The organism is Siccirubricoccus soli (genome assembly GCF_024178315.1).
GTDB classification, from domain to species: domain Bacteria; phylum Pseudomonadota; class Alphaproteobacteria; order Acetobacterales; family Acetobacteraceae; genus Siccirubricoccus; species Siccirubricoccus soli.
Window position 1 is genome coordinate 1 of sequence record NZ_JAMZIK010000064.1, and the last position, 55045, is coordinate 55045.

Sequence of the window (55045 nt, forward strand, 5' to 3'; positions counted from 1 at the left end):
AGGGGCGGCTCACCATCGGCATCGGCGCGGGCTGGCTGGAGGAGGAGTTCGTCGCGCTGCAGACCGCGCCCTTCGCCGCGCGGGGCAAGGTGACGGACGAGTACATCCTGGCCTGCAAGGCGCTGTGGACCGAGGAGGCGCCGGAATTCGCCGGCGAGCATGTCCGCTTCGGCAATGTCAGCTTCGCGCCGAAGCCGGTGCAGCGCCCGCACCCGCCCATCTGGGTCGGCGGCGAGAGCGGCCCGGCGCTGCGCCGCACCGCCCGGCTCGGCGATGCCTGGTACCCGATCGGCACCAACCCCGCCTTCCCGCTGGACAGCCTGAAGCGCTACGAGGCGGCCATCGGCCGGCTGCGCAAGCTGGCGGCGGAGGCGGGGCGGAACCCGGCGTCCATCGGCCTCGCCTACCGCGTCCAGGCCTTTGGGCCGAGCGTGCCGCCGCAGGCCGGGGACGGCGAGCGCCGCCTCTTCTCCGGCGAGAAGGCGGCGATTCTCGAGGATGTGCGGGCGCTGCGGGCGCTCGGCGTCACCGCCATCGATCTCGGCTTCCCCGGCGGCGATGCCGATGCCCTCCTCGCCGCCATGCGCGGCTTCGCCGATTCCATCCTCCAGAAGGTCTGACCCCCATGCAGCTCGGCATCACCCTCAGCATGAACACCGGCATCGACATGGAGCTGGTGCTGGAGGCGGAGCGGCTCGGCTTCGCCTCCGTCTGGTGCGGCGAGGCCTATGGCAGCGACGCGGTCAGCCCCGTCGCCTGGGTGCTGGCGCGCACCACCCGCATCAAGGCGGGCACCGGCATCATGCAGATGCCCGGCCGCACGCCGGCCTGCGCGGCGATGACGGCGATGACCCTGCAGCAGCTCTCGGGCGACCGCTTCCTCTGCGGCGTCGGCCCCTCCGGACCCCAGGTGGTGGAGGGCTGGCACGGCGTCGCCTATGGCAAGCCGATGGAGCGGACGCGGGAATACATCTCCATCATCCAGCAAATCATCGCGCGGGAGGCGCCGCTGACCCATCGCGGCCCGCACTACACCATCCCCTATGACGGGCCGGATGCGACGGGGCTCGGCAAGCCGCTGAAGAGCATCCTCCACGGCAAGCCGATGAAGTTCTACACCGCCTCCATCACGCCCGGCGGCATGCGGCTTTCGGGCGAGATCGCGGACGGCAACCTGCCCATCTTCATGTCGCCGGAAGGCGCCGATGCGGTGGTGAAGCCGACGCTGGAAGGCCGGGTGAAGGCCGGCAAGCCGGCGGATCTCAGCGGCTTCGACATCGCGCCCTACACCAAGATCCGCATCGGCGCCGACCTGCAGGCCTGCCGGGATTCGGTGAAGCCGGAACTCGCCCTCTACATCGGCGGCATGGGCGCGCGGGGGAAGAATTTCTACAACGACTACTGCAAGCGCCTGGGCTACCCGGATGCCGCGGTGAAGATCCAGGACCTGTTCCTGGACGGCAAGAAGAAGGAGGCGGCGGCGGCGGTGCCGGATGCGCTGGTGGACCAGATCGCACTGGTCGGCCCCGCGGACCGCGTGCGTGGCCGGCTGCAGGATTGGAAGGCGGTGGCGAAGGAGGGGAAGGTCGGTACGGTGGTGCTGACCGGCGCCACCATCGAGGCACTGCGCGTCGCCGCCGAGGCCGTACTCTAGATCCCCGCGACGCCGCTTCGCATCGTCGCGGGGGCCCGGTGGTCTCTCCAAAACCGGCGTTCGCACAGCCTGCCGTGGCAAAGCCACGGCAGGCACCGGGCGGCGCGGGCTACATCCTTTGCTGCGAGGGACGGGCCCCGCGGCGCTGCAGGGGAATCACTCCACCGTCACGCTCTTCGCCAGGTTGCGCGGCTGGTCCACATCCGTGCCCTTCAGCACCGCGACGTGGTAGGCCAGAAGCTGCACCGGAATGGCGTGCAGGATCGGCGTGGAGAAGGCGCCGACGCGCGGCAGCGCGATCACCCGCTCCGCGAAGCGGGAGAGCGGCCCGGCGCCTTCCTCATCGGTGAAGGCCATGATGCGCCCGCCACGCGCCGCCGCTTCCTGCAAATTGCTCGCCGTCTTCTCGAAGAGCGGCCCGCTGGGGCAGAGGGCGATGACCGGCACATTGCTGTCGATCAGCGCGATGGGCCCATGCTTCATCTCGCCGGCGGCGTAGCCCTCGGCATGGATGTAGCTGATCTCCTTCAGCTTCAGCGCGCCTTCCAGCGCGATGGGGAAGAGCGAGCCGCGGCCGAGGAACAGCACGTCCCGCGCCTTCGCCACCTCCACCGCCAGGGCCTGGATCTCGGCGTCGCGGGCCAGGATCTCGGCCGCATGGCTCGGCACTTGCAGCAGCGCCGCGGTCAGCTTCGCCTCATCTGCCGCGGAGACATGGCCACGCGCCCGGCCGATGCCGATGGCGAGGCAGGCCATGACCGCAAGCTGCGCGGTGAAGGCCTTGGTGGAAGCGACGCCGATCTCCGGCCCCGCCACCGTCAGCACCGCCGCATCGCTCTCCCGCGCCATGGAGCTTTCCGGCACGTTCACCACGGAAAGCACGCGCTGCCCGCCCTCCTTCAGCAGCCTGAGCGCCGCCATGGTGTCTGCCGTCTCGCCGGACTGGGAGACGAGGATGGCCGCGCCGCCCGAAGGCAGCGGCGGGTTGCGGTAGCGGAATTCGGAGGCGACGTCGGCATCCACCGGCAGCCGCGCCAGCTGCTCGATCCAGTAGCGCCCGACCAGCCCGGCCAGGAAGGCGCTGCCGCAGGCGGAGATGGTCAGCCGCGGCACCGCGGCCGGGTCGAAGGGCAGGCGCGGCAGCCGCACCGCCTGGGTGCCGGGGTCGAGGTATTGCCGCAGCGTGTCACCCAGCACCGCCGGGTGCTCGTGCAGCTCCTTCTCCATGAAGTGGCGGTGGTTGCCCTTGCCCACCGCGGCGCCGGAGACGGCGGTGGTGACGATCTGCCGCTCCGCCGGCGCATGCGCCATGTCGAAGAAGCGCGCGCCATCCTCGGTGATGGCGACCCAGTCGCCCTCTTCCAGATAGGCGATGCGGCGGGTCAGCGGCGCCAGCGCCAGCGCGTCGGAGCCGATGAACATCTCCCCTTCGCCGAAGCCGACGGCCAGTGGCGCGCCTTGCCGCGCGGCCAGCAGCAGCTTCGGGTGCCCGGCGAAGATAGCGGCCAGCGCGAAGGCGCCATGCACCCGCTTCAGTGCCGCGGCGAAGGCAGCCACCGGCGTCTCGCCCTGCGCCAGGTAGTCGTCCACCAGCCGGACGAAGGTCTCGGTGTCCGTCTCCGTCTCGAAGACCGCGCCCTTCGCCTCCAGCTCGGCGCGCAGCTCGGCATGATTCTCGATGATGCCGTTGTGCACGACGGAGACGCGGTGCGTGCTGTGCGGATGCGCGTTGCGCTCGGTCGGCGCGCCATGCGTCGCCCAGCGGGTATGGCCGATGCCGGTGGTGCCGGAGAGCGGCGTCCGCTCCAGCGCCGCGGCCAGGTTGCCGAGCTTGCCCTCGGCCCGCCGCCGCTCGATCCTTCCATCCACCAGCGTGGCGATGCCGGCGCTGTCATAGCCCCGGTACTCCAGGCGCCGCAGCGCATCCAGCAGCAGCGGCGCCGCCGGAGCCTTCCCGATCACCCCGACGATGCCGCACATGCCCTAGCTCTCCTTGCCGTGTACCGGCCCTGGCCCGTTCGGCGCGGGCGCCGCCCCCCGCCGCTCCGCGGCTTGCTTGCCGCGGAAGCCGCGCCCCGGCTTCACCGCCTGCCGCCCGCGGGCGATCGCCATGGCATCCGCCGGCACGTCCTCGGTGATGACGCTGCCGGCGGCGACCAGGGCGCGGTCGCCCACCTTCACCGGTGCCACCAGCGCGGTATCGCTGCCGATGAAGGCCGCGGCGCCGATTTCCGTCCGATGCTTGTTCACGCCGTCGTAGTTGCAGGTGATGGTGCCGGCGCCGATGTTGGATCCGGGACCGATGGTTGCGTCCCCAAGATAGCTCAGATGGTTCGCCTTCGCACCATCACCGAGCAGTGCGGCTTTCAACTCTACGAAATTGCCGACATGCGCCGCGACGCCGACCTCCGTCCCCGGCCGCAGCCGCGCGAAGGGGCCGATGATGGCACCCTGTCGCACCACGCAGCCCTCGAGGTGGGAGAAGGCGCGGATCTCGGCGCCGTCCTCCACCGTCACGCCGGGGCCGAAGACGACGTTCGGCCCCACCGTCACATCCTGGCCCAGCCGCGTGTCCCAGGCGAGGAAGACGGTCTCCGGCGCCACCAGCGTCGCGCCGCCCGCCATCGCCTGCTCGCGCAGCCGCTGCTGCACCTTGGCCTCCAGCGCCGCCAGCTCCGCCCGGCTGTTGACGCCGGCGAGATCCGCCTCGGCCGCTTCCTCCGCCACCACGCGCTGCCCTTCCGCCACCGCCAGGCCGATGATGTCCGTCAGGTAGTATTCCTCCTTCGCGTTGTGCGGCCGCACATGCCGCAGCCAGCGGAACAGCGCCGGCGCCGGGGCGCAGACCACGCCGGCATTGCACAGCGCGATGCCGCGCTCCGCCTCCGTCGCATCCGCCCATTCCACCACCCGCGCCACATCGCCATCCGCGTTCAGCACGACGCGGCCATAGCGGCCGGGATCGGCGGGGCGCATCGCCAGCAGCGCCAGCCCGGCCTCCGCCCTGCGATCCAGCAGGCGGCGGATGGTGGCGGGCGGGATCAGCGGGTTGTCGGCGTAGAGCACGGCGGCATCGCCGGCGAAATCGCCAAGCAGCGCCTCCGCCTGCAGCGCCGCATGGCCGGTGCCGAGCCGCTCCGCCTGCACCACCGTGGCATGCGGCCGCGCCGCCTTTTCCAGCGCCGGCATCCCCGGCCCCACCACCACCACGATGCGGTCGAACACCTCCTCGCAACTCGCGATGAGGTGGCTGAGCATCGGCCGCCCGGCCAGCTTGTGCAGGGCCTTCGGGATCGCGCTCCGCATGCGCGTGCCGAGACCGGCGGCGAGGATGATGGCGGCGGCAGGCATCGTGTCTCTCCGATAGGCGGTCGCGGGCGGCGCCGGCAAGCTCGGCCAGGTCAATATCGATTGCGGCATGTGACCGGATGGCGCGGGGGAGGCAAGCGATCTCTGCGCGATGCGGCGCGGCCGCGCGCCCCGCGGTCGCGCCGCCGGTCACGATCATGCGCCTCGCCGCCATGGGCCGCGCCGCCGCATGGCGACCGGGTCCCACCTCCCGCATTGCGCCCGCCGCCGCGCCGGGCGAGGCTGGCGCCATGCCGCCCCTCGCCGTCTTCGACCTCGATGGCACGCTGGTTGACAGCGCGCCCGACATCCACGCCGCGCTGGACCGCCTGATGGCCCGGCTCGGCCGCCCCGGCTTCGCCCGGGCGGAGGTGACGCGGATGATCGGCGACGGGGTCCGGGTGCTGGTCCAGCGCGCCTGCGCCGCCCGCGACCTGCCCTTCGGGGAGGCGGCGCTGGCCGCCTTCACCGCCGACTACACCGCCCATGCCGCGGCCAAGACCCGGCCCTTCGCCGGCATTCCCGCCGCGCTGGCGGCGCTCGAGGCCGCCGGCTGGCGCTTCGCCCTCTGCACCAACAAGCCGGTGGCGGCGACCGAGGCGCTGCTGGCGGCGCTGGCGCTGCCGGTGCGCTTCGCCGCCATCGGCGGCGGCGACAGCTTCCCCACCCGCAAGCCGGACCCCGCGCATCTGCTGGCGACCGTCGCAGCGGCGGGCGGCACGCCCGACCAGGCGGTGATGATCGGCGACCACCGCAACGACGTCGCCGCGGCCATCGGCGCCGGCATGCCCGCCCTCTTCGCCGCCTGGGGCTACGGGCTGCCGGAAATGGCCGCGGGCGCCGCCGCCATCGCCGAGCGGCCGGCGGCGCTACCGGCGCTGCTGGCCGAATTCCGCCAGCGCCGCGGCTAGGCGCTGGGGAGGCACCGTCTCCACCCCCAGCAGCCGCGCCCGGACGCTGCCGAACCAGCGGGAGGGCAGGTCCACCGCCACCGGCAGGGGCGGCCGGCCCTGGCCGAGATCGGCCATCCAGGCCGTGGCGGGCTGCGGCCGCTGCGCCTCCTCCGGATCCTGGTCCGCCCGGCGGCCGGCGATCAGCCGCGCCTCCAGCCCGCAGCGCAGCGCCTGGCCCTGGAAGCCGAGCCCCTCCGGGATCGGCGCCGGGCCTTCGGTCCGCGCCGTGTAGTCGGCGCGCCGGCGGCCGTCATAGACATGCGCCACGGCATCGCAGCGCCCCGTCGCCGCCACGGTGCGGGTCAGCAGGGCGAGGGCGGAGAGCGCGTCCATGGTGCCCTGGCGCAGCGAGTCCGGCACCGCCTCCCGTTCCCCGGCCTCCGGCGGCACCAGGGCCTGTAGCCGCGGCATGCCGGCAGGCGTCCAGTCCATCGCCACCTCGCGAGGGCCGCCGCGCCACACCCCTTCCACCCGGTAGGCGCTGGGCCGAGGCACATTGCCCTGCCAGGTGCCGGTTGCGAAGGTCACTTGGTCGCTGGTGGAGAAGAGGGCGGCGACGCCGAGGGTGCGGATGCGCGTCCGCACCGCGTAGCGTGGCCCGTCCAGCTCCAGCAGCGCATCCACCTGCATCACCGGCAGCCCGGCCGCCCGCACCTCGTAGCGCGCCAAAAGCGGGGCGGCCCGGGCCGGAAGGGCACCGAGCAGTGCCAGGCCCAGCAGGGGGAGCCCCAGGCATCGCCGCATGGGAGGGAGATTAGGGATGCTGCGCTGCAAAGGGCAACGCCAAGCTGGCGGCGCATGCCGTATTCATGCCGTGTCAATCCCGCGCCAAGGCATGGCAGGTGTTCGCGGCGGGGACCGGCTTCCGGCGGCGCGATGCGGTTGACGGCGCCCGGCTGACCCCCTAGGAAAGCCCAACTCCGGGCGCGTAGCTCAGCGGGAGAGCATCGCCTTCACACGGCGGGGGTCGTAGGTTCAATCCCTACCGCGCCCATTCCCCCGGGGTTTCCGTTTTTGGATTGCGTCGGTTTGGCCGCGCGCATGGCGGGCGGCGCGGGATTGGGCTGCGCGCCATCGAGGCCGGGCGGGTTCGGGCAGGGCTGCCGGAGCGTGCGTGCAGTCGCACATGCCCGCTCCGCACGGGCCTCGGCCTTCCCTGGTGATGGGTCGGGGATGCAGGGGCCGGGCCGCCGCCTGGCAGTGGCAGATGGGGCTTGCGGCCGGCGCCTGGCGCGGCCGCGAGCGGTTCAGCGCAGCGGATCGTAGGGCTGCACCGTGAAGCCATCGCGTGGCGGCCGGGCAGCGCTGTCGCCGTCCAGCAACCGCAGGATGCTGCCGGCCAGGGAAGCCAGCAGCCCAAGAAGCAGGGCCATGACCAGGATCATGCCGGTCAGGGCCCGGGGCGAGAGATGCATCGACCACACGTTCTGCGCGCACCAACTTCCAATGGAGCAACCTGGACGCGAAGCTAGCCGATCCATCCCTGCGGGTCGCGTTAATACTATGTGAGTAAACTCCGGTCCGGCGAGGCCGGTCGCCCCCCGCCCCCGCCCCCGCCCGTGCCTCAGCTCCGGCCGTAGGTATCCTCCAGCCGCACGATGTCGTCCTCGCCCAGATAGGCGCCGACCTGCACCTCGATCAGCGTCAGCGGAATCATGCCCGGATTCTCCAGCCGGTGGACGCAGCCCAGCGGCAGATAGACGCTCTCATTCTCCCGCAGCAGGATGTCCTCGCCATCCCGGTGCACCACCGCGGTGCCGTTCACCACCACCCAGTGCTCGGCCCGGTGGAAGTGCTTCTGCAGCGACAATTTCTGTCCCGGGCGGACCTGGATCTTCTTCACCTGGAAGCGGTCGCCCTGGATCAGCCCCTCATAATGGCCCCAGGGGCGATAGACCCGGCGGTGCTGCGTCGCCTCCGGCCGCCCGGATGCGCGCAGCCGGTCCACCAGCAGCTTCACGTCCTGCGCCCGGCCGCGCGGCATCACCAGCACCGCATCCTCGGTGGTCACCACCACCGTGTCGGTCAGCCCGACCACGCCGGTCAGGATGCCCTCGGAGCGCACATAGCAGCCTTGGCTGTCCACCAGCTCCACCGGCCCCTGGGCGACATTGCCGGCCGCATCCCGCGGCGCCGCCTCCCACAGCGAGGCCCAGCTGCCGAGGTCGGACCAGCCGATCGCCGCCGGTACCACCGCCGCCCGCTCGGTCTTCTCCATCACCGCGTAGTCGATGGAAATGGCCGGCGCCGCCTTGAAGGCCTCGGCTCCCAGCCGGACGAAGTCGAGGTCGCGCTTCGCCCCCTCCAGCGCCACGCCGACCGCCTGCAGCACCTCCGGCGCGAAGCGCTCGAGCTCCGCCACCAGCGTCGCGGCGGTGGCGACGAACATGCCGGAATTCCACAGATGCCGGCCGCCGGCGAGGAAATCGGCCGCCTTCGCCGCATCCGGCTTCTCGACGAAGCGGGCGACGGCGCGCACCCCGGGTGCCTCCGCCAGCTCCGGCCCGGCCTCGATATAGCCGTAGCCGGTCTCGGGCGCGGTGGGCTGCATGCCGAAGGTGACGATCCGCCCCGCCCGGGCCGCCGTCACGGCGCGCTCCAGCGCCGCATGCAGTGCCGGCACCTCGGCGATGGCGGCATCGGCGGCCATCAGCCAGAGCACCGCCCCGGGATCCTCCGCCTGCTGCAGCAGCGCCGCAGCGGCGATGGCCGGGGCGCTGTTGCGGCCGACCGGCTCCAGCAGGATGCGCGGCGTGGCCGCGCTGGTGGCCCGCAGCTGCTCCGCCACCAGGAAGCGGTGCGCCTCGTTGCACACCACGATGGGCGTCGCGAAGCCGGGGCCGACGGCGCGCTCGGCGGTTTCCTGCAGCATGGTGCGGTCGGAGACCAGCGGCCAGAACTGCTTCGGATAGCTTTCCCGCGACAAGGGCCAGAGCCGCGTGCCGGTGCCGCCGGAAAGGATGACAGGAACGATCGCCACCAGAAGCCCCCTATGAGTGTCCCGCCCTGCCGATTCGCGGGCGTCGTCCGCGCAGCGCAGGGACCGGCAGGCCGCCGGACCCCAGGGCTGCCGGGCCGATCCCGCAAGCCCCCGATCCCGGTGCGCCAGGCCTGCCGGACATGTCCGGCGGCAGTAGGACAGTCGCAGGGGAAGGCGGCAAGCCTGGGGCGATGCCAACCACCTTCCGGCCATAAACCCCCATGCCGCGGCGCCGCCCGGCATCCTGCCCGCCCAGCTGATGCCAGGAGGTTAACCCCGGACCGCCCGGCCACGGAGGGTCGCGGCGGCCATGCGGCCCGCGCCGCTGCCGGAGCCGAATCGGCGGCGCTTCGCGCAACCCTTCCCCTTGGTCTCCGGCGGCGAGCTTCACGGCCGCGGGCAAGCCTGCCCCGGCCGGTTACGCTCCGGCCGGCTCCGGCCGCCGCGCGGGACGCCAGTGTGGCCCCTGCCCTCAGCCTGGGGCGAAGGCCGGGGCGCGGTCCGGGGCCAGCTCCGCCACCACCTGGCGGAAGGCCTCGCGGTAATCCGTGGCGACGCGCAGATCCACGCCCTCTTCCAGCTGCTCCGCATTCAGGCCCGGCCAGGGGCCGAACCGCCGCCCCAGCCCGAAGGGACGCCCGCCGCCGAAAGCGAAGACCACCCCGGCGCGGCCGTGATCCGTGCCCTCGCTGCGGTTGGCGCGCAGGCGGCGGCCAAATTCGCTGGCCACCAGCACGGTCCAGGGCCGGCCCAGCTCCGCCAGGTCCGCATCCAGCGCCGCCAGCCCGTGGGACAGCACCCGCACCCGCTCCGCGAAGCGGTTGGGCTGCCCCTCATGCGTGTCCCAGCCGCCGAGATCGACCGTGGCGGCGACCAGGCTCGGGCTGAGCTTCGCCACCTGCGCGGCGGTGGCCAGGGCTTGGCCGAAGGTCCCGGCCCTGGCGTAGTCCACCCCGGCGGCGGGCTGATAGGGCAGCACCTTGCCATCCGCGCCGCGCGGCAGCCGCCGGTCCAGCCCGCCGAGCCCGGCCAGCGCATCCCGCCCCGCCTGCGCCACCGGGCTGCGGCCGTGGCGGTACAGCGCCTCCAGCATCGCGGCGCCGAACTCGCCCTGGGGCGGCGCCACCCCCCCGGCCAGGCTCGCCACCGCCACGGCATGCCGCGCCCCGGCCAATTCGGCGGAGAGCCCGCCCCGGACGGAAAGGCCGATGACCTCGGCACCAGCCGGCGAGGCGCCGGCGGCCCAGCGGGCCAGCCAGCCCTCCCGGACCGGGCTCTCGCCCCGGCTGCCGCCGCCCCAGCCCATCAGGGTCTGGGCCTCGAAATGGCTGCGCGTGGTCAGCGGCATCCCGGCCGCCGGCCAGATGGCCATGCGGCCGTCCCGCCAGATCTCGGCCAGCGGCCCGGCCTCGGCATGCAGGCGGAAATCGGTCTCCCGCGAGGCCTCCAGCGGGTGCCCGTTGCCGGCGATGAGGCTGGACGGGCGAGCCGCGTTGAACCGCGCATCATCGGCCGGGGAGAGGAAGTGCAGCCCGTCCATGCCGCCCCGCAGGCTGACCAGCAGCAGCAGCGGCGCCGGCCGCGCCGGATCGGCCGCGAAGGCAAGGCCGCGCAGCCCCAGCAGCAGGGCGGTGGCGAGGCCGGCCCGCAGCAGGGCCCGGCGATTCAGGATGAGGTTCATCGCGCGCCCCCTTCAGGTGGTCTGGAAGGCCGGGGAAGCGAGCACCCAGCCCGCCAGCTCGCCGATCTCGGCGGGATCCGGCCGGGGGTTGCGGCCGGCGGCCGACCACACCCCGGCAATGGTCGCGGCCGCCGGCGCCGCCTCCGGCCCCAGCGCCAGCCGCGCCAACGCCAGCGCCGCGGCATCCACCTTCTGCCCGGCCAGCTCCGCCAGCCGGGGCGAGGCCCCGGTGCCCCAGCGATTCTGCCCGAGGCCGAGGGCGACGCCCCAGCGGGCCCGCAGCGCGCTGGCGCCGAGATAGGGCTCCGCCTCCACCGGCTGCCCGTCCGGGGAGGCCCAGGCGAACAGCCCCTGCCCGGCCTGGGCCATCTGCCCCATCAATTGCGGAGTCGGGACGAAGGGCAGCTCCAGCGCCCGCGCCGCGGCGGCGACGAAATCCAGCGGCCGGCGCGTCCTGCCTTGCGCCGGCGCCGCGATCTCCGGCCCCAGCAGCAGCGCCGAGACGACCTTGGCGATCTGGTCCCCGGCCTCGGCATGGCGCAGGAAGGCGCGTTCCGCCCGCGCCACCGCCGCCGGCGGCGCCTTGTCCCCGATCAGGAAACGGGCGAGCTTGGTGCAGACGAAGCGCGCCGTCGCCGGATGCGTCGCCAGCGCGTCCAGCACCGCCCGCCCATGCGCCATCTCCGGCGCGAAGGGTTCCAGCTCCAGCCCCAGGAAGCGCTTCTGGTAGGGATCGTGCCAGGCGGCGACATAGGTGAACTCGCCGGTGCGCGGCAGGCGCCGGCCGGGGTCCAGGGGCTGGTTGTTGGAAAAGGTCCAGCCGGTCAGCGCCCGCGCCGCCTCCCACACATCGGCATCGACATAGCCGGCGGGCCTGCCGTCCGGCAGCTTCGGCACCTCATGCGTCGTGCGGGCCGCGCCGAAATAGGCGGGCTGACCCAGGGTGTGCAGCTCCAGCAGCTCCCGCGCATAATTCTCGTTCGGCGCGCCGGCGCGGCTGGAGGCATTGCTGAGATAGGCGAGCATCGCCGGGCTGGTCGCCATGGCTTCCAGCAGGGCGCGGAAATTGCCCAGCGCATGCGCCCGGATCTGCCGGTCATGCTCGACGATCGAGACCAGCACGGAGAAGAGCGTCATCGTCGAGACGCTGAAATGATCGTGCCAGAACTCCACCAGCCGCTCGCGCAGCTGCGCCTCCGCCACCGCCTTGCGCAGGGTGGTGGCGATCATCAGCTCGACGCGCGGCCGCTCGCGTTCCGCCGACGGCACGGGCTGGTCCGGCCAGCCGATCAGCGCCCAGTTCTGCGCCTGGGGCGCGTACAGCGCCGTGAGCGGCCGCAGCTCGTCCACCGGCGGCTCACCCTCCGGCCGGCGGTAGCGGATGGGGATGCGGAGCGCATCCAGCCTCTCCTGCAGGGCCGCATCCTCGGCCGGCAGGGCAAGCTGCTGCTCCACCCAGGGCCTCAGCCCCTGCCGGGCCAGCTGCGCCGCCTCTCCGGGGCGGGCTCCGTAGGCGGCGCGGGCCAGCACGCGATGCGCCGCGGCTTCATCCAGCGCCGGTATCATGACCGTTCCTGTCATGGCCGTCTCGCTTGGTGGGTAGTGATGTCGGGCAGCCTATCGCCCGTGGCGTGCAGGGTCGAGTGAACTTAGGTAACTCAAATGGCCATCCGTCCCGCCGCTGGACAGGAGGGTCGCGCTTCGCCATAGGTGCCGCATGCGCGCCGACGCCGAATCCCTGAACGAGCAGATCACCGCCTCGGTGTCCCTGCTGAGGAGGCATCTTTGACTGGGATGCCGCCCTACGCCGCCTCGATGAGCTGAACGCCCGGGCGGAAGACCCCAGCCTCTGGAACGATGCCGCCGCCGCCAACAAGGTGATGCGGGAACGCTCCCGCCTCGCCGACCAGATCGAGGGCGTGCAGCGGCTGCAGCAGGCCGTCTCCGACGCGCTGGAGCTGATCGAGCTGGCCGAGGCCGAGGGCGACCAGGCCACTGCCGATGCCGCCGTCGCGGATCTGAAGACCCTCGCCGCCGAGGCGAAGCGGCGGGAGATCGAGAGCCTGCTCTCCGGCGAGGCCGACGCCAACGACGCCTATCTGGAAGTGAATGCCGGCGCCGGCGGCACCGAGGCCCAGGACTGGGCCGAGATGCTGCTGCGCATGTACCAGCGCTGGGCGGAGCAGCATGGCTACAAGGTGACGCTGACCGAACGCTCCGACGGCGAGGAGGCGGGCATCAAGTCGGCCACCCTGCAGGTCAGCGGCCCCAACGCCTATGGCTGGCTGAAGACCGAGAGCGGCGTGCACCGCCTGGTCCGCATCAGCCCCTTCGGCGGCAACGACAAGCGGCAGACCAGCTTCGCCAGCGTCTATGTCTATCCGGTCATCGACGACAAGATCGAGATCGAGATCAACCCGGCCGACCTGAAGGTGGATACCTTCCGCGCCTCCGGCGCCGGCGGCCAGCACGTGAACAAGACGGAATCGGGCGTGCGCTTCACGCATATCCCGACCGGCATCATCGCCGCCTCCACCCAGGACCGCAGCCAGCACCGCAACCGGGCAATCGCCATGGAGATGCTGAAGGCCCGGCTCTACGAGCTGGAGCTGCGCAAGCGGGAAGCGGTGACGGATGCGGTGGAGGCCGGCAAGACGGATATCGGCTGGGGCCACCAGATCCGGAACTACGTGCTGCAACCCTACCAGCTCGTGAAGGACCTGCGGACCAACTTGGAAAAGGGCAACCCGGCGGCGGTACTGGACGGCGACCTGGACGAGTTCATGGCGGCGGCGCTGGCGGCACGGGTGGGCGCGACGCGGTCGGAGGCAAGTGCCGCGGCCCGGTGATTGAGAGGGGCCCTGCCCCTCTCAAACTCTCCCCGCCAAGGGCCGAAAGGCCCTTGGAACCCTCGAGTCAGGCGGCGCGGCGCCTTGCCAGGGCGGCCTTTACCCCAGCCGGCTCCGGGCCGCCGGCCATCCAGTCCAGCAGTTCCACCGTGTGCGCGACCGGCAGGGCATCATCGCCGGCCAATTGCGTCAGGCAGCCGATATTGCCGGCGGCGATCAGGTCGGCGCCGGTGCGCTGCAGATTCTCCAGCTTGCGCTCCCGCAGCCGCCCGGCGATCTCCGGCTGCAGCAGGTTGTAGGTGCCGGCGCTGCCGCAGCAGAGATGCGCCTCCGCCGGCTCCCGCACCTTGAAGCCGGCCCGCGCCAGAAGCTGCTTCGGCGCGGCGGTGATCTTCTGCCCATGCTGCAGGGAACAGGCGGCGTGGTAGGCCACGGCGAGGCCCGGCGGCGCCTCCCGCTTCGGCGCATAGCCGAACTTCACCAGCACCTCGGAGATGTCCATGGCGATGGAAGCGACCGCCTCCGCCCGCTCCTTCCAGGGCGAGGGCGCCTCGCGGAACATGAAGCCGTAATCCTTCACCGTGGTGCCGCAGCCGGAGGCGTTCACCACCACCGCATCCAGCCCCTCGCCCGCCAGCTCGGCATGCCAGGCTGCGATATTGGCGCGGGCCAGCGCCATGGCCCGGTCGTGGTCGCCCATATGGTGGTTCAGCGCGCCGCAGCAGCCCTGCCCCGCCGTCACCACCACCTCGATCCCCATCCGCGTCAGCAGGCGGATGGTCGCGGCGTTGATCTCCGGCGCGATCACCTGCTGGGCGCAGCCGGTCAGCAGCGCGACGCGGCCGCGCCGCTCCCCCTCCGCCCGATGGACCTGCGGCGAGGCGGCCGGATCGGCGGCCGGCAACCGTGCCGGGGCCAGGCGCAGCATGGCCCGCAGCCGCTGCGCGGTCATCGAGCCGCCGGGGATCAGCCCGGCAAAGGGCCGCGCCAGCCGCGCCCCCAGCAGCGCCAGCCGGAACCGCCCCGGATGCGGCAGCACCCGCGCCAGCACCCGCCGCAGCAGCCGCTCCGGCCAGGGTCGCCTGTAGGTGTCCTCGATATAGTGCCGGGCATGATCGACCAGGTGCATGTAGTGCACGCCCGAGGGGCAGGTCGTCATGCAGGAGAGGCAGGAGAGGCAGCGATCGACATGCCGCACCACCTCCTCGGTCGCGGGGCGGCCGCTCTCCAGCATGTCCTTGATCAGGTAGATGCGGCCGCGCGGGCTGTCCAACTCGTCGCCCAGCAGGACGAAGGTGGGGCAGGTGGCGGTGCAGAAGCCGCAATGGACGCAGGTGCGGAGGATGCGGTTGCTCTCCCGCGTATCCGGATCCTGCAATTGCGCGGCGCTGAAGCTGGTCTGCATGGCCCCTCCGAAGCCGGCCAGGATAGCGCAGATCCCGCCCCGGCGTGAGCCCCGCCGGCCGATCCCCGCAGCCAGCCCCGCCCCCGCTCAGCGCGGCGCCGGCGCCGCCCGGGCCTCCGCCACCGCCTTGCGCAGCAGCACCACCAGCGCCTTGGCCAGGCAGTCGTTCAGCTTGTCGGCCATCGCCACCCGCGCCTCCCGCGGCGCCCGTTCCAGATCCACCTCCTCGGCATCCGCCCAGTGGCGCATCACCTCGTAGCGGCGAAACAGCGGCACGGCATGGGCGGCGGCCACCAGGCGGATCGCCTCGCGATAGGCATCGACATTGGAATTGGTGCGGAGGAAGCGGGAGAATTGCGGGTCGACCAGCACCGCGTCGCCGCCTGCCGCGTGCACCTGCTCGAGGCCGGCATGCAGGGTCTCGACCATCTCCTCCACCTCCAGGCCCCGCGCCGCCTCCACCGTGCCGGTCTGCCAGAGCACGAGGTCGTAGGGCTGCTTCGCCAGCTCCTCCTTCAGCAGGGCGGCGCTGTCCTGGGCGGTGGCGGCGCGCCGGCCGCGCACCACGAACTCGATCTGGATGCCCGGGCGGCGGGCCGCCAGCATCGCTTCCAACCGGGCCGGCCAGGCGGCCTCCGGCCCGCTGGTGCCGGGGCCGAGGACCGAGGCCGAGCCCACCACCAGCACCCGCAGCCGCCCGGCGGCGGCGGCCCGCGCCACCGCCGGCAGCGGCACCCCGGGCTCCAGCAGCTCCGCCGGCGCGCCGCAGGCCGGCGCCTGCGCCTCCAGCCCCCGCGGGGCCAGGCACAGGACGAGCAGCAGCAGGGTGGGCCAGCTCCGGCGGGTCATGGCCCGGAATTGGTAAGAGAGGCCGCCCTCGTCGGCAAGGCGACAGATTCGGGAGCCGGAACGGGCCGCCCCCCGCTCCCCCGCAGCCGGTACCAGGCGCCGATCACCCCCACCGCCGTGAGCACCAGGATGCCCGCCAGGTTCACCCCGAGCTGCATCGGCCAGCGGTCCGACAGCTCCAGCGCCAGCCGGCCGAGGAAGGAGAGGAAGATGCCGGTGCAGAACACCGGCAGCCCGTGCTGGCCCATCAGCACGAAGGGCAGCAGCGGCGCGGACCGCACCCAGGCCGCCCCCACCGGCACCAGATGCGCCACCAGATAGGTCAGGGCGAGGATGGAGAGCAGCCGCAGCGGGTGCAGCCCGGTCTTGTCCACCGCCGAGAGCACCTCCGCCACATGCTCCGGCAGCAGGGCCATGGCCTCGGCTTCCGCCTGGCTGATCAGGCTGGCCAGGCCGCCGAGCAGGAGGATGAGCGCGGCGCCGCTGGCGAGGGCGGGGTGGAAGGGCAGCGTCAGCCGCCTGCCCCGCCGCCCATCCGGCCGGCGCGGCACATAGCCCAGGGCGCAGCCGAAGAAGAACAGGAACTGCCAGGCCAGCGGGTTGAAGAACCAGCCGCCGCCGGTCCAGCTCGGCAGGTTCACATCCGCCAGCCGCACCGCCAGGTACAGCCCGGCCGAGAGCCCGAGCAGCAGCGGCGGCGCCCGCAGCAGCGGCAGCATCGGCACCAGCAGCAGCAGCAGCACGATGTAGAGCGGCAGGATGTCGAGGAAGGCGGGCTGGAAGCGCAGCAGCAGCGCCTGCAGCAGTGCCAGGTAGGGCTGCTCCGCGAAGACGTCGAGATGCAACTCGTCCAGGTAGGCGGTGGTGTCGAGCGCCGCGGCGGAGAAGCCGACCTGGGCGGTGAAGACGACGAAGAGGAAGATATGCGCGACGTAGAGCGTGCCGATCCGCCGCACGAGGGAGGCAGCGGCGAAGCTGTAGCCGCGCCGGTCCAGCTCCGCCCCATAGGCCAGCCCCGCCGCATAGCCGGCCAGCAGCACGAAGGCTTCCGTGGCGTCGCACAGCGCGATGTTGCGCAGGGTGAGCAGGCCGAGCCAGTTGCCCGGCACATGGTCGATGAAGATGCAGAACAGGGCGAGGCCGCGAAACAGGTCCACCCTGAGGTCGCGCCCGCTGCCCGGCGGGGCGGCGGGGCCCTCCAACCCGCGGACAAGACTCCGCATCGGCACCTCCGCTGCGATGGATGGGGGAGGCGGCGGCGGCATGCAAGCCCGGTCCCCTTTCGGACCGCCGGCGGATGCTTCAACCGCCGTGGCCGCCCCGCCTCCGCATGGCTGCCCCCGGCGGCGCAGGGGGATTAGGGCCGCATTCGCTCTGGCCAGCCTTGTCCGCTTGCGCCACTTTATCCACATGCGTCTCGTTTTTTCCGCACTCCTTGCCGGGCTGCTGGCCCTGCCCGCCTGGCCGGGGCGGGCGGAGACCTGTCCCTCCGCGCCGGACCAGCACCTCGCCCTGCCCCGGGCGCGGGCCGCGCTGGCGGCGGGACGGCCCCTGACCATCCTGGCCTTCGGCTCCTCCTCCACCGAGGGCTCCGGCGCCAGCGACGCCGCCCATACCTACCCCGCCCAGCTCGAGGCCCGGCTGCACGCCCTCTTCCCCGGCCAGGACATCCGTGTGCTGAACCGCGGCAAGGGCGGGGAGGAGGTGCCGGAGATGCTGGCCCGGCTGGAGCGGGACGTGCTGGCGGCCCGGCCGGACATCGTCATCTGGCAGGCCGGGGCGAATGCGGTGCTGCGCGGCATGGCGCCGGAGCAGTTCAGCGCCGCCATGGCCCAGGGCATCGCCCGCATCCGCGCCGCCGGGGCGGAGGTGGTGCTGATGGACAGCCAGCGCGCGCCGCGCATTCTTTCCACGCCGCATTGGCAGAATTTCGACGCGGCGCTGCGCCAGCTCTCGCAACACGCCCCGGCGCCGCTCTTCTCCCGCGCCGCGCTGATGCGCGCCTGGGCGGAGGCGGGAACGCCGAGCACGGACATGGTCGGACCCGACGGGCTGCACCACAATGATCGCGGCTATGCCTGCCTGGCGGAGGCGCTGTCCCGGTCCCTGACGGATGCGCTGGGCCCGGCGCGAATCGCGGGGCGCTGAGCCGATCTCCGCGCGGCAGCGGCGGGCGGCCGGGCAGGCGGGCGGCACCCGGCCGTAGCATGCGCCGCTGCCTTCGCCCGCAGCCGCAGGGCCCGCTCGCTCTCCGGCGCTGAGGCGCGGCCGGCGCCGTTACTCCGCCGCCATGGAGTCGGGCGCCAGCCAATCCGGCGGCACCACGCGGCCATGGTCCGGCCGGGGCAGCAGGGCCAGCCGCGCATCCACCCGGCCCAACGCCATGTCGCGGAACAGCGCCCGGTTCATCGGTCCCGTCTCCGGCACCTGGTCCAGGAAAGCGGCGAAGGTGGCGCGGTAGCGCGCCGCCTGCCGGACGAAGCGCTCATCCACCTCGAAGCGCGCCATCTCCTCCGCGCTGGCCGGGAGCAGCCGCAGCAGGGCGAGCGGCAGCTCCTCGGGCGCCGGCAGCGGCAGCGGCGCACCCGGCTCCCCACCCGGCCCGGCCGGGCCGCGCCAGCCGAAGGCCAGCCGCCACATCCCGGCCAGCAGGACAGAGAGTTCCCGCGCCGTCACATCCCATTCGGCGACGAGGCGGGAGAGCCGCGTCTCGCGCAGCAGCGCCTCCGCCACCTCCGCCTGGCGCTGGCCCTGCGCCAGGCCGCCGAGCAGCAGCCGCACCTGCTCGCGCAACAGGGCCGTATGCTCCCGCCCCTCCGCCAGCAGCGCTTCCAGCGCCAGGTGGTGCTGGTCCGCCACCCTGCCCTGGCGCAGCAGCGCGGCCCGCAGGCTGTGCAGCTCCCCGCGCTGCAACCCGGTGGAGACGAACAGCAGGAGCAGGCAGCCGGGCAGGAAGATGCCCGCCGTCAGGCTGGCCCAGCCGCCGGGGCCGAGGGCCAGTACCGCCTCCGGCCCCGCCAACGCCAGGAGGCCGGCGAGCGCAGCGAGCGGGAGCAAGGCGGCGAAACACAGCAGGCCGTATCCGACGGCGCGCGCCAGAAGATGCACTCTGCCCACCCCCGAGAACGGCCGGAAACGCCGCAATGTCGGACCGGTCGCATTATACATCACTAAGTTGAGAGCGCCAGGATTTTGCACGTTTGGCGCGAGGACCGAAGCTGCCTCGGAGAGGCCCCGCGCCACCGACCGGCAAGGGCATGACCGCCCTGCCAGAGACGCGGCACGGCCGTGCGGGCGCGCCGATCATCCTGCCGCGCCGGCCCATGCGGAGGCCATGGGCGGGGCGCAGCTTGGCCATCGCACCCGGGCAGAATCGCCCGCCGGGCACGCGGCGCCGGGCCCGGCATGCCGCGGGCGCCCCGGCGCAGGCTCAGCCGCCGGCGCGCAGGATCAGCCCCGCCGAGGTCACCGGGAAGCCGCGCACCGAAAGCCGGAGATGCGGCGGGAAGACCACGCCGAGCGGCGAGCTCGACTCGCCGAAGGGCGCGAGGTCGACGAAGCGGTCCAGCATCCCGTTGCCATGCCCCTCGTCCAGCGGCAGCAGGGCATGGCCGCGCGCCGCCACCCGCGCCGCCAGCGCCTCCACATGCCGCCGCTGGAACAGCACGGTGCTGCCGCGGCCGATGGTCCCGCCCAGCCCGTCCAGGTTGAACTCCGTGGTGTGCACCGCGATGCCGCCCGGCTTCAGGCACTCCATCGCCTGCTCCACGAAGCGCCAGCCGGCTTCGAGGCTGCCGAGATGCTCCAGCGCGCAGACCGACCAGAGGCAGTCGAAGCCGCCCTGGCGCAGCTCCGCCGGGATGGCGACCATGTCCACCGGGCGGAAGCTCACCCGCGCCTCGAACGCCTCCCGCGCCAGCAGCTCCGGCCGGTAGAGCGCGGCGGCGGCGGCGCCGTGCTGGCCGGTCTCGATCCAGTCGCGCGCCCGGGCATCCTCGCCCGCCAGGTCGGTCGCCACCACCTCCACCCCCTGCGCCGCAAGGACCGCGGGCAGCGCCTCCCGCCCCACCGCGAAGCCGAGGGCGCGGCGGCCGGGCTCCAGCATCCCCGCCTCCCACAGCGCCTGCAGGACGAAGCCATCCTCCCACAGCTTGCGGTGATAGACGGGGGCGGTGCCGAGCACCCGGCACCAGTGGCGGAACCAGGGCGCCTCGATATCCGCCTGGCGGCAGGTGCGGCTCGTCAGGCCGGCGGGGCTCGGCCCGTCCGGCACCGGCGCCGCGGGGCCGGCGAGGCCGGCGGCGTAGTGGCGCTGCGCCAGCTCCGCCCCCAGCACCTTCACCGACCAGCGGGTGAGCTCGGCCTCCCGCTCCCAGAGCAGGCGCGTGTCGCCGAGCAGCGGCAGGCGGCGATGGCGCTGCCGCCAGCGGGAGAGGTGGCGGAGGAGGCGGGCGATCATGCCGGCGAGGGGAGGCTGCCCGCCTGCCTCAACTGTCCAGCCTGATCCCCAGCTCCCGGATCAGCGGCCGCCATTCGGCATTCTCCCGCTTCACGAATTCCTGGAACTCCGCCGGGCTCCAGGGCGCGCTCTCGATGCCGAGGTCGCGGAACCGCGCCTGCACATCCTCCGCCGCCACCCCGGCGCGCAGCCCCTCCGCCAGCTTCTCCACCACCGGCGCGGGGGTCGCGACCGGCACGCTCATCCCCTGCCAGCCATAGGCGACGGCGCCGGCGAAGCCCAGCTCGCGCAAGGTCGGCACCTCGGGCGCCCGGGCGCTGCGCGCCTCGGAGAAGCAGCAGAGCGTCTTCACCCGGCCGGAGGCGATGAAGGGAATGCCCGTCGCGCAGTCGATGACGACGCTCTCCACATTGCCGGAGAGCAAATCCTGCATCGCCGCCGGCCCGCCGCGATAGGGCACATGCGTCGCCTCCAACCCGGTGCGGCGCTTCACCATCTCCATCGCCAGGTGGTGCGGCGAGGCGACGGCCGGGGTGCCGTAATTCGGCGCGCGGGTCTTCGAGCGGGCGACGAACCCGGCGAAATCCTTCACCGGGTCGTCCGGCCGCACCACGATGAAGAGCGGGAAGCGGCCGATGAAGCCCACGCCCTGGAAGTCGCGGTCCGGGTCGTAGGGCAGGCGGCCATAGAGCGCCGGGTTGTAGGTCAGGATGCCATTGTCGACATGCAGGAGCGTGGTGCCATCCGGCGCGCTGCGGGCGACGGCCTCGCTGGCCACCACCGCGCCGCCGCCCGGCCGGTTCGCCACCACCACGTTCTGGCCGAGGCGCGTGCCCATATGCGCGCCGATCAGCCGGGCGAAGGTGTCGCTGGCGCCGCCCGGCGGGTAGCCGACGATCCAGCGCAGCGGCCGGTCCGGAAAGCCCTGCGCCCGCGCCTGGCCGGTCATCGCCGCCAGCCCTGCCATCCCCGCCACCACCCCGCGCCGCCCCAGCATCGCGCACCCCGTCATTCGCCGGCGGCATCTAACCGGAACTGCCGCGCCGCGTCACGGCCCCGGCTCAGACCCGCAGCGCGGCCAGGCCCAGCAGCGCGATCATCGCCGGCAGGGTGACGGCGGAGAGCAGGTGCTCCAGCGTGATGATCGCCGCCATCAGCTTCGCATCCCCGCCCATGGCGCGGGCCATGACGTAGCTGGTGGTGGCCGTCGGCAGCGCCATGAAGACCAGCGCCGTGGCCAGCGCCAGAGGCTCCAGCCCGAAGGCATGGCCGAAGCCGAGGGTCAGCGCCGGCATGAGCAGCAGCTTCAGCAGCGCCGTCGCCAGTTGCAGCTTCAGCCGGTCCCGCAGCGTGGCCAGGGAGAGCGCCGCGCCGACGCAGAGCAGGCCGAGCGCGATGGAGGCCTGGCCGAGCGTCGCCAGCAGCGGCCGGATCCCCGGCGGCAGGCCCCCCAGCGCCGATACGGTGAAGCCGATGAGGCAGGCGAGCAGCAGCGGGTTGGTGGCGAGCTGCCGCGCCACCCGGCCGATGGAGGGCCGCGCCCCATCCGGCCGGCCCAGGGCGAAGACCAGCGTCGTCAGCACCTGCACGCAGGGCACGATCAGCCCGGTGGCGACGGCGCCGAGGCTGGTGCCGGCCGGGCCGTAGAGCCCCGCGGCGATGGCGAAGCCCATGAGCTGGTTGAAGCGGATGCCGCCCTGGAAGACCGAGGTGGCGGCCGGATGCGCCGCGCCGAAGGCCTGCGCCAGCAACAAGGAGAGCCCGCCGCCCAGCAGCAGGGAGAGCCAGATCGCCAGCGCCATGGCGCCGAGCGGCAGGTCCGACAGGTCCACGGCAGCAATGGCCGAGACCAGCAGCGAGGGCAGCAGCGCCCAGAAGACCAGCCGCTCGATGCCGGCCCAGACCGCCTCCTCGCGCAGCAGCCAGCGGCGCAGCAGCACGCCGGCCAGCAGCATGCCGAAAGGGGGCAGGAAGACGTTGAGGTAGAGGATCAAGGTGCGGGGCTTCTACCGGCATGGCGCCGCGCCGGCCAGGGGCGGCGGGACGTGCGGGGCAGGCCTGCCGCGAGGACCGGCTCAGGCGCCGGTACCGCCCGGCAGGCCGCCGCGCGGCGCGGCGATCTCGGAGAGGCAGGCGGCTTCGGTCCGCAGCGCCGCGCCATTGGCCCGGGCTGCGGCATGGGCCACCCGCAGCCCGGCATGCCCCTCCCGGTAGAGGATGATGTCCAGAGCGCAGGCGGCGGCGGTGTAGAGCCAGATCTCGCCTGGCCCTTCCGGCCGGCGCAGCGCCGGCTCCCCCAGGCGCAGCCGCAGCTCGCCGGGGCCGAGGCCGAGCAGTTCCGCCGCCTGGACCGGCGGCAGGACGCCGCCGGCACGGGCGGCGGGGGCGGTGAGGACGGGCTGCAGCAGGGGGCCCCCGGCCGTCGCCGACGGGACGGACGCGGCCATGGGCGGCAGGACAACAGGTGGCGACCCGGCAGGCGCCGGGCCAACCCCGGTCCCGTCCGGCCGGAAAGCCGGGTCGGCGCCTCGGCCCGGCCCCGGCTTCATGCCCGGGCCGATTGCCGGGTCCAGCGCCGCCAGCGTGGCCCGGCCGCTCTCCAGCGCCTGCTGCAGCGCCGCCCCGTCATTGTCCCGGGCCGTGCAGCCCGGCACCAGCACCAGCAGCGGCAGAAGCAGGCGAAGGCAAGGCGGCGGCGCCATGGCGGGCGAGGTCCGGCTGGAAGGGAATCGGGCCGGGCTGCGTCTCGGCAGGCCCGGCCCGGCCAGGGCTGGTGTTCAGCTCTCCGCGGCGGCGGGCACCCGGACCGGGGCGGTGGCGCCGTCGGTGACCATCTCCATCTTGCCGGAGACCTGGCCGCCTTCCTCCACCTGCAGCTTGCGGTAGCGGGCCGTGCCGGTCACCCGGCCGGTGGCGCGGATGATGAGGCTGCCGCGCGTGGTGATGGTGCCGTCGAAGAGGCCGGCAATCTCGGCATCCTCCACCTGGACCTCGCCCTTGAAGACGCCGGACTGGGCGACGAAGAGCTCGGTCGCCTGGATCATCTGGCTTTCCACGGTGCCTTCCACCACCAGCCGCTCGGCATCGGCGACGGTGCCCTGCAGGCTGATGCCCCGGCCGACCACCAGGGTCCGGCGCTCGGTCGGATCGATGCGGGCGGCCGGCCGGGCCGGGACGCCCACCGGGGCCGGGCGGGCACCCAGGGTCGGGGCGGCGGGGGCGGCGGTGGGCTTCGGGGCGACGGTCATATTGGGCGCGTCCTTGGCTTGTGGGCGGAAGGGCGGCACGCCGAGATCGGCATCCCGCGCGACATTCGGCGCCGCCGGCTGGGGCTCGGCGGGCTGGGGCGCGGCCCCTTCCTCACGCTTGCGGCTGAAAATAGACATGAAGCCTTCCCTCGATCGGCGACTGGCGGGGTTCTCGCGCACGCGGCCCCGGTACCCCGGGCTAACATGCGCGCTCCGTGGCACACAACATAGCCGGTTTGCTTATTACCCGATTCTTGAGGCCGTTCCGCGATTGTCCGCATGCAGCAGGTGAGTCATCGCCGCGGTGCCGAGAACGGGGACCAGAAGGTTGATCCCCGGCAGCAGGGCCAGCCCGCCGAACACCGCGCCCAGGGCGAGAACGGGAACCTCAAGCTGCCGCCGCAGCCGCTTCGATTCGGCGACCGGATGGCGCCGCTGCGCCACCCCCTCGAACAGCCCATGGCCGAGGGCGATGGCGGAGATCAGCCAGAGCAGCACGGCGCCGAGCGGCGGCACCAGCAGGCCGAGCGGCAGGGCGAGCAGGGAGAGCAGGCCGAAGCGCAGCGCGAGGCTCAGCCCCGCCCAGGCCTGGGCGCCCAACCCGGCCCCGGCGGCCGGCGGCAGGTCGGGGTAGAAGCGCTGTTCCACCGCCGCCGCCACCGGGTCCAGGAACAGCCCGGTCAGCGCCAGCACCGCCGGTACGAAGAGCCAGATGGCAAGGCCGAAGGCGGCGAGGCCGCCCAGCGCCCCGGCGATGCCGGCCAGCCACCCCTCCCCGCCCGCCAGCCCGGCGCTGACCCAGGCGCCGAGCGCGGCGAGGCCGAGGAAGACCGCGGCGGCGGCCAGGCACCCCTTCAGCAGCGGCCAGACGAAGGCGGGGTCACCGATCTGGCGGAAGGTGAGCAGCAATGGGCGGAACATCGGGCCATCCCGGAGGTTGCGGCATCAGGGCACGGGGGCTATCCCGGCCCGTACCCGGCCGCAACGCCGCCGCTGGCGCTCCGATTCCGAAGCCTTCGGATTCGGCTGCCAGACTTGTCCCGGGGGGTGCGGATGCCCGGCCAGGCGATCCTCCTGGCCGGCCCCTCCCCGCTGGCGAAGGAGCCCTGCAGAATGAGCGAGCCGACCCTCGATATCCTCGGCATCGGCAATGCCATCGTCGATGTGCTGGCGCGGGCCGATGACGCCTTCCTCGACCGGGAGGGGCTGGCGAAGGGTGCCATGCGGCTGATCGGCGCGGCGGAGGCCGAGGCGCTCTACGCGAAGATGGGGCCGGGCGTCGAAAGCTCCGGCGGCTCGGCCGGCAATACCTGCGCGGTGGCGGCGGCGCTCGGCGCCCGGGTCGGCTTCCTCGGCAAGGTGGCGGATGACGCGCTGGGGCAGGTCTTCGCCCATGACATCCGCGCCGCGGGCGTGCATTTCCCCACCCCGCCGCTGCGGGCCAAGGCGGAGGGCTTCGCGCCGACGGCGCGCTGCCTCATCCTCGTCACCCCCGATGCGCAGCGGACGATGAACACCTTCCTCGGCGCCTGCGTCGCCTTCTCCGCGGCGGATGTGGACCCGGCGGAGGTGGCGCGGGCCAAGGTGCTGTACCTGGAAGGCTACCTGTTCGACCCGCCGGCGGCCCAGGCCGCCTTCCACGAGGCCGCGCGCCTGGCCCATGCCGCCGGGCGGCAGGTGGCCATCACCCTCTCCGATGCCTTCTGCGTGGTGCGCCACCGCCAGGCCTTCCGCCGCTTCCTGCGGGAGGAGGCGGATATCGTCTTCGCCAACGAGGCCGAGCTGCTGGCGCTGTACGAGACCGAGGATTTCGCCGCCGCGGCGCGGCAACTGGCCGGGGAGGTCGGGCTGGCGGCGGTGACGCGGAGCGAGCGGGGCAGCCTCATCCTGGCCGGCGAGGCGCGGCATGAGGTGCCGGCGGCGCCGGTGAAGGTGGTGGACACCACCGGGGCGGGCGATGCCTATGCGGCGGGGTTCCTGGCGGCGTTGACCCGGGGCCTGCCCCTGCCGGAATGCGGCCGCTGGGGCTCGGTGGCGGCGGCGGAGGTGATCTCCCATTTCGGGGCGCGGCCGCAGGCGGATCTGCAGGCGCTGGTGGCGGGGACGCTGCCGCCAGGGGCGCGGCCGGTTGCTGATACCCTGGGTTGAGGGGAAAATTCTGCCCCTCTCAAACTCTCCCTCGCACAAGGCCGTAAGGCCCTTTGCCCCCTGAGTTTGGCACGACGGCCCAGCCGGCGAGGCTCAACTCCCGGCTTCCGGAAGCTTTCAGGCCTTGGCGGGTGGCCCCCGAGAGGGTCACGCCATAAAGGCGCGCCTTACGGCGCGACGCCCTCTCGACGCACAGAACCCTCGCATTTCCCGCGCCGAGCGACTATCTGTGCGCCGCAACATGCCGCCAGCCCGCGCCGCCTGGCCCACGCCCTGACCCAGGGCGTTGGGATGGCGCGATTTTGCGTTGCGGCACTCAGGAATCGGACCCCCGATGGAACTCCGCAACGTCGCCATCATCGCCCATGTCGATCATGGCAAGACCACCCTCGTCGACCAGCTGCTGAAGCAGGCCGGCGCCTTCCGCGCCAACCAGCAGGTCGCCGAGCGCGCCCTCGACCGCAACGACCTGGAGCGGGAGCGCGGCATCACCATCCTCGCCAAATCCACCGCCGTCGAGTGGAAGGGCGTGAAGATCAACATCGTGGACACGCCCGGCCACGCCGATTTCGGCGGCGAGGTGGAGCGCATCCTCTCCATGGTGGATGGCGCCATCGTCCTCTGCGACGCCGCCGAGGGCCCCCTGCCCCAGACCAAATTCGTGCTGACCAAGGCGCTGGCCCGCGGCCTGAAGCCCATCGTCGTCATCAACAAGGTGGACCGCCAGGACGCCCGGGCTGACGAGGTGCACAACGAGGTCTTCGACCTCTTCGCCGCCCTCGGCGCCACGGATGAGCAGCTCGACTTCCACACCCTCTTCGCCTCCGGCCGCCAGGGCTGGGCGGATCTGTCGCTGGACGGGCCGCGCAAGGACCTGTCGCCGCTCTTCGACCTGATCCTCTCCCACGTCCCGGCGCCGACCGTCGCGCTGGACAAGCCCTTCGCGATGAACGCGACGATCCTGGAGAGCGACAATTTCCTCGGCCGCATCCTCACCGGCCGCGTCGAGCAGGGCGTGGCCCGGCTGAACATGCCGGTGCGCGTGCTGCGCCAGGACGGCACGGTGGTGGAGACGGGCCGGCTGACCAAGCTGATGACCTTCTCCGGCCTGGACCGCGTCCCCGTGGAGGAGGTGCAGGCGGGCGACATCATCGCCATCGCCGGCCTCGGCAACGCCACCATTCCGGACACCATCGCGGCGCCCGAGGTGACGGAGCCCCTGCCCGCCCTGCCGGTCGATCCGCCGACCCTGGCCATGACCTTCCGCATCAATGACGGTCCGCTGGGCGGCCGCGAGGGCAAGAAGGTCACCTCCCGCCAGATCCGCGACCGCCTCTTCAAGGAAACGGAAGGCAACGTCGCCATCAAGGTGAGGGACTCGGAGGAAGCCGACAGTTTCGAGGTCGCCGGCCGCGGCGAGCTCCAGCTCGGCGTGCTGATCGAGACCATGCGCCGCGAGGGCTTCGAGCTGACCATCGGCCGCCCCCGCGTCCTGACGCGGGAAAACCCGGAGACCGGCGCCCGCGAGGAGCCCTACGAGGAAGCGCTGATCGACGTGGACGAGGCCTATTCCGGCGTCGTCGTCGAGAAGATGTCGCTGCGCAAGGGCCAGATGCAGGACATGCGGCCCTCGGGCGGCGGCAAGGTGCGGCTGACCTTCCTGATCCCGTCGCGCGGCCTCATCGGCTACCACGGCGAGTTCCTGACCGACACCCGCGGCACGGGCATGATGAACCGGCTGTTCCACGGCTACGGCCCCTGGGCCGGGCCGATCGAGGGAAGGCGCAATGGCAGCCTGATCTCCAACTCCGATGGCGAGGCGGTGCAGTACGCGCTGTTCTACCTGCAGGAGCGGGGCGTGCTGTTCGTGGACCCGGGCGTGAAGGTCTATGTCGGCATGATCCTTGGCGAGCACTCCCGGGACAACGACCTGGAAGTGAATCCGATCAAGGAGAAGAAGCTCACCAACATCCGCGCCGCCGGCAAGGATGACGCGCTGCTGCTGACGCCGCCGCGCAGGATGAGCCTGGAGCAGGCCATCGCCTATATCGAGGATGACGAGCTGGTGGAGGTGACGCCCTCCGCCATCCGCCTGCGCAAGCGCTACCTCGACCCGCATGAGCGGAAGAAGCACGCCCGCCGCGCGGAGAGCGAGGCGGCCTGAATCATTCCCCATGACGTTGCTGCGCGACGTCATGGGGATGCCTTTTCCCCACGGATCGCACAGCCTGCCGCGGCAAAGCCGCGGCAGGGCAACAGCGGATCCGGTTGAGGTGGGGCGCTGCAGGCCCCGGGCATAGGCGGCGGCTCAGTTCAGCCGCTGCCGCAGCTCCTCCATCACCTGGCGGATACGGCGGGCCGCCTCGCCTTCCGGTTCCAGTTCCAGGGAGCGTTCCAGGCAGGACAGCGCCGCCGAGATGCGGTCCAGGCGCTGGTTCATCAGCCCCGCCTCCCGCCACAGCACCACCGCCTCCGGCGCCAGGCGCAGCATGTCCTCGGCGCAGGCCAGGGCGCCGGCCATGTCGCCGCTGCGCAACCTCCGCAGCTTGATGTTGTTCTGTAGTCGCAACAGGACCTGGCGCTTGCCCATCGGCCGCAGCAGCCCCGGCCGCAGCTCCGCCCGCTCGCCCTCGATGCGCTTGATCAGCAGGCGCAGGTCGGGCGCCGAAAGGCCGGTGCCGCCATCGAAGACATCGACGATGGCTTGGCCGTTCCGGCCTTCCACCGCCAGCAGGAAATGGCCGGGGAAGTCGATCCCATGCGCCGTCCAGCCCGCCGCCTCCGCCGCATGCAGCCAGAGGATGCCGAGCGCGACCGGCAGCCCCAGCTTCCGCTCCACCACGCGGATGAGGTTGGCATTCGCCATATCCTCGTAATTCCGGCTGTCGCCGGCGAAGCCGAAGCGGCCATGGATCACCTCGGCCAGGGCGGCGCGGCGCCGCTCGGCATCGCCCGCATCCGCCTCCGGATCCGCCGTGGCGGCGGCGACGGCGGCCTGCGCCAAACCGGTGAGCTGCGCCGCCGCTTCCCGCCAATCCGCCTCCGGCGCATCGATGCGGGCAAGCTGCAGCGCAACCGCCGCAAGGTCGAGCTCCGCATCGGGCAGGGTGCCGGCGGCCTCGAGCGCAGCCCGTGCCTCCGCCTCTGGGGTGTCAGCCATGCCCTCACTCTTGTCCCGGCACGGCCGAAGGGCAAGCGCCCCGCGCGCTCAATGCGCGGCGGGAACCATCCGGCCGAGAGGGCGGCCGCCGAAGATATGGACGTGGAAATGCGGCACTTCCTGCCCGGCATCCGCGCCCATGTTGGCGAGGATGCGATACCCCCCCTCCTCCAGCCCCAGCGCCTTGGCGGTGGCGGAGACGGCCCGCCAGAAGCCCGCGATCAGCTCCGCCGGGGCCGAGGCGTGGAAATCCGCGGCGCTGACATAGGGGCCTTTCGGGATCACCAGCACATGCACCGGCGCCTGGGGGTGGATGTCGTGGAAGGCCAGGGCCCAGGAATCCTCATGGACCTTCTTGCAGGGGATCTCGCCGCGCAGGATGCGGGCGAAGATGTTGCCCTCGTCATAGGGGGGCAGGCCGGTGACGGACATCGGATGCGGCTCCTGTGCTGGCGGGGGCTTCGCCCCCAAGACCCCCAGGGGGCTCTGCCCCCTGCACCCCCGCCGGGGAGGGGACCCCTCCCCGGACCCCGGTGTGAGTTTGCAGGCTCAACCCACGGGTCGGAAACTCAGGCCGCCGCCGAGGCCGGCTTCTGCCCGGCGGCTGCTACGCTCAGAACTCCCGCGGCGGCCGCGGGCGCCGGGGCGGGCGCGGGCCGCTGCCGAACTGGTCCTGCTGGTGGGACGGCATCCGCCGCTCCCGCGGCGGCGGCGGCGGCGCGGCCAGGTCCGCCTCCAGCTCCTTGATCTTGCCGGCGATGGAGGTGCGCAACTCCGGCGAGGTGTGCGGCTTCAGCGTGCGGATCGTCTCCTTCAGCTCCGCCAGCAGGCGCACCTTCTCCTCCCGCGTCCGCTTCAGCGGGCGGTTGTCGGAGAACTGGCCGTCATAGGAACGCATGTGACTGACTCCCCGGGCATGGTTATGGGCGGGGCGTCGCGCGCCCTGCCGCTTGTCGGCGCAGCCTAGAGCAATATCCGATCGCGTGGAATCACCCGATCGGATTTCTTGCGCTAGAAAACATAATGTCTGGAGCAGCTTATCTGCGGTCCGCCAGAACGGAGGCTGCTCCAGCAGACCGCAGCGCCGGGTTTCGGAAAAAGCCGCGCCTCAGATGTCCAGCATCAGCCGGCGCGGATCCTCGATGCTCTCCTTCACCCGGACGAGGAAGCTGACCGCTTCCTTTCCGTCCACAATGCGGTGGTCGTAGGAGAGGGCGAGGTACATCATCGGCCGCACCTCGACCTTGCCGTTCACGACCATCGGCCGCTCCTGGATCTTGTGCATGCCGAGAATGCCGCTCTGCGGCGGGTTCAGGATGGGCGTCGACATCAGGCTGCCATAGATGCCGCCATTGGTGATGGTGAAGCTGCCGCCCGCCATCTCCTCCAGCTTCAGCTGCCCGTCGCGGACGCGCTTGCCGAAGCTGCCGATGGTCTTCTCGATCTCGGCGAAGCCCATCTTGTCGGCATTGCGCAGCACCGGCACCACCAGGCCGTTCGGGCCGCCGACGGCGATGCCCATATGGACGAAATGCTTGTAGATGATGGTGTCGCCGTCGATCTCGGCGTTCACCGCCGGGAATTCCTTCAGCGCCGCGACGCAGGCCTTCACGAAGAAGGACATGAAGCCGAGGCGGACGCCGTGCTTCTTCTCGAAGACGTCGCGGTATTCCGTGCGCAGCGCCATCGCCGCGCCCATATCCACCTCGTTGAAGGTGGTGAGCATGGCGGCGGTGTTCTGCGCCTCCTTCAGCCGCCGCGCGATGGTGATGCGCAGGCGGGTCATCTTCACCCGCTCCTCGCCCGGCTCCTCAGCGCGGGGGGCGGCGGGCTTCGCGGCGGGCGCGGCCGGCGCCGGGCGGGCCAGGAACTCCAGCACGTCGCCCTTGCTGATGCGGCCGTCCTTCGCCGTGCCGGTGCCGACCTGCTCGGCCGTGACGTTGTTCTCGGCCATCATCTTGGCCGCGGCGGGCAGCGGCGCATGGGTGCCGGGCACGGCCACCGGGCCGGCCGGCACCCGCGGCGTCTCCACCTTGGGCTGCGCCACGGCCGCGGGCACCGGGGCCGGGGCGGGCTGCGGCTTGGCCGGGGCGGCACCCGCGCCGGCGCTGGCGCCGATCACGCCCAGCACCGCGCCGGGGGCGACTTCCGCGCCCTCATCGGCGGCGATGGATTCGATGACGCCGGCGGCCGGCGCATTCACCTCCACCGTCACCTTGTCCGTCTCCAGCTCGACCAGCGGCTCATCCACCGCCACGGCCTCGCCGGCCTTCTTCAGCCAGCGCGCCACCGTCGCGCTGGAAACGCTTTCGCCCAGGGTGGGCACCAGGATGTCCGTCGCCATATCTCGCTACCTTCCCGACACGCCGCGCCTCAAAGACCCAGCGCCTGCCGCACCAGGGTTTCCTGTTCCTGGCTGTGCACCTTGGCGAGGCCGGTCGCCGGGCTCGCCGCCTCGCGGCGGCCGACGAATTCCGGGCGCTTCGCCGCGATGTCCAGCTCCTTCAGCACCTTCTCCAACCGCCGGTCGACAAAGCCCCAGGCGCCCATGTTCTCGGGCTCCTCCTGGCACCACACCACCTCGGCGCGCTTATAGGGCGCCAGCGCGGTCTTGAGGCCGGCGACCGGGAAGGGGTGCAGCTGCTCCAGCCGAATCAGCGCCACGTCCTTGATACCCTTGTCGCGGCGCTCCTGCAGCAGGTCGTAATAGACCTTGCCGCTGCAGAGCACGACGCGCTTCACCTCTTCCTCCGGCGCGATCGCATCGATCTCCGGGATCACGTAGCGGAAGGCGCTGCCCGGGCCGAAATCCGCCAGGCTGCTGACCGCCAGCTTGTGCCGCAGCAGCGATTTCGGCGTCATCAGGATCAGCGGCTTGCGGTAGTTGGCCTTCAGCTGCCGCCGCAGCGCGTGGAAGTAGTTGGCCGGCGTGGTCAGGTTGCAGACCCGCATGTTCCGCTCGGCGCAGAGCTGCAGGTAGCGCTCCAGCCGCGCGGAGGAATGCTCCGGCCCCTGCCCCTCATAGCCATGCGGCAGCAGCATCACGAGGCCCGACATGCGCAGCCACTTCGTCTCCGCGCTGGCGATGAACTGGTCGATGATGACCTGGGCGCCATTGGCGAAGTCGCCGAACTGCGCCTCCCACAGCACCAGGGTGTGCGGATCCGCCAGCGAGTAGCCGTAGTCGAAGCCCAGCACGCCGAACTCCGAAAGCAGGCTGTTGAAGGCCTCGAATTTCGGCTGGCCCTCGCGGATGTTGTTCAGGGGTACGTATTCCGCCTGGGTCTTCTGGTCGATGAGGTAGGCGTGGCGGTGGCTGAAGGTGCCGCGCTGCACATCCTCGCCGGAAAGCCGCACGCGGTGGCCTTCCAGCAGCAGCGTGCCGAAGCCCAGCGCCTCGCCGGTCGCCCAGTCGATCCCCTCGCCGCTCTCGATCGCCTGCTTCTTGGCCTCGAGCTGCCGGGCGATCTTCGGGTTGACCGCGAAACCCTCCGGCACCCTTGCCAGCGCGGCGCCCACCTCGCGCAGCGTCTCCAGCGGGACGGCGGTGGCGTGGAGCTGCTCCACCTCCTCCCCCACCGCAACGGGCTTGAGGCCGGCCCAATGGCCTTCCAACCAGTCCGCCTTGTTCGGCTTGAAGCTCTGCGCCGCCTGGTGCGCCTCTTCCAGCTTCTGGTTGAAGGCGTCCAGCATCGCCTGGCTTTCCTCGGCCGGCACCGCGCCCTCGGCCGCCAGGCGCTCGGCATAGAGGGTGCGGGTCGTCTTCATCTCCCGGATCCGGCCATACATGATCGGCTGGGTGAAGGCCGGCTCGTCGCTCTCATTGTGGCCGTGCCGGCGATAGCAGACGATGTCCACCACCACATCGGTGGAGAATTGCTGGCGGAATTCGGTGGCGAGGCGGGCGACGAAGACCACCGCCTCCGGGTTGTCGCCGTTCACGTGCCAGATCGGCGCCTGCACGCTCTTCGCCACGTCGGTGCAGTACAGGCCGGAATAGGCATGCACCGGGACGGTGGTGAAGCCGATCTGGTTGTTGGTGACGATATGGATGGTGCCGCCGGTGCGGTAGCCGATGAGCTGGCTCATCGCCAGCGTCTCATAGACCACGCCCTGGCCGGCGAAGGCGGCATCGCCATGCAGCAGGATGCCCATGACGGAGTGCCGCCCCTTGGTGTCCCCCGCCATGTCCTGGCGCGCCCGCACCTTGCCGGCAACCACCGGGTTCACCGCCTCGAGATGGGAGGGGTTGGGCTGCAGCGAGAGGTGGATGGTCCGCCCCGCCACCTCGATATCCGTGCTGGTGCCGAGATGGTATTTCACGTCGCCCGAGCCCTGGACGTCGTCCGGATTGGCGCCGACGCCCTTGAACTCGGAGAAGACCTGGGTGAAGGGCTTCTTCACCACATTCACCAGCATGTTCAGCCGGCCGCGATGCGCCATGCCGATGGCGATCTCGTTCACCCCGGCCTTCGCCGCGGTCTCGATCACCGTCTGCACCGCGGGGATGGTGCTCTCGCCGCCCTCCAGGCCGAAGCGCTTGGTGGAGACGTATTTGCGGGCGCAGAAGGCCTCGAAGCCCTCGGCCTCGGTGAGCTGGGAAAGGATCTGGCGCTTGCCCGCGGCGTCGAAGGCGGAGACCCAGGGGGCGCCTTCCATGCGCTGCTGGATCCAGGCCTTCTGCTCCGGATCCTGGATGTGCATGAACTCGACGCCGATCGGGCCGCAATAGGTGGCGCGGCAGACCTCGAGGATCTGGCGGACCGAGGCGGTCTCCAGCCCCAGCACGCCGTTGATGAAGATCGGGCGGTCGAGATCGGCCTCGGTAAAGCCCCAGAAGGCCGGGGAGAGTTCCTGGTGCGGCTTCGGCTGCTGCAGGCCGAGCGGGTCGAGCTGCGCCTCCAGATGGCCGCGCACCCGATAGCTGCGGATCAGCATCAGGGCGCGGATGGAATCGAGCTGGGCGGCGCGGATCGCGGCGGGGTCGGCGGCGGCGGCCGCCTTGCCGTCCCTCCCCTTCGCGGCGGGCGGGGCCTCCGGCTCCGGCGCGAAGCCGCCCCGCGGCCGCGGGGCCCAGGAGGCGCCGAGGGCATCGGTCAGCACCGCCCGCGCATCGTCGTTCAGCGCGGCGAAAAGCTCGGCGAAGGAAGGATCGACGCTGCCGGGATTCTCCACCCAGCGGGCATAGGTATCCGCGAGATAGGCGGCATTTGCGCCCGTCATCGCGCTGGCGAGAATATCCACTCCGGCCATGTTCATCTCCCTGCCGGCCCATCCTCGGCCGGTGGTGCACACCATCATGCGCGGAAGCCGCGCGGGGATGCCGCGCGGGGCACGCGCGGGCCTGAACAGCATTCCGGCGCCGCGCGGACCTCAGATAGGACGCCGGCGCCGGTTAACATAGGGTCTCAGCCCTGCTTTTGCGGCAGGTTCGGCCCGCCGCCTGGCATTCCCCCTCTTGCCCCCTGCCCCGCGCCTGCGCACGGGCGGGGCGGGACCTCAGCCCTTCAGCGCCCGCACCATGGTGGAGCCGAGCGCCGCCGGGCTGTCCGCGACATGGATGCCGGCGGAGGCCATGGCTTCCATCTTCGCCGCCGCCGTATCCTTGCCGCCCGAGATCACCGCGCCGGCATGGCCCATGCGCCGGCCGGGCGGGGCCGTGGCGCCGGCGATGAAGCCGACCACCGGCTTGTTCGGCTTGCCCGGGCCGAAATTCTCACGCCGCAGGTACTCGGCGCCGATCACCTCCGCCTCGCCGCCGATCTCGCCGATCATGATGATCGACTTCGTCGCCTCGTCCTTCAGGAACATCTCAAGGACGTCGATGAAGTCCAGCCCCTTCACCGGGTCGCCGCCGATGCCGACGCAGGTGGACTGGCCGAGCCCCGCCGCCGTGGTCTGCGCCACCGCCTCATAGGTCAGCGTCCCGGAGCGGGAGACGATGCCGACCGAGCCGGCGCGGTGGATATGGCCGGGCATGATGCCGATCTTGCACTGCTCCGGCGTGATCACGCCCGGGCAGTTCGGCCCGACCAGGACCGACTTCGAGCCGGAGAGCGCCCGCTTCACCCGCACCATGTCGAGTACCGGAATGCCCTCGGTGATGCAGATGACGAGCGGCACCTCGGCGTCGATCGCTTCCAGGATCGCATCCGCCGCGAAGGGCGCGGGCACGTAGATGACGGAGGCATTGGCCTGCGTCTTCTCCACGCATTCCGCCACCGTGTCGAAGACCGGCAGGTTCAGCTCCGGGTGCATGGTGCCGCCCTTGCCCGGCGTGGTGCCGCCGACATAGGTGGAGCCATAGGCGATGCCCTGGCTGGCATGGAAGGTGCCCTGGGCGCCGGTGAAGCCCTGGGTCATCACGCGGGTGTTGCGATCGACGAGAACGGCCATGGCTCAGGCGCCCTTCTTGACCGCCGCGACCACCTTCTGGGCGGCGTCGGCCAGGTTGTCGGCGGGGATGATGGCGAGGCCGCTCTCGGCCAGGATCTTCTTGCCCAGCTCCACATTCGTGCCCTCGAGCCGGACGACCAGCGGCACGGAGAGGGAGAGGTTCTTGCTGGCTTCGACGATGCCGCTGGCGATCATGTCGCACTTGGCGATGCCGCCGAAGATGTTCACCAGGATCGCCTTGACGTTGGCGTCCGAGGTGATGATCCGGAACGCCTCCGTCACCCGCGCCGCGTTCGCCGTGCCGCCGACATCGAGGAAGTTCGCCGGCGAGGAGCCGTAGAGCTTGATGATGTCCATCGTCGCCATGGCCAGGCCGGCGCCGTTCACCATGCAGCCGATCTCGCCGTCCAGCGCGACGTAGTTCAGCTCGTGGCGGGTGGCGTCCAGCTCCTTCGGATCCATCTCGCTGTCGTCACGCAGGCCCTCGAGGTCCTTGTGGCGGAACAGCGCGTTGTCGTCGAAGGAGACCTTGGCGTCGAGCGCCACGATCTCCCCCGCGCCGGTGACGACCAGCGGGTTGATCTCGACGATGGCGCAGTCGAGTTCGAGGAAGGCGCCGTAGAGGCTGGTGACGAACTTGGTGAAGCTCGCCACCTGCTTGCCGGTGAGGCCGAGGCCGAAGGCCAGCTTCCGCGCATGGAAGCCGGAGATGCCGGAGGCCGGATCGACATGCACCTTCAGGATCTTCTCGGGGTGGCTGGCCGCCACCTCCTCGATCTCCATGCCACCCTCGGTGGAGGCCATGATGACCACGCGGGAGGTGGAGCGGTCCACCAGCAGGCCGAGATAGAGCTCCCGCTTGATGTCGCAGCCCGCCTCCACATAGACGCGGGAGACGAGCTTGCCGCCCGGCCCGGTCTGCTTGGTGACGAGGGTATGGCCGATCATCGCCGCGGCGGCGGCCTTCGCCTCCTCCGGCGATTTCGCCAGCCGGACGCCGCCCTTGCCGTTCGGGTCATCGGCGAAGCGGCCGGCGCCGCGGCCGCCGGCATGGATCTGCGACTTCACCACATAGATGGGGCCGGGCAGCTTCCTCGCCGCCGCCTCCGCCTCCTCCGGCGTCCAGGCCACATGGCCTTCCAGCACCGCGACGCCACGCTGCCGCAGCAGCTCCTTCGCCTGGTATTCGTGGATGTTCATGCTGGCCTGGCTCCGCCGGAGGGTGGGATCAAACGCCGAGCTTCTTGAAGTCCTCGATCAGCTTCTTCACCGCGTCGCAGCTCTTGTCGAAGGCGGCCTTCTCCTCCGGCGTGAACTGCACCTCGACGATGCGCTCCACGCCCTTGGCGCCGATCACCACCGGCACGCCGACATAGAAGCCCTTCTGGCCGTACTCGCCATTCAGCAGCACGGCGCAGGGCAGCACCCGCTTCTTGTCCAGCAGGTAGCTCTCCGCCATGGCGATGGCCGAGGCGGCCGGGGCGTAGAAGGCCGAGCCCTTCTCCAGCAGCTTCACGATCTCGCCGCCGCCATTGGCCGTGCGGTTCACGATGGCGTCGATCTTCTCCTGCGTCGTCCAGCCCATCTTGATCAGATCGGGCACCGGGATGCCGGCGACGGTGGAGTAGCGGGTCAGCGGCACCATGGTGTCGCCATGGCCGCCCAGCACGAAGGCGGTCACGTCCTCGACCGAGACGCCGAATTCCTGGGCCAGGAAGAGGCGGAAGCGGCTGCTGTCCAGCACGCCGGCCATGCCCACCACGCGCTCCGGCGGCAGGCCGGATTTCTGCTGCAGCACCCACACCATCACGTCGAGCGGATTGGTGATGCAGATGACGAAGGCGTTCGGGGCGTAGGTCTTGATGCCCTCACCGACCTTGGCGATGACCTCGGCGTTCTTGGTCAGCAGGTCGTCGCGGCTCATGCCCGGCATGCGCGGGAAGCCGGCGGTCACGATGCAGACATCGGCGCCGGCGATGGCGGCGTAGTCGCCGGTGCCGGCCATGTTGGAATCGAAGCCGTCCACCGGGCCGGACTGCATGATGTCCAGCGCCTTGCCCGCGGCGACGCCGGGGAAGACGTCGAACAGGACGACATCGCCCAGTTCCTTGAGGCCGATCAGGTGGGCGAGCGTCCCACCGATGTTGCCGGCGCCGATCAGCGCGATCTTCTTGCGGGCCATGACGCGTCCCTTGCCTGTGGACTATGCGAATGCTGCGCTGCTTCCTAGCCCGGCCCGGAAAGGGCGACAAGGCGCGGGTCAGGCGGCCCGGCCGGCGCCCGGGGCCGGTGGCGGAGCCCCGCGGGATGGGCGGGCGAGTTGCAGGAACGACAAGGGGAAGACCGGGGGCGCTGCCCGTTGGCGGCAGCGCCGCCCCCCCTCGCCGGGGCCAGGACCTGGCCCCGGCCCCGGTGGGGATTGGAGTCGCGGGCCGGCATCATCCGGCGATTATGTCGCCGTTTCCGTCTGCGACGGACAAGGCGGCTCGCGTTCGGATCGAACGACCATGGACGGGACGGGCCCCAACTCAAGGTTTCCAAAGGCCCTTCAGCCTTTGGCAGGGGAAGTTTGAGGGAGACGGCGTCCCCCCTCACGCCGCCCGCAGCGCCTCATAGGCCGCCCGCACCAGCACCGGCCCGTGCCGGCGTTCCAGCCGGCGGATGGTGAAATGCGCCGTGGCGATGCCGCGGAAATGCTCCAGGAAGGCCAGGTTCACCGCCGCCCCGCCCGCCGCGCCCAGCAGCGGCGCCGCCTGGGCGGAGAGCTTCACCGCCACCGGCGCCCCGAACCGCGCCGCGACAGCGCCGAGGAAGCCCGGCAGCAGCCCGGCCAGCCCCCGCCCTACCGTGCCTTGCAAGGTCTCGGCCAGGGCCAGGCGCAGGGCGAAATAGCCGCTCTCCGCCGCGTCATCCGCCGGGTCCCGGCCCCCCAGGGCAAAGACCTTCAGGCATTCCGCCTGCACCTCCGGCCGGGCCAGGTCCTCCCCCTGCTCCGCCGCGATGGCCGCGACCTGCCGCAGCAGCAGGGTGGTGGAGACCGGCAATTCCAGCAGCGTCCCCGGCAGGCCCAGCGCCCCGCCGGCGACCCCGGAGGCGGCCAGCAGCCCCCGGTGCAGCCAGGCGCCGGAGAGCGGCGTCGGGTTGCGCGCCGGCTCGCTCCGCAGCGCGGTGCGCAGGGCGATCCCCAGCGCCCGCTCCACCGCCGCCGTCAGCAGGCGCTGGGCCGGCCCCGGCAGGCGCCGCCGCAGCGAGTCGACCGAGCTGCCGACCAGGGCGGCGAGCCGCATGGGCAGGGAGACCCCCTCCAGCACGGCGACGGCGGATTGCAGCTCCGCCTGGGCCTCCTCCGGCAGGGTGGCGGGCACGGGCAGGGTTCGGTCGTTCATCGTGCGCGGAATAACCTTCGGGATGGCGCCGGGTTCGCCGGCCCGGCAGGATGTGGGGAGGAGCCCGGAGACCCGCCATGGATGGCAGCCTCGCCCCCAGCCAGATCCGCACCGCCTGCCCGCATGACTGCCCAAGCGCCTGCGTGCTGGAGGTGGAGAAGCTCTCGCCGACCCGCATCGGCCGGGTGCGGGGCTCGGCAGCCTATGACTACACGGCCGGCACCTGCTGCGCGAAGGTCGCCCGCTATGCGGAGCGGGTGCACCATCCCGGCCGGCTGGCACGGCCGCTGCTGCGTGCCGGCGCCAAGGGCGAGGGGCGCTTCGCCGAGATCGGCTGGGAGGAGGCGCTGGACCGCATCGCCGCCGCCTTCCGGGCGGCCGCGGCGGAGCACGGGCCGGAGGCGGTCTGGCCCTATCACAGCGGCGGGACGCTCGGCGTGCTTTCCCGCTGGGGGATCGACCGGCTGCGGCACGTGATGGGCTATTCCCGGCAGATCTCCACCATCTGCGTCACCCCGGCGCAGATGGGCTGGAAGGCCGGCATCGGCGCCGCCCGCGGCAGCGACCCCCGGCGAGTGGCGGAGGCCGATCTGATCCTGATGTGGGGCGGCAACCCGGTCTCCACCCAGGTCAATCTGATGACGCATATCCAGCGGGCGCGGAAATCGCGCGGGGCGAAGCTGGTGGTCATCGACGCCTATCGCTCGCCCTCCATCGAGGCGGCCGATCTCGGCCTGGTGCTGCGGCCGGGGACGGATGCCGCCCTGGCCCTGGCGCTGATGGCGGCGGCGCTGGAGGCGGGGGCGGCGGACCGGGCCTTCCTGGCGCAGCATACCGACTGGTCGGCGGAGGTGGAGGCGCATATTCGCGGCCACTCCATCCCTTGGGCGGCGGAGGTGACGGGCCTGACGGTTGCCGAGATCGAGGAACTGGCCCGGCTCTATATCGGCACGGAGCGGCTGTTCCTGCGCGCCGGGGTTGGCTTCACCCGCCACCGCAACGGCGCCGCCACCATGCATGCCGTCTCCTGCCTCGCCGCCCTGACCGGCGCCTGGGCGAAGCAGGGCGGCGGCGCCTTCTTCTACGCGCTGGATGGCTGGGGGCTGGACACGCGCCTTGCCTGGGCCAGCGACCGGATCGATCCCAAGGTGCGGGTGCTGGACCAGTCCCGCATCGGCGCCGTACTGAACGGGGAGCGTGACGCGCTCTGCGGCGGCCCGCCGGTCAAGGCCATGCTGATCCAGAACGCCAACAGCGCGGAGGTGGCGCCGGACAGCCACGCCGTGCGCCGTGGCCTGGCGCGGGAGGACCTGTTCCTCGCGGTGCATGAGCAATTCCTGACGCCGACCGCCGCCTTCGCCGACATCGTCCTGCCGGCCACCACCTTCCTGGAGCAGAACGACATCACCATGGGCCTCGGCCACACGGCGCTGACAGTGGCGCCGCAGGTGATCGAGCCCTATGCCGAGGCGCGGCCCAACCACGCGGTGGTGCAGGGGCTGGCGGCCAGGCTGGGGGCGGAGCATCCCGGCTTCGGGATGAGCGATGTCGAGATCCTGGACGCGACGCTCCGCGCCTCCGGCCAGGGCGGCTGGGCGGAGGCGGTGGCGGCGGGCTTCCTGCCGGTGCCGAACGCCATCCCCTCCGGCGCGGCGTTCGAGGGCTTCCCGCAGCCGGATGGGCGCTTCCGCTTCCGCCCGGACTGGCCGGCGCTCGGCCCCTATGGCGGCGAGATGCCCTGCCTGCCGAGCTACTGGCAGAAGCTGGAATGGGCGGGGGCGGAGACGCCCTTCCGCCTCATCACCCCGCCGGCCCGGAGTTTCCTGAACACCAGCTTCACCGAGACCCCGGGCTCGAAAAAGCGGGAGGGGGCGCCGCTGCTGCGGGTGCACCCGCGGGACGCGGCACGGCTCGGCATTGCCGACGGGGCGATGGTGCGCATCGGCAATGCGCGGGGGGCGCTGACGCTGCGGGCGATGCAGTTCGACGGCGTGCTGGAAGGGGTGCTGGCGCTGGAGGGCATCTCGCCCAGCGCGGAATTCCCGGAGGGCATCGGGGTGAATGCGCTGGTTGGCGCCGATCCGGTGGCGCCGGCGGGGGGTGTCGCGTTCCACGACATTGCGGTGTGGCTGCGGGCGGCGGGTTGAGGAGGGCTCTGCCCTCCTCAAGCTCCTTCCGCCAAAGGCCGAAGGGGAACGTTATAACGCCCGTATCTACAGGATGTACCGGCTGAGATCCGCGCTCCCGGCCAGCGGCCCCACCTTCTCCCGCACATAGGCGGCATCCACCGGCACGCTCTCGCCGCTGCGGTCGCTGGCGGTGAAGCTGATCTCCTCCAGCAGCCGCTCCAGCACCGTCGCCAGGCGCCGCGCCCCGATATTCTCGACCTTGGCGTTGATGTCGGCGGCGAGGTCGGCGATGGCGTCCACCGCATCCTCCCGCATCTCCAGCGTCACGCCCTCCGTCCCCAGCAGCGCCACATACTGCTTGATGAGGGAATGCTCCGGCTCGGTCAGGATGCGGCGGAAATCGTCGCGGGTCAGGGCGGAGAGTTCCACCCGGATCGGCAGCCGCCCCTGCAGCTCCGGCAGCAGGTCTGAGGGCTTGCTCAGGTGGAAAGCGCCGGAGGCGATGAAGAGGATGTGGTCCGTCTTCACCGGCCCATGCTTGGTGGTGACGGTGGTGCCCTCGATCAGCGGCAGCAGGTCGCGCTGCACGCCCTCGCGGCTGACATCCCCGCCCTTCACGCCGTTCTCCGAGCCGCGGGCGATCTTGTCCACCTCGTCGAGGAAGACGATGCCGTTGTTCTCGGCATTCGCCACCGCCTCGCGGGTCAGCTGCTCCTGGTCCAGCAGCTTGTCGGCCTCGTCCTTCAGCAGGGCCTGGCGCGCCTCGGCGACGGTCATCTTCCGCGCCTTGGTGCGGCCGCCGAACATCTTGCCCAGCATCTCCTGCATGTTCTGCATCTGGATGCCCTGGGCGCCGGGCAGGTCGATCATGCCGATCGGCATCCCGCCGCCGGCATCGGCCACCTGCACCTCCACCTCGCGGCCCTCGAGCTGGCCTTCCCGCAGCATGCGGCGGAATTTCAGCCGCGTCTCGCCGGAGGCCCCCTCGCCGACCAGCGCCGTCACCAGCCGCTCCTCGGCCGCCAGCTCCGCCTTGGCCTGCACCGATTTGCGCGAGGCCTCGCGGGTCTGGGTGATGGAGACCTCGACCAGGTCCCGCACGATGCTTTCCACGTCGCGGCCGACATAGCCGACCTCGGTGAACTTGGTCGCCTCCACCTTCAGGAAGGGCGCGTTGGCCAGCTTGGCCAGGCGGCGGGCGATCTCCGTCTTGCCGCAGCCCGTCGGCCCGATCATCAGGATGTTCTTCGGCACCACCTCCTCGCGCAGCCCTTCGGGAAGCTGCTGCCGGCGCCAGCGGTTGCGCAGCGCGATGGCCACGGCCCGCTTCGCGTCCTTCTGGCCGACGATGTAGCGGTCAAGCTCCGAGACGATCTCGCGTGGAGAGAGGTTGACGGCGTCGGTCATCAGGCGGCTTCCAGGGTTTCGAGCACGATGTTGCCATTGGTGTAGACGCAGATGTCGCCGGCGATCTTCATGGCGCGGCGGCAGATCTCCTCCGCCCCCAGCCCTTCCACCGGCAGCAGCGCCCGCGCCGCGGCCAGCGCGTAATTGCCGCCGGAGCCGATGCCGATGACGGCATCCTCCGGCTCCAGCACGTCGCCCTGGCCGGTCAGCAGCAGGGAGCGTCTGGCGTCGGCGACGGCCAGCAGCGCCTCCAGCCGGCGCAGGTAGCGGTCGCTCCGCCAATCCTTGGCGAGTTCGACGCAGGCGCGCTCGAGCTGGTCGGGGAAGCGTTCCAGCTTCGCCTCCAGCCGCTCCAGCAGGGTGAAGGCATCGGCGGTGGCGCCGGCGAAGCCGGCCAGGACCTTGCCGCCGGCAATCCGGCGGACCTTGCGGGCATTGCCCTTCACCACCGTCTGGCCGAGCGAGACTTGGCCGTCGCCCGCCATGGCGACGATCCCGCCCTTGCGGACGGAGAGGATGGTGGTGCCGTGCCAGCCCAGAGGGTCATGTTGAATCGTGGACATGGCGCGGGAGATGGCGCTTCCGGCCCCTCGCTGCAACGGCGCACCTCCCCGTGAGCCGCACCCGCCCCGCATGACGGACCAGCATGAATAGTATACAAAAAACCTGGAGAGTTACACGGGGAACGTCCATGTCACGAAAGCTGGTTGCGGAATTCCTGGGGACGCTCTGGCTGGTCCTCGGCGGCTGCGGCGCGGCCGTGCTCGCGGCCAAATTCCCGGAGGTCGGCATCGGCCTCGTCGGCGTCTCGCTGGCCTTCGGCCTCACCGTCCTCACCATGGCCTATGCGGTCGGGCATGTCTCCGGCGCGCATTTCAACCCCGCCGTCACCGCCGGGCTGGTGGCGGCCGGCAGGCTGCGGGCCGGGGAGGCGCTGGGCTACATCCTGTCCCAGCTCCTCGGCGGCATCGCTGGCGCGGCGATCCTCTACCTCATCGCCTCGGGGAATGAGGGCTTCAGCACCGCCGCCGGTTTCGCCGCCAATGGCTACGGGGCGCATTCGCCCGGCGGCTACTCCATGGCGGCCGCCTTCCTCGCCGAATTCGTGATGACCTTCTTCTTCCTGCTGGTCATCCTCGGCATCACCAGCAGCCGGGCGCCGGCGGGCTTCGCACCGCTGGCCATCGGCCTCTGCCTGACGCTGATCCACCTGGTCAGCATCCCGGTCACCAATACCAGCGTGAACCCGGCCCGCAGCACGGGCCCCGCCCTCTTCGTCGGGGACTGGGCGCTGGGGCAGCTCTGGCTGTTCTGGCTGGCGCCCCTGGCCGGGGCGGTGGTGGCCGGGCTGGTGCATTCCTGGCTGGGGGCGGTGGATGAGGTGGCGGAGCGCGAGGCGGCGGCCCGGCTGGCGGCACGGGAGCCGGGCGAGCCCCTGGCCCCGGCCACGGCCCGCCCGCCGCGCTAGGGGCTTCCCCACAAAGCCGCTGCACGGCTTTGTGGCCCCCCGGATTCGCTGAACTCCAGAAGCTTCGCACAGCCTTCCGCGGCCAAGCCGCGGAAGGGCATCGGACGGCAGCGGGTCTGGCGCTCCGCCAAATCCCTCCGCTTCCCGGAGCGGCCTCCGGGCGGCCCGACCGGAACCTGGGGCGCCCATGCCCACCCTGGCTCCGGTCCGGCCGGTCGGACTTTCGTATTCAATATCCTTGGTGCCGGCACACAACTTGTGGTTCAAGGCGCCATGCCTGTCTTTACCGCCCACGTTCTCCTGCAATGCCTCGGCGCCCTGCTCGCCTGGGCACTGATCGACCGCCATGGCCGCACCGGCCCGGCGCTGCTGGAAGCCGGCTTCGCCTGGGCGCTGCCCCTGGTCTCGGCCGCCGCGGCCGGGCTCACGGGGGAATCCCTCACCCTGGTCGCCGCCAGCGGCATCCTGTTCAACCTCGCGAATTGGGGCTGGCAGCAGCTCCCCCGGTGATGCCGCAGCCCCCCTGTCGGACAGCTGACCGGGACGTGGCAGGACGGCCACGCCCCCTGGCCGCCTTGCCTCTCGCCAACCCGCCGGCCGCGGCGTAGAGAGCGCCACATGGACGCCGCCACCGCAGGGCAGGGCGAGGCACGCCGTGCCACCATCGCCCGCAAGACCGCCGAAACCGACATCCGCGCCACGCTGACGCTGGACGGCACCGGCCAGGTGCGCGTGGCCACCGGCATCGGCTTCCTCGACCACATGCTGACGGCGCTCGGCCGCCACGGATTGTTCGACCTCGAGGTGCAGGCCACGGGCGACCTGCATATCGACGGCCACCACACCACCGAGGATGTCGGCATCGTGCTCGGCCAGTGCCTGCGCCAGGCGCTGGGGGAGAAGCGCGGCATCCGCCGCTACGGCCATGCCCTGCTGCCGATGGACGAGGCGCTGGCCGAGGCCGCCATCGACATCTCCGGCCGCCCCTACCTCGCCTGGTCCGTGCCCTTCCAGCGCGACAAGGTCGGCACGATGGATACCGAGCTCTTCGAGGAATTCTTCCGCGCTTTCACCTTCAATGCCGGCATCACCCTCCATCTGACCTTGAAGGCAGGCACCAACGCGCACCATGTGGCCGAGGCCTGCTTCAAGGCACTGGCCCGCAGCCTCCGCATGGCGGTGGAGCTGGATTCCCGGGCCGCGGATGCGATCCCCTCCACCAAGGGGGTGCTGGAGGCCTGATGCGCGTCTGGACCGTCCATCTTCCGCCCGAGGCCAGCAGCCTTGCGCGGAGAGGCAGCGTGCCTGCGACCGGCACGCCCCCTGCCCCTGCCCGGCCCGTACCTGCCCGCCCCGCGCTGATGCTGCAGGAGGGCTTCGCCTGGGGCGCCTTCCTGTTCGGCCCGCTCTGGCTGCTGCGGCACCGCCTCTGGCTGGAGGCGGCGATCTGGCTCGGCCTCTGCCTGCTGCTGCTCGGCCTGGCGCCGGGCGGGGCCGTGCTGCCCTGCCTGCTGGCCGGGCAATTCCTCCTCGGCGCCATGGCGCAGGATCTGCGCGCCGCCGCCCTCGGCCGGCGCGGCTACGTTCTCGGCGCCCTGGTCGCGGCGCGGGATGCGGAGGAGGCGCTGCGCCGCCTGCTGGCCGAGCGCCCCGCGCTCGCCGCCCCCTTGGCCGCCCCCTTGGCCGCCGCCCGGGCATGAGCGCGAAGCTGCCCATTGCCGTCGTCGATCCCGGCTCCGGCAACCTCGCCTCCGTGCTGCGCGCCCTGGAACGGGCCGCTGACACGGCCGGCCTCCCCATCGCCGCCGAGGTGACGCGGACGGCGGAGGCGGTCCGCCGCGCCGACCGCATCATCCTGCCCGGCCAGGGCGCCTTCGCCGCCTGCATGCGCGGCCTCGCCGCCCTGCCCGGCATGGTGGAGGCGCTGAACGAGCGCGTCGCTGCCGGCACGCCGCTGCTCGGCATCTGCGTCGGCATGCAGGTGCTGGTGCAGCGCGGCCTGGAGCATGGCGTGACCCCCGGCCTCGGCTGGATCGCCGGCGACATGGCGCCGATGGTCCCGAAGGATGCCGCCGGCGCCCCCCTGCCCCTGCCGCAGATGGGCTGGAACACGCTGGACTTCCCCGCCGGGCGCCACCCCCTGTTGGCGGGCATCGCCCCCGGCGAGCATGCCTATTTCGTCCACTCCTACGCCCTGGCCGGCGGCCGGGAGGAGGAGATCCTGGCCACCACCGATTACGGCGGCCCGGTCCCCGCCATGATCGGCCGCGGCAACATCGCCGGCACGCAATTCCACGCCGAGAAGAGCGCCACGGTCGGGCTCCGCCTCCTCGGCAATTTCCTGCGCTGGATGCCATGAGCGAGGCCCCTTCCACCGCCCATCTGCTGGTCGAGCGCGTCACGGAACTCTCCGACCACGACATGGCGGAGCTCTGCGAGGCAACCGACGCCGCCATCATCGAGGGCGGCGGCTTCGGCTGGATCGAGCCCCAGGGCCGCGCCGCGCTGGAGCGGCATTTCCGCGGCGTCCTGCTGGTGCCCGAACGCGAATTGTTCGTCGCCCGGCTGGACGGCATGGTGGTGGGCAGCGCCCAGCTCGTCCGCCCGCCCCGCAACAACGAGGCGCAGGCCATGGGCGCCAACCTGACCCACGCCTATATCGCCCCCTATGCCCGCGGCCATGGCCTCGCCCGGCTGATGCTGCGGCGGGTGGAGGAGCGCGCCGCCGCCCTCGGCCACCGCGTCCTCAACCTGGATGTGCGGGAGACGCAGCACACCGCGATCAACCTCTTCGAGGGCATGGGCTATATCCGCTGGGGCACCCACCCGGCCTATGCGCGGGTGCGCGGCCAGACCGTGGCGGGCCATTACTACTACAAGCCCCTGGAGCCCGGCCGCGGCCGCAGCACCGACCAGGTGCTGGGGCTGAGCCAGTAGGACCCGCCATGGCGAAGCTCACCCTCTACCCCGCCATCGACCTGAAGGGCGGCCAGGTGGTCCGGCTGAAGCGCGGGGAGATGGACCAGGCCACGGTCTATGGCACGGACCCGGCAGTCCAGGCGGCCAGCTTCGCCGCCACCGGCTTCGGCTGGGTGCATGTGGTGGACCTGGACGGCGCCTTCGCCGGCCGCCCCGCCAATGCCGCGGCGGTGCAGGCCATCCTCGCCGCCGTGCAGGACGTCCCCGGGGGTGTCAAGGTGCAGCTCGGCGGCGGCATCCGCAGCATGGCGACCGCCGAGGCCTGGCTGGCCAGCGGCGTCAGCCGCATCATCCTCGGCTCGGCCGCGGTGAAGGACCCGGAGTTCGCCCTGCAAGCCTGCCGCGCCTGGCCCGGCCGGGTGGCCCTCGGGATCGACGCCAAGGGCGGCATGGTGGCGACCGAGGGCTGGGCCGAGGTCAGCACCCTGCCGGCCGAGAGCGTCGCCAAGCGCTTCGAGGATGCCGGCGCGGCCGCCATCATCTACACCGACATCGACCGGGACGGGATGCTGGGCGGGGTGAATGTCGAGGCCACCCTGGCCCTGGCCCGGGCGGTGAAGCTGCCGGTCATCGCCTCGGGCGGCGTGGCCTCGCTGGCGGATCTCGAAGCCCTGGCGGCCGTCGCGGCGGAGGGGATCGAGGGCGTGATCATCGGCCGCGCCCTCTATGACGGGCGGGTGGACCCCAGGGCGGCGCTGGCGCTGGCGGGATAGGTCGGCATCGGGGACCTTGCCCCCAAAACCCCGTCCGGGTTTCCGGCCCACCGCTTACCCCCTTGAGCACCGCCAGGAAGCGGTATTCGGTCAGCGGGCGTTCCATTGGCGTCGGTCACGGCCCGGGGTTAGGCTCCCTCCAGCCTGTCAGGGGGAAACGTCCCATGCGAATGCCCGTCCTCGCCCGCCGCGCCCTGCTCGCGGCGCTCCTCGTTGCCGCGCCGCTCCTCGCCCAGGCCGCCGAGCTCGTCGTCATGACCTCCGGCGGGTTCGACGCCGCCCTCGGCAAGCTCGCCCCGCAATTCGAGGCCGCGACCGGCCACCGCATCACCATCGTCCGCGGCTCCTCCATGGGCGTCTCGCCCACCGCCATCCCGGCGCGGCTGCAGAAGGGCGAAACGGCGGACGTCGTCATCCTCGCCGCCCCGGCGCTGGACCAGCTCGTCGCCGCCGGCCATGTCGTCCCCGGCAGCCGCACCGACCTGGTGGAATCGACCATCGGCATGGTGGTCCGCGCCGGCGCCCCGCGGCCGGACATCTCCACCGTGGAGGCGTTCCGCCGCACCCTGCTGGAGGCGAAATCCATCGGCTATTCCGCCAGCGCCTCCGGCACCTACCTCTCCAACGAGCTCTTCGCCCGGCTCGGCGTGGCCGAGCAGGTGATGCCGAAGGCGGTCCGCGTCGTCACCGACCGCGTCGCCAGCCGCGTCGCCCGCGGCGAGCTGGAGATCGGCTTCCAGCAGGTGAGCGAGCTGCTGCCGGAACCCGGCACCGATTTCGTCGGCGAGATCCCGCGCGAAACCCAGCAGGTGACGATCTTCGCCGCCGGCCTCGCGGCGAAGTCGCAGCAACCGGAGCTGGCGCGGCAGCTCATCGCCTTCCTGCACGGGCCGGAGGCGCGGCCGACCATCGCCGCCACCGGGCTGATCCCGCTGCCACGCTGACGGCGGGGCAATGGCGCGGCAACATCGCTTGACCTCGCCGCGCATCCCCGCCATGGGGGCCGCCCCCCTTACCCCTTTGGCGCGTCCCAGGCGCGCCCCGCCGGAGGGCCCCTGCGATGCTCGCGCTGCGCGTCATCCCCTGCCTCGACGTCAAGGACGGCCGCGTCGTCAAGGGCGTGAATTTCGTCGCGCTGCGCGATGCCGGGGATCCGGTGGAGCAGGCCCGCGCCTATGACCGGGAGGGCGCCGACGAGATCACCTTCCTCGACATCGGCGCGACGCATGAAAACCGGGACACGATGTATGACGTCGTCTCCCGCACCGCCGCCGAGGTGTTCATCCCGCTGACCGTCGGCGGCGGGGTGCGCAGCGTGGAGGATTGCCGCCGCCTGCTGCTGGCCGGCGCCGACAAGGTCAGCATCAACAGCGCCGCGGTGGCGGAGCCGGAACTCGTCACCCGCGCGGCGGAGGCCTTCGGCAGCCAGGCCATCGTCGTCGCGGTGGACGCGCGGCAATCCGCACCGGGGCGGTGGGAGGTCTTCACCCATGGCGGCCGCCGCGGCACCGGGATCGATGCGGTGCAATGGGCCGCCCGCATGGCCGCCGCCGGCGCCGGGGAGCTCCTGCTGACCAGCATGGACCGGGACGGCACCAAATCCGGCTTCGACCTGGAGCTGCTGCGGGCCGTCCGCGCCACCGTGCCGGTGCCCATCATCGCCTCGGGCGGCGTCGGCAGCGTGCAGCATTTCGTCGAGGGGGCGAGGGCCGGGGCCAGCGGGTTGCTCGCCGCCAGCGTATTCCATTATGGCGAGTTCCGGATCGGGGATGCCAAGGCGGCACTGGCCTCCGCCGGCCTGCCGGTGCGGCCGCTGCCGGCGGAGGCCGCCTGAATGCCGAAGAGCCCGAAGAAGAAAGCCACCAAGACGGCCCGCCTGCCGATGCCGGTGGCGGTGCCCGCCCCGCCGGTGAAGGCCAAGGCGAAGAAGCCGCCGAAATCCGTCCGGTCAGTGGAGAAGCGCATCCTGAAGCCGCTCGACATCGCCGCCGCCGGCGGCGACGCCACGGTGCTGGACCGGCTGTGGCAGACGGTGGAGCAGCGGCGCCTATCCGGCGACGTGAACCATTCCCATTCCGCCCGGCTGATGGCACGCGGCACCGCCAAGGTGGCGCAGAAGCTGGGCGAGGAAGCGGTGGAATGCGTCATCGAGGCGACGCAGGGCCACCGTGCCGAGACGATCCTGGAGAGCGCCGATTTGCTCTACCACCTGGTGGTGGTCTGGGTGGATGCCGGGATCAAGCCGGAGGAAGTCTGGGCGGAGCTGCAGCGGCGCGAGGGCATCAGCGGCATCGCCGAGAAGGCGGCGCGGCCGAAGGGGATCGTCCGGGCGGCCAGGACGACGAAGCTGCCGTGAGAGAATGGGGCTCCGCCCCCATACCCCCGCCGGGGAGGGGCCCCCTCCCCGGACCCCGGTGTGAGGCGGCAGGCTGAACCGGCAAACTCGGACCGGGGCCCGGGGCCAGGTCCTGGCCCCGGCGGGAGTGCAGAGGGCAGAGCCCTCTGCCAGGGCGTGGGGCAGCGCCCCGCCTACCGCTTCGCCTCGATCGCGTCCCAGATCGCCCCGGCCAGGTTCACCCCGTCGAAGCGCGCGATCTCCTGCAGCCCGGTGGGCGAGGTCACGTTGATCTCGGTCAGGTAGCCGCCGATCACGTCGATGCCGACGAAGATCATGCCGCGCGCCTTCAGCTCCGGCCCGATCCGCTCGCAGATCTCCTTCTCCCGGTCGGTCAGCGTGGTCCGCTCCGGCCGGCCGCCGACATGCATGTTGCTGCGCGCCTCGCCCTCCGCCGGCACGCGATTGATGGCGCCCATGGCCACGCCATCCACCAGGATGATCCGCTTGTCGCCCTTGCGCACCTCCGGCACGTAGCGCTGCACCATCAGCGGTTCGCGGCTCCGCTCGGTGAACATCTCGACCAGGCTGTTCAGGTTGGAATCGCCGGGCTTGAGGTGGAACACCCCGGCGCCGCCATTGCCGAACAGCGGCTTGATGATGATGTCGCCGTGCTTCTCGCGGAATTTCAGGATCTGCCGGCGGTCCGCCGTCACCAGCGTCTCCGGCATCAGCTCCGGGAAATGCAGGACGAAGAGCTTCTCCGGCGCGTTCCGCACGCTGGCCGGGTCGTTCACCACCAGGGTCCTGGGGTGGATGTGCTCCAGCAGGTGGGTGGCCGTGATGTAGGCCATGTCGAAGGGCGGATCCTGGCGCATCAGCACCACGTCGCAGCTGGCGAGGTCGAGCTCCAGCGCCTCGCCGAACTGCCAATGGGCGCCGTATTTGCGCTCCACCGTCACCGGCTCCGCCTGGGCGATGAGCCTGCCGCCGGTCAGGGCCAGGTCCCGGACATGGTAGTGGAACAGCGTATGGCCGCGCGCCTGGGCTTCCAGCATCAGGGCGAAGGTGCTGTCGGCGTCGATGTTGATGGACTGGATCGGGTCCATCTGGACCGCGACGCGGAGGGCTCGGGACATTGGCGGTCTTCCCCGGAGGGTTGTCGCACCGTTGCTGCCATGCCCTCGGGGCGAACGCCAGGGGTCGCCGCCATGTCGCCGATTGGGTTCTGAACTCAGACCGGGGTCCGGGGCCAGATCCTGGCCCCGGCGGGGGTTGCAGGGGGCAGAGCCCCCTGCTGGGAGGTCCGGGGGCCGCTACTCCGCCGCCGCCGGAGCCGAGCCCGCCGCCGGCACTGCCCGCCGCGCCAGCAGCAACACCGCCCCCGCCAGTACCAGCATCGCCGCCTGGGCTGCGATTCCCTGCCAGCTCGGCGAGACGCCGATATCCACCACCCAGTCGGGCAGCTCCGCCGGGTCGAAGCCGACCATCGCCTGTTCCTGGAATTCCTGGATGGCGGCGCCGACCATGCGCGCGGCCATGAACAGCAGGAAGACCGAGGTGGCCTTGAACAGCGGCCCGAGCGGCAGCCGCACCGCCGCCCGGTTCAGCACCACCCACAGCACGGCGAGCCCCAGCGAGGCCGCCAGCAGCCCGGCCAGGATGCCGCCCCAGCCGCCATCCTGCGCCATGGCGGCAAGGAAGAGGATGGTCTCCGCCCCCTCCCGGAACACGGCCAGGAAGCTGATGGTGCCGATGGCGATGGCGACGCGCCTGGCGGCCAGCGCCGCCTCCGCCTGGCGCTGCAGCGCCTGCTTCCAGCCCCGCGGGTCGGAGCGCTGCCAGAGCCAGCCGCCGGTCCACAGCATGAACGCGGCGGCGATCAGGCAGGTGATGCCCTCCACCGTGTCGTCATGCACCCCGTCACGCCAGAGGATGTAGCCGAGGGCAGTCGCCAGGCTGGCCAGCAGGCCGAGGCCGGCGCCGCCCCAGAGGGCGCCGATCCGCTCCGGCGCCAAGCGGCGCAGCAGGGCGGCCAGGGCGGCGAGGACCAGGATGGCTTCCAGCCCTTCCCGCAGCAGGATCAGGGCGGCTTCGACGGCGTTCGACATGGTCACCTGTGGCTTGTCTGCAAGTGCGAATGATTCTCAACTACCTTAGCGCCGGTCCCTGCCCCTGTCGCGTGACATCCCGCTCATGCCCCGGCTATCAGGCGGGCAAGGTCACCAGCGCCACCAGCCCGGCCCCCGGCCGGTTGCGCAGCACCACATCGCCGCCATGGCCGCGCAGGATGTTGCGGGCGATGGGCAGGCCGAGGCCGGTGCCGCCGGTCTCCCGGTTGCGGCTGCCCTCCAGCCGCCGGAAGGGCTGGAACACCGCCTCCAGCTCCCCCGGCGGAATCCCGGGGCCCGTATCCTCGATGCGGATCTGGATGGGCAGGCCGGGAGCGGCGGGGGGCAGCAGCGTCACCTGGGCGCTGCCGCCATAGGCCAGCGCATTGCCGATGAGATTGGCCAGCGCCCGCTTCATCGCCACCGGGCGCGCCTGCACCACCAGCCGCTCCGCCCCGGCGAAGCTCAGCGCCTCCGCCATGTCCGGTCGCGCATCCGCCGCCTCGTCCAGCACGGTGCGGCAGAGCGCGGCGAGGTCGAGGGCGGTGGTCGGCTCGGTCGCGGAATCGTCCCGGGCGAAGGCGAGGGTCGCGGCCACCATCGCCTCCATCTCCTCGAGATCGGCCAGCATCTTCCGCCGCTGCTCGTCATCCTCCATGAACTCGGCCCGCAGCCGCAGCCGGGTGATGGGCGTGCGCAGATCATGGCCGATGGCGGCCAGCATCTGCGTCCGGTCGCCGACGAAGCGGCGGATACGCTCCGCCATGGTGTTGAAGGCGCGCGCCGCGGTCGCCACCTCGCTCGGCCCGGCCTCCGGCAAGGGCGGCGCGTTCACGTCGCGGCCCAGCCGGTCGGCCGCCTCCGCCAGCACCCTGACCGGCCGGGTCAGCCGCCGCGTCGCCCACCAGATCAGCAGCCCGCCCGCCAGGGTCATGGCCAGGAAGGCGATGAGGAAGGTCTCGGAATGCCAGGGCCGCGGCGGCGGCAGCAGGATATGGAGGTTGAGCCACTCCCCGCTCGGCAGGCGGAGGGAGACAAGGAATTCCGGAGAGCCCGGCCCGCCCCAGGAGGTGATGACGTCGCGCGGCCGGAAGCGCGGCGGGCCGAGGCCGATGACATCCAGCCGCAGCATGCCGATGATGGGCGGCGGCAGGGGCGGCAGGTCGCGCCGGGCCCGCGGCGCATCGTCCAGCGTCACCTGCAGCCCTTGGGGCATCTCCAGCTCGGCCAGCATCTGCTGCCGCCGCTCCGGCGGCGCCAGGATGACGGTGCGCCAGGCGCTGATGGCGCGGGCCGAGATCTCCCGCCCCTGGGAGAAACGCTGCAGATCGACGCGGTCCAGCGCATGGATCGTCAGCCCCAGCGCCTGGATGACGGTGAGGGAGAGCAGCAGGACGAGCGAGGTGCGGCCGGCCAGGCTCTGCGGCCAGAGCCGCGGCAGCCGCCAGGGGGCAGGCGGCGCGGGAGACCCCTCCGGGCGCCCCTCCCGCGCGGCCCCGCTCGCCTCCCGCCCGGAGGCGGCGTTCAATTCCGGTCCACCGTCGCGGCGAGCACATAGCCGCCGCCCCGTACCGTCTTGATGAGGTTGGGGTTGCGCCCGTCATCCTCCAGCTTGCGGCGGAGGCGGGAGACGGCGACGTCGATCGCCCGGTCGAAGGGCCCGGCCTGGCGGCCGCGCAGCAGATCCATCAGCATGTCCCGGGTCAGCACCCGGTTCGGCCGCTCCACCAGCACCTGCAGCAGCTCGTACTCGCCCCCGGTCAGCGGCACCTCCACCCCGTCCGGGTTCACCAGGCGACGGCGGGCGGGCTCCAGCATCCAGCCGGCGAAATGGATGGCCTTGGGCGGCGGCTCCTTCGGCCCCGTCCCCTCCCCGCTCGCCCGCCGCAGCACGGCGCGGATGCGGGCCAGCAGTTCCCGCGGGTTGAAGGGCTTGCCGAGATAGTCGTCGGCGCCGAGCTCGAGGCCGACGATGCGGTCCGTCTCCTCGCTCATCGCCGTCAGCATGACGATCGGCACCTCGGCCTGGCTGCGCAGCCACTTCGCCAGGTCCAGCCCGCTCTCCCCCGGCAGCATCAGGTCCAGCACCACCAGATGGTAGCGCCCGAGCGGCCAGAGCTTCCGCGCTTCCTTGGCGTCCCGCGCGGCGGAGACGCGCATCCCCTGGCGCTCCAGGAATCTGGAGAGGAGGTCGCGGATCTCCCGGTCATCGTCGACGACCAGGATATGGGGCTGAGGTTCCATGGCCGCTGTTACATAACAATCCGGGCCGGATTTCACCTGCCTCATATTTCCCCAGGTTGCCGACTCCGCCGGCAGTAGCAGAGTGTTGCAATTCGGCACGCCCTGGGGCTTCGCGCGGCAACATCCGGGGCCGATCTCCCCTGTGTGGCCCCGACCCATCCCCGTCAATGGGCCGATGCGCTACAGGCGGCGGGGATGGATTCCCTCTCCTCCCCGCCATCCCCGCCGCCCCCCTCCTACCCCCTACCGCCGCCCTGGGCGCAGGCCGGGCTGGCGGCGCTGATCGCCGCCGATCCGGCCCTGGCGCCGATCGAGGCCGCGGCCGGCCCGCTGCCCTGGCGCACCCGCCAACCCGGCTTCCCCGGCCTGCTGCGGGCGATCTGCGGCCAGCAGATCAGCAACCAGGCGGCGGCGGCCATCTGGAAGCGCCTCGCCGCCCTGCCCGGCGCGCTGGAGCCGGCGGGGCTGCTGGCGATGGATGATGCGACGCTCTGCGGCGTCGCCGGCCTGTCCCGCCCCAAGGCGGCGCATGCGCGGTCGCTCGCCACCGCCTGCCTCGACGGCCGGCTGGATTTCGCCGCGCTGGCGGCGCTGCCGGATGCGGAGGCGGTGCGGCGCATGGTGGCGGTGAAGGGGCTCGGTCCCTGGACCGCCGAGATCCACCTGCTGTTTGCCGAGCAGCGCCCGGACATCTTCCCGAGCGGCGACCTGGCCCTGGCAGCGAGCGCCGCGCATCTGCTGGGGCTGGAGGCACGGCCGACACCCAAACTGCTGGCGGCGATGGCGGCGGAGCGCTGGGTGCCCTGGCGCTCGCTCGCCGCGCGGCTGCTCTGGCACCATTGGCGCTTCGTCACCGGCCGGCCGGTGGTGGAGGATGGCTGACCTGCGCCCTCGCGGCGCCACGTGCTCCCGCCGCGCCCGACTGACCACCTCTGAATGAGAGCGGAACGGCTGCAATGGGTGGTCAGCGCAAGTTAGACGGCTGAATAAGGCTTCTTCGCAAGTGGATGCCGCGTGGACAGAGAAGGCTGAGGCAGTTTTCGCTGGGTTTCTGGTGGGCAAGGCAGGAGAGATCGGAGTAGCCCTTGCGGCGGTTCCGAATGGGACCCAGCGTCTCGACAATGGCTGGGCGTTCCACTACCA

52 protein-coding genes and 1 tRNA gene (1 of these 53 cut by a window edge) are annotated in these 55045 nt (G+C 72.0%); 21 read left to right on the forward strand and 32 right to left on the reverse strand.

Features of this window, described 5'->3' with window-relative positions:
- On the forward strand, positions 1-620 hold a 620-nt coding region (locus NJ376_RS10625; protein WP_252953226.1), incomplete at its 5' end, for an LLM class flavin-dependent oxidoreductase.
- Positions 621-625: 5 nt separating this feature from the next.
- Complete coding sequence (locus NJ376_RS10630) at positions 626-1654, forward strand: LLM class F420-dependent oxidoreductase (RefSeq protein WP_252953227.1); 1029 nt, start codon at positions 626-628, stop codon at positions 1652-1654.
- Positions 1655-1810: 156 nt separating this feature from the next.
- Here the strand turns inward: NJ376_RS10630 and glmS are convergent, their stop codons facing one another.
- Entirely contained in the window at positions 1811-3634 is a 1824-nt protein-coding gene (gene glmS, locus NJ376_RS10635; protein ID WP_252953228.1) for a glutamine--fructose-6-phosphate transaminase (isomerizing), read from the reverse strand.
- A 3-nt stretch (positions 3635-3637) separates the two neighbouring features.
- Entirely contained in the window at positions 3638-5005 is a 1368-nt protein-coding gene (gene glmU, locus NJ376_RS10640; RefSeq protein WP_252953229.1) for a bifunctional UDP-N-acetylglucosamine diphosphorylase/glucosamine-1-phosphate N-acetyltransferase GlmU, read from the reverse strand.
- Positions 5006-5253: 248 nt separating this feature from the next.
- Between glmU and gph the strand changes: the two genes are divergently transcribed.
- On the forward strand, positions 5254-5913 hold the full coding sequence (gph, locus tag NJ376_RS10645; protein ID WP_252953230.1) for a phosphoglycolate phosphatase: 660 nt from the start codon (positions 5254-5256) through the stop codon (positions 5911-5913).
- On the opposite strand, the gene NJ376_RS10650 is transcribed toward gph, so the two are convergent.
- Positions 5872-6699, reverse strand: coding sequence for a DUF3108 domain-containing protein (locus NJ376_RS10650; protein WP_252953231.1), 828 nt, complete (start codon positions 6697-6699; stop codon positions 5872-5874). The genes gph and NJ376_RS10650 overlap by 42 nt on opposite strands.
- A gap of 178 nt (positions 6700-6877) precedes the next feature.
- Between NJ376_RS10650 and NJ376_RS10655 the strand changes: the two genes are divergently transcribed.
- A tRNA-Val gene (locus NJ376_RS10655) sits at positions 6878-6949 on the forward strand.
- 253 nt (positions 6950-7202) lie between these two features.
- Here the strand turns inward: NJ376_RS10655 and NJ376_RS10660 are convergent.
- The 4 genes from NJ376_RS10660 to NJ376_RS10675 form a co-directional block, all read right to left on the reverse strand.
- Positions 7203-7370, reverse strand: coding sequence for a hypothetical protein (locus tag NJ376_RS10660; protein ID WP_252953232.1), 168 nt, complete (start codon positions 7368-7370; stop codon positions 7203-7205).
- 149 nt (positions 7371-7519) lie between these two features.
- Positions 7520-8935, reverse strand: coding sequence for a mannose-1-phosphate guanylyltransferase/mannose-6-phosphate isomerase (locus NJ376_RS10665; protein ID WP_370288167.1), 1416 nt, complete (start codon positions 8933-8935; stop codon positions 7520-7522).
- A gap of 472 nt (positions 8936-9407) precedes the next feature.
- The gene (locus NJ376_RS10670; protein WP_252953233.1) at positions 9408-10616 is read right to left on the reverse strand and encodes a DUF1501 domain-containing protein; all 1209 of its coding nucleotides are present in this window, start codon (positions 10614-10616) and stop codon (positions 9408-9410) included.
- Between the two features lie 12 nt (positions 10617-10628).
- Positions 10629-12197, reverse strand: a complete 1569-nt coding sequence (locus NJ376_RS10675) for a DUF1800 domain-containing protein (RefSeq protein ID WP_252953234.1) — start codon at positions 12195-12197, stop codon at positions 10629-10631.
- Between the two features lie 136 nt (positions 12198-12333).
- Between NJ376_RS10675 and prfB the strand changes: the two genes are divergently transcribed.
- A protein-coding gene (gene prfB, locus NJ376_RS10680; protein ID WP_252953236.1) for a peptide chain release factor 2 occupies positions 12334-13465 on the forward strand; the annotation gives its coding sequence in 2 pieces (ribosomal slippage) (positions 12334-12402 and positions 12404-13465; 1131 coding nt in all).
- A gap of 67 nt (positions 13466-13532) precedes the next feature.
- Here the strand turns inward: prfB and glcF are convergent.
- The 3 genes from glcF to NJ376_RS10695 form a co-directional block, all read right to left on the reverse strand.
- The gene (gene glcF, locus NJ376_RS10685) at positions 13533-14870 is read right to left on the reverse strand and encodes a glycolate oxidase subunit GlcF (protein ID WP_252953237.1); all 1338 of its coding nucleotides are present in this window, start codon (positions 14868-14870) and stop codon (positions 13533-13535) included.
- 87 nt (positions 14871-14957) lie between these two features.
- Entirely contained in the window at positions 14958-15719 is a 762-nt protein-coding gene (locus tag NJ376_RS10690; RefSeq protein WP_252953238.1) for an SGNH/GDSL hydrolase family protein, read from the reverse strand.
- Positions 15716-16942 (reverse strand): OpgC family protein, encoded by a 1227-nt coding sequence (locus NJ376_RS10695; protein WP_252953239.1) that lies wholly within the window; start codon positions 16940-16942, stop codon positions 15716-15718. Before NJ376_RS10695 ends, NJ376_RS10690 begins: the two co-directional genes overlap by 4 nt.
- Before the next feature lie 187 nt (positions 16943-17129).
- Between NJ376_RS10695 and NJ376_RS10705 the strand changes: the two genes are divergently transcribed.
- On the forward strand, positions 17130-17867 hold the full coding sequence (locus tag NJ376_RS10705) for an SGNH/GDSL hydrolase family protein (protein WP_305879973.1): 738 nt from the start codon (positions 17130-17132) through the stop codon (positions 17865-17867).
- A gap of 129 nt (positions 17868-17996) precedes the next feature.
- Here NJ376_RS10705 and NJ376_RS10710 read toward each other — a convergent pair whose 3' ends face one another.
- The 7 genes from NJ376_RS10710 to NJ376_RS10740 all read right to left on the reverse strand — a co-directional run bounded on the left by NJ376_RS10710 (position 17997) and on the right by NJ376_RS10740 (position 24347).
- The gene (locus tag NJ376_RS10710; protein WP_252953240.1) at positions 17997-18776 is read right to left on the reverse strand and encodes a hypothetical protein; all 780 of its coding nucleotides are present in this window, start codon (positions 18774-18776) and stop codon (positions 17997-17999) included.
- Positions 18777-19149: 373 nt separating this feature from the next.
- Positions 19150-20178: an SAM-dependent methyltransferase gene (locus tag NJ376_RS10715; protein WP_252953241.1), complete on the reverse strand. Its 1029-nt coding sequence runs from the start codon at positions 20176-20178 to the stop codon at positions 19150-19152.
- Between the two features lie 28 nt (positions 20179-20206).
- The gene (locus NJ376_RS10720) at positions 20207-21175 is read right to left on the reverse strand and encodes a Bug family tripartite tricarboxylate transporter substrate binding protein (protein WP_252953243.1); all 969 of its coding nucleotides are present in this window, start codon (positions 21173-21175) and stop codon (positions 20207-20209) included.
- 64 nt (positions 21176-21239) lie between these two features.
- On the reverse strand, positions 21240-22172 hold the full coding sequence (locus NJ376_RS10725; RefSeq protein WP_252953244.1) for an AEC family transporter: 933 nt from the start codon (positions 22170-22172) through the stop codon (positions 21240-21242).
- An 81-nt stretch (positions 22173-22253) separates the two neighbouring features.
- Complete coding sequence (locus NJ376_RS10730; protein WP_252953245.1) at positions 22254-22880, reverse strand: hypothetical protein; 627 nt, start codon at positions 22878-22880, stop codon at positions 22254-22256.
- 75 nt (positions 22881-22955) lie between these two features.
- Positions 22956-23564, reverse strand: coding sequence for a bactofilin family protein (locus tag NJ376_RS10735; protein WP_370288171.1), 609 nt, complete (start codon positions 23562-23564; stop codon positions 22956-22958).
- 105 nt (positions 23565-23669) lie between these two features.
- On the reverse strand, positions 23670-24347 hold the full coding sequence (locus tag NJ376_RS10740; protein WP_252953246.1) for an EI24 domain-containing protein: 678 nt from the start codon (positions 24345-24347) through the stop codon (positions 23670-23672).
- Positions 24348-24539: 192 nt separating this feature from the next.
- Between NJ376_RS10740 and NJ376_RS10745 the strand changes: the two genes are divergently transcribed.
- Together NJ376_RS10745 and typA are read left to right on the forward strand one after the other, a co-directional pair.
- Positions 24540-25574 (forward strand): adenosine kinase, encoded by a 1035-nt coding sequence (locus NJ376_RS10745; RefSeq protein ID WP_252953247.1) that lies wholly within the window; start codon positions 24540-24542, stop codon positions 25572-25574.
- 334 nt (positions 25575-25908) lie between these two features.
- A complete protein-coding gene (typA, locus tag NJ376_RS10750; protein ID WP_252953248.1) occupies positions 25909-27738 on the forward strand; it encodes a translational GTPase TypA in 1830 nt (609 codons plus the stop codon).
- Positions 27739-27882: 144 nt separating this feature from the next.
- Here the strand turns inward: typA and NJ376_RS10755 are convergent, their stop codons facing one another.
- The 9 genes from NJ376_RS10755 to NJ376_RS10795 all read right to left on the reverse strand — a co-directional run bounded on the left by NJ376_RS10755 (position 27883) and on the right by NJ376_RS10795 (position 38516).
- Entirely contained in the window at positions 27883-28734 is an 852-nt protein-coding gene (locus NJ376_RS10755; protein WP_252953249.1) for a SirB1 family protein, read from the reverse strand.
- A 48-nt stretch (positions 28735-28782) separates the two neighbouring features.
- Complete coding sequence (locus NJ376_RS10760) at positions 28783-29166, reverse strand: histidine triad nucleotide-binding protein (RefSeq protein WP_252953250.1); 384 nt, start codon at positions 29164-29166, stop codon at positions 28783-28785.
- A 181-nt stretch (positions 29167-29347) separates the two neighbouring features.
- On the reverse strand, positions 29348-29632 hold the full coding sequence (locus tag NJ376_RS10765; RefSeq protein WP_252953252.1) for a hypothetical protein: 285 nt from the start codon (positions 29630-29632) through the stop codon (positions 29348-29350).
- Between the two features lie 210 nt (positions 29633-29842).
- Positions 29843-31078 (reverse strand): 2-oxoglutarate dehydrogenase complex dihydrolipoyllysine-residue succinyltransferase, encoded by a 1236-nt coding sequence (gene odhB, locus NJ376_RS10770; RefSeq protein WP_252953253.1) that lies wholly within the window; start codon positions 31076-31078, stop codon positions 29843-29845.
- A 29-nt stretch (positions 31079-31107) separates the two neighbouring features.
- On the reverse strand, positions 31108-33987 hold the full coding sequence (locus tag NJ376_RS10775) for a 2-oxoglutarate dehydrogenase E1 component (RefSeq protein ID WP_252953254.1): 2880 nt from the start codon (positions 33985-33987) through the stop codon (positions 31108-31110).
- A 246-nt stretch (positions 33988-34233) separates the two neighbouring features.
- A complete protein-coding gene (sucD, locus tag NJ376_RS10780) occupies positions 34234-35130 on the reverse strand; it encodes a succinate--CoA ligase subunit alpha (protein ID WP_252953255.1) in 897 nt (298 codons plus the stop codon).
- Positions 35131-35133: 3 nt separating this feature from the next.
- Entirely contained in the window at positions 35134-36330 is a 1197-nt protein-coding gene (sucC, locus tag NJ376_RS10785; protein ID WP_252953256.1) for an ADP-forming succinate--CoA ligase subunit beta, read from the reverse strand.
- Positions 36331-36358: 28 nt separating this feature from the next.
- Positions 36359-37312, reverse strand: coding sequence for a malate dehydrogenase (gene mdh, locus NJ376_RS10790; protein WP_252953257.1), 954 nt, complete (start codon positions 37310-37312; stop codon positions 36359-36361).
- A gap of 409 nt (positions 37313-37721) precedes the next feature.
- Positions 37722-38516: an EcsC family protein gene (locus NJ376_RS10795; protein ID WP_252953258.1), complete on the reverse strand. Its 795-nt coding sequence runs from the start codon at positions 38514-38516 to the stop codon at positions 37722-37724.
- Positions 38517-38593: 77 nt separating this feature from the next.
- Here NJ376_RS10795 and NJ376_RS10800 point away from each other — a divergent pair, with 77 nt between their 5' ends.
- Complete coding sequence (locus tag NJ376_RS10800) at positions 38594-40663, forward strand: molybdopterin-containing oxidoreductase family protein (RefSeq protein WP_252953259.1); 2070 nt, start codon at positions 38594-38596, stop codon at positions 40661-40663.
- A gap of 66 nt (positions 40664-40729) precedes the next feature.
- Here NJ376_RS10800 and hslU read toward each other — a convergent pair whose 3' ends face one another.
- Positions 40730-42052 carry an ATP-dependent protease ATPase subunit HslU gene (hslU, locus tag NJ376_RS10805; protein WP_252953260.1) on the reverse strand — a complete coding sequence of 441 codons (1323 nt, stop codon included), beginning with the start codon at positions 42050-42052 and terminating at the stop codon, positions 40730-40732.
- Positions 42052-42615 (reverse strand): ATP-dependent protease subunit HslV, encoded by a 564-nt coding sequence (hslV, locus tag NJ376_RS10810; RefSeq protein WP_252953261.1) that lies wholly within the window; start codon positions 42613-42615, stop codon positions 42052-42054. Before hslV ends, hslU begins: the two co-directional genes overlap by 1 nt.
- Positions 42616-42743: 128 nt before the next feature.
- Here hslV and aqpZ point away from each other — a divergent pair, with 128 nt between their 5' ends.
- The 10 genes from aqpZ (at position 42744) to NJ376_RS10860 (ending at position 49568) form a co-directional block, all read left to right on the forward strand.
- Positions 42744-43520, forward strand: a complete 777-nt coding sequence (gene aqpZ / locus NJ376_RS10815; RefSeq protein WP_252953262.1) for an aquaporin Z — start codon at positions 42744-42746, stop codon at positions 43518-43520.
- Positions 43521-43793: 273 nt separating this feature from the next.
- Positions 43794-44030, forward strand: a complete 237-nt coding sequence (locus NJ376_RS10820; protein ID WP_252953264.1) for a hypothetical protein — start codon at positions 43794-43796, stop codon at positions 44028-44030.
- A 108-nt stretch (positions 44031-44138) separates the two neighbouring features.
- Entirely contained in the window at positions 44139-44762 is a 624-nt protein-coding gene (hisB, locus tag NJ376_RS10825; RefSeq protein WP_252953265.1) for an imidazoleglycerol-phosphate dehydratase HisB, read from the forward strand.
- A gap of 59 nt (positions 44763-44821) precedes the next feature.
- On the forward strand, positions 44822-45220 hold the full coding sequence (locus tag NJ376_RS10830) for a DUF2628 domain-containing protein (protein ID WP_252953266.1): 399 nt from the start codon (positions 44822-44824) through the stop codon (positions 45218-45220).
- Positions 45217-45879 (forward strand): imidazole glycerol phosphate synthase subunit HisH, encoded by a 663-nt coding sequence (gene hisH, locus NJ376_RS10835; RefSeq protein WP_252953267.1) that lies wholly within the window; start codon positions 45217-45219, stop codon positions 45877-45879. Before NJ376_RS10830 ends, hisH begins: the two co-directional genes overlap by 4 nt.
- Positions 45876-46457, forward strand: a complete 582-nt coding sequence (locus NJ376_RS10840) for a GNAT family N-acetyltransferase (RefSeq protein WP_252953269.1) — start codon at positions 45876-45878, stop codon at positions 46455-46457. The genes hisH and NJ376_RS10840 overlap by 4 nt, the downstream gene beginning before the upstream one ends.
- Positions 46458-46465: 8 nt before the next feature.
- Positions 46466-47212 carry a 1-(5-phosphoribosyl)-5-[(5-phosphoribosylamino)methylideneamino]imidazole-4-carboxamide isomerase gene (hisA, locus tag NJ376_RS10845; protein ID WP_252953270.1) on the forward strand — a complete coding sequence of 249 codons (747 nt, stop codon included), beginning with the start codon at positions 46466-46468 and terminating at the stop codon, positions 47210-47212.
- A 164-nt stretch (positions 47213-47376) separates the two neighbouring features.
- Entirely contained in the window at positions 47377-48156 is a 780-nt protein-coding gene (locus NJ376_RS10850; protein ID WP_252953271.1) for a substrate-binding domain-containing protein, read from the forward strand.
- A gap of 116 nt (positions 48157-48272) precedes the next feature.
- Positions 48273-49046, forward strand: coding sequence for an imidazole glycerol phosphate synthase subunit HisF (gene hisF, locus NJ376_RS10855; protein ID WP_252953272.1), 774 nt, complete (start codon positions 48273-48275; stop codon positions 49044-49046).
- A 48-nt stretch (positions 49047-49094) separates the two neighbouring features.
- Positions 49095-49568 carry a phosphoribosyl-ATP diphosphatase gene (locus NJ376_RS10860; protein WP_252953297.1) on the forward strand — a complete coding sequence of 158 codons (474 nt, stop codon included), beginning with the start codon at positions 49095-49097 and terminating at the stop codon, positions 49566-49568.
- 173 nt (positions 49569-49741) lie between these two features.
- On the opposite strand, the gene gshB is transcribed toward NJ376_RS10860, so the two are convergent.
- From gshB to NJ376_RS10880, 4 genes are all read right to left on the reverse strand, one after another.
- Positions 49742-50686, reverse strand: a complete 945-nt coding sequence (gene gshB / locus NJ376_RS10865; protein ID WP_252953274.1) for a glutathione synthase — start codon at positions 50684-50686, stop codon at positions 49742-49744.
- 177 nt (positions 50687-50863) lie between these two features.
- The gene (locus NJ376_RS10870; protein WP_305879974.1) at positions 50864-51658 is read right to left on the reverse strand and encodes an FTR1 family protein; all 795 of its coding nucleotides are present in this window, start codon (positions 51656-51658) and stop codon (positions 50864-50866) included.
- A 97-nt stretch (positions 51659-51755) separates the two neighbouring features.
- Positions 51756-53186: an ATP-binding protein gene (locus NJ376_RS10875; protein WP_252953275.1), complete on the reverse strand. Its 1431-nt coding sequence runs from the start codon at positions 53184-53186 to the stop codon at positions 51756-51758.
- On the reverse strand, positions 53183-53902 hold the full coding sequence (locus NJ376_RS10880; RefSeq protein ID WP_252953276.1) for a response regulator: 720 nt from the start codon (positions 53900-53902) through the stop codon (positions 53183-53185). The genes NJ376_RS10875 and NJ376_RS10880 overlap by 4 nt, the downstream gene beginning before the upstream one ends.
- Positions 53903-54097: 195 nt before the next feature.
- Between NJ376_RS10880 and NJ376_RS10885 the strand changes: the two genes are divergently transcribed.
- Both NJ376_RS10885 and NJ376_RS29290 read left to right on the forward strand, forming a co-directional pair.
- Positions 54098-54784 (forward strand): DNA-3-methyladenine glycosylase family protein, encoded by a 687-nt coding sequence (locus tag NJ376_RS10885; RefSeq protein WP_252953277.1) that lies wholly within the window; start codon positions 54098-54100, stop codon positions 54782-54784.
- A 172-nt stretch (positions 54785-54956) separates the two neighbouring features.
- On the forward strand, positions 54957-55045 hold the 5' end (the start) of the coding sequence (locus NJ376_RS29290; RefSeq protein ID WP_370288178.1) for a YrhB domain-containing protein. It continues 151 nt past the right edge of the window; 89 of the gene's 240 nt are visible here — the first part of the coding sequence; its start codon is at positions 54957-54959; its stop codon lies off the right edge, out of view.

Excerpts from the sequence above, each read along its gene's own strand:
- NJ376_RS10630 (WP_252953227.1), top strand. The coding sequence starts at position 626 with ATGCAGCTCGGCATCACCCTCAGCATGAACACCGGCATCGACATGGAG.
- glmS (WP_252953228.1), bottom strand. The coding sequence starts at position 3,634 with ATGTGCGGCATCGTCGGGGTGATCGGGAAGGCTCCGGCGGCGCCGCTG.
- glmU (WP_252953229.1), bottom strand. The coding sequence starts at position 5,005 with ATGCCTGCCGCCGCCATCATCCTCGCCGCCGGTCTCGGCACGCGCATG.
- gph (WP_252953230.1), top strand. The coding sequence starts at position 5,254 with ATGCCGCCCCTCGCCGTCTTCGACCTCGATGGCACGCTGGTTGACAGC.
- NJ376_RS10650 (WP_252953231.1), bottom strand. The coding sequence starts at position 6,699 with ATGCGGCGATGCCTGGGGCTCCCCCTGCTGGGCCTGGCACTGCTCGGT.
- NJ376_RS10660 (WP_252953232.1), bottom strand. The coding sequence starts at position 7,370 with ATGCATCTCTCGCCCCGGGCCCTGACCGGCATGATCCTGGTCATGGCC.
- NJ376_RS10670 (WP_252953233.1), bottom strand. The coding sequence starts at position 10,616 with ATGAACCTCATCCTGAATCGCCGGGCCCTGCTGCGGGCCGGCCTCGCC.
- NJ376_RS10675 (WP_252953234.1), bottom strand. The coding sequence starts at position 12,197 with ATGACAGGAACGGTCATGATACCGGCGCTGGATGAAGCCGCGGCGCAT.
- glcF (WP_252953237.1), bottom strand. The coding sequence starts at position 14,870 with ATGCAGACCAGCTTCAGCGCCGCGCAATTGCAGGATCCGGATACGCGG.
- NJ376_RS10690 (WP_252953238.1), bottom strand. The coding sequence starts at position 15,719 with ATGACCCGCCGGAGCTGGCCCACCCTGCTGCTGCTCGTCCTGTGCCTG.
- NJ376_RS10695 (WP_252953239.1), bottom strand. The coding sequence starts at position 16,942 with ATGCGGAGTCTTGTCCGCGGGTTGGAGGGCCCCGCCGCCCCGCCGGGC.
- NJ376_RS10705 (WP_305879973.1), top strand. The coding sequence starts at position 17,130 with ATGCGTCTCGTTTTTTCCGCACTCCTTGCCGGGCTGCTGGCCCTGCCC.
- NJ376_RS10715 (WP_252953241.1), bottom strand. The coding sequence starts at position 20,178 with ATGATCGCCCGCCTCCTCCGCCACCTCTCCCGCTGGCGGCAGCGCCAT.
- NJ376_RS10720 (WP_252953243.1), bottom strand. The coding sequence starts at position 21,175 with ATGCTGGGGCGGCGCGGGGTGGTGGCGGGGATGGCAGGGCTGGCGGCG.
- NJ376_RS10730 (WP_252953245.1), bottom strand. The coding sequence starts at position 22,880 with ATGGCGCCGCCGCCTTGCCTTCGCCTGCTTCTGCCGCTGCTGGTGCTG.
- NJ376_RS10735 (WP_370288171.1), bottom strand. The coding sequence starts at position 23,564 with ATGTCTATTTTCAGCCGCAAGCGTGAGGAAGGGGCCGCGCCCCAGCCC.
- NJ376_RS10740 (WP_252953246.1), bottom strand. The coding sequence starts at position 24,347 with ATGTTCCGCCCATTGCTGCTCACCTTCCGCCAGATCGGTGACCCCGCC.
- NJ376_RS10745 (WP_252953247.1), top strand. The coding sequence starts at position 24,540 with ATGAGCGAGCCGACCCTCGATATCCTCGGCATCGGCAATGCCATCGTC.
- typA (WP_252953248.1), top strand. The coding sequence starts at position 25,909 with ATGGAACTCCGCAACGTCGCCATCATCGCCCATGTCGATCATGGCAAG.
- NJ376_RS10755 (WP_252953249.1), bottom strand. The coding sequence starts at position 28,734 with ATGGCTGACACCCCAGAGGCGGAGGCACGGGCTGCGCTCGAGGCCGCC.
- NJ376_RS10760 (WP_252953250.1), bottom strand. The coding sequence starts at position 29,166 with ATGTCCGTCACCGGCCTGCCCCCCTATGACGAGGGCAACATCTTCGCC.
- NJ376_RS10765 (WP_252953252.1), bottom strand. The coding sequence starts at position 29,632 with ATGCGTTCCTATGACGGCCAGTTCTCCGACAACCGCCCGCTGAAGCGG.
- odhB (WP_252953253.1), bottom strand. The coding sequence starts at position 31,078 with ATGGCGACGGACATCCTGGTGCCCACCCTGGGCGAAAGCGTTTCCAGC.
- NJ376_RS10775 (WP_252953254.1), bottom strand. The coding sequence starts at position 33,987 with ATGGCCGGAGTGGATATTCTCGCCAGCGCGATGACGGGCGCAAATGCC.
- sucD (WP_252953255.1), bottom strand. The coding sequence starts at position 35,130 with ATGGCCGTTCTCGTCGATCGCAACACCCGCGTGATGACCCAGGGCTTC.
- sucC (WP_252953256.1), bottom strand. The coding sequence starts at position 36,330 with ATGAACATCCACGAATACCAGGCGAAGGAGCTGCTGCGGCAGCGTGGC.
- mdh (WP_252953257.1), bottom strand. The coding sequence starts at position 37,312 with ATGGCCCGCAAGAAGATCGCGCTGATCGGCGCCGGCAACATCGGTGGG.
- NJ376_RS10795 (WP_252953258.1), bottom strand. The coding sequence starts at position 38,516 with ATGAACGACCGAACCCTGCCCGTGCCCGCCACCCTGCCGGAGGAGGCC.
- NJ376_RS10800 (WP_252953259.1), top strand. The coding sequence starts at position 38,594 with ATGGATGGCAGCCTCGCCCCCAGCCAGATCCGCACCGCCTGCCCGCAT.
- hslU (WP_252953260.1), bottom strand. The coding sequence starts at position 42,052 with ATGACCGACGCCGTCAACCTCTCTCCACGCGAGATCGTCTCGGAGCTT.
- hslV (WP_252953261.1), bottom strand. The coding sequence starts at position 42,615 with ATGTCCACGATTCAACATGACCCTCTGGGCTGGCACGGCACCACCATC.
- aqpZ (WP_252953262.1), top strand. The coding sequence starts at position 42,744 with ATGTCACGAAAGCTGGTTGCGGAATTCCTGGGGACGCTCTGGCTGGTC.
- NJ376_RS10820 (WP_252953264.1), top strand. The coding sequence starts at position 43,794 with ATGCCTGTCTTTACCGCCCACGTTCTCCTGCAATGCCTCGGCGCCCTG.
- hisB (WP_252953265.1), top strand. The coding sequence starts at position 44,139 with ATGGACGCCGCCACCGCAGGGCAGGGCGAGGCACGCCGTGCCACCATC.
- hisH (WP_252953267.1), top strand. The coding sequence starts at position 45,217 with ATGAGCGCGAAGCTGCCCATTGCCGTCGTCGATCCCGGCTCCGGCAAC.
- NJ376_RS10840 (WP_252953269.1), top strand. The coding sequence starts at position 45,876 with ATGAGCGAGGCCCCTTCCACCGCCCATCTGCTGGTCGAGCGCGTCACG.
- hisA (WP_252953270.1), top strand. The coding sequence starts at position 46,466 with ATGGCGAAGCTCACCCTCTACCCCGCCATCGACCTGAAGGGCGGCCAG.
- NJ376_RS10850 (WP_252953271.1), top strand. The coding sequence starts at position 47,377 with ATGCGAATGCCCGTCCTCGCCCGCCGCGCCCTGCTCGCGGCGCTCCTC.
- hisF (WP_252953272.1), top strand. The coding sequence starts at position 48,273 with ATGCTCGCGCTGCGCGTCATCCCCTGCCTCGACGTCAAGGACGGCCGC.
- NJ376_RS10860 (WP_252953297.1), top strand. The coding sequence starts at position 49,095 with ATGCCGGTGGCGGTGCCCGCCCCGCCGGTGAAGGCCAAGGCGAAGAAG.
- gshB (WP_252953274.1), bottom strand. The coding sequence starts at position 50,686 with ATGTCCCGAGCCCTCCGCGTCGCGGTCCAGATGGACCCGATCCAGTCC.
- NJ376_RS10870 (WP_305879974.1), bottom strand. The coding sequence starts at position 51,658 with ATGTCGAACGCCGTCGAAGCCGCCCTGATCCTGCTGCGGGAAGGGCTG.
- NJ376_RS10880 (WP_252953276.1), bottom strand. The coding sequence starts at position 53,902 with ATGGAACCTCAGCCCCATATCCTGGTCGTCGACGATGACCGGGAGATC.
- NJ376_RS10885 (WP_252953277.1), top strand. The coding sequence starts at position 54,098 with ATGGATTCCCTCTCCTCCCCGCCATCCCCGCCGCCCCCCTCCTACCCC.